The sequence below is a fragment of the Microlunatus capsulatus genome, from assembly GCF_017876495.1.
Taxonomy (GTDB): Bacteria; Actinomycetota; Actinomycetes; order Propionibacteriales; family Propionibacteriaceae; genus Microlunatus; species Microlunatus capsulatus.
This window is the reverse complement of the sequence record NZ_JAGIOB010000001.1, coordinates 968037-1025707: the sequence shown is the minus strand read 5'-3', so window position 1 is coordinate 1025707 and position 57671 is coordinate 968037. Positions and strand designations below refer to the sequence as shown.

The 57671-nt window shown below is 74.9% G+C and carries 53 protein-coding genes (2 of these 53 cut by a window edge); 33 read left to right on the top strand and 20 right to left on the bottom strand.

Features of this window, described 5'->3' with window-relative positions:
• Positions 1-803: the 3' portion of a carbohydrate kinase family protein gene (locus JOF54_RS04735; RefSeq protein WP_210053463.1), read on the top strand. 139 nt of this gene lie to the left of the window's left edge; only the last 803 of its 942 coding nucleotides appear in the window; the start codon falls outside the window, past its left edge; the stop codon is at positions 801-803.
• A gap of 75 nt (positions 804-878) precedes the next feature.
• On the opposite strand, the gene JOF54_RS04730 is transcribed toward JOF54_RS04735, so the two are convergent.
• Genes JOF54_RS04730 through JOF54_RS04720 form a run of 3 tightly spaced genes read right to left on the bottom strand, consistent with a single transcriptional unit; the run spans position 879 to position 4962 of the window.
• Positions 879-3212, bottom strand: a complete 2334-nt coding sequence (locus JOF54_RS04730; RefSeq protein WP_307804454.1) for a [protein-PII] uridylyltransferase — start codon at positions 3210-3212, stop codon at positions 879-881.
• A gap of 35 nt (positions 3213-3247) precedes the next feature.
• Complete coding sequence (locus JOF54_RS04725) at positions 3248-3586, bottom strand: P-II family nitrogen regulator (protein ID WP_091413825.1); 339 nt, start codon at positions 3584-3586, stop codon at positions 3248-3250.
• Positions 3583-4962: an ammonium transporter gene (locus JOF54_RS04720; RefSeq protein WP_210053461.1), complete on the bottom strand. Its 1380-nt coding sequence runs from the start codon at positions 4960-4962 to the stop codon at positions 3583-3585. Before JOF54_RS04720 ends, JOF54_RS04725 begins: the two co-directional genes overlap by 4 nt.
• A gap of 273 nt (positions 4963-5235) precedes the next feature.
• On the opposite strand from JOF54_RS04720, the gene galE reads away from it, so the two are divergent.
• Positions 5236-6204, top strand: coding sequence for a UDP-glucose 4-epimerase GalE (gene galE, locus JOF54_RS04715; protein WP_210053459.1), 969 nt, complete (start codon positions 5236-5238; stop codon positions 6202-6204).
• 9 nt (positions 6205-6213) lie between these two features.
• Here galE and JOF54_RS04710 read toward each other — a convergent pair whose 3' ends face one another.
• Positions 6214-7362 (bottom strand): DNA glycosylase AlkZ-like family protein, encoded by a 1149-nt coding sequence (locus JOF54_RS04710; RefSeq protein WP_210053457.1) that lies wholly within the window; start codon positions 7360-7362, stop codon positions 6214-6216.
• A gap of 281 nt (positions 7363-7643) precedes the next feature.
• Here JOF54_RS04710 and JOF54_RS04705 point away from each other — a divergent pair, with 281 nt between their 5' ends.
• From JOF54_RS04705 to leuS, 10 genes are all read left to right on the top strand, one after another.
• Entirely contained in the window at positions 7644-7841 is a 198-nt protein-coding gene (locus JOF54_RS04705; protein ID WP_210053455.1) for a Flp family type IVb pilin, read from the top strand.
• A 74-nt stretch (positions 7842-7915) separates the two neighbouring features.
• The gene (locus JOF54_RS21775; RefSeq protein ID WP_210053453.1) at positions 7916-8302 is read left to right on the top strand and encodes a TadE/TadG family type IV pilus assembly protein; all 387 of its coding nucleotides are present in this window, start codon (positions 7916-7918) and stop codon (positions 8300-8302) included.
• On the top strand, positions 8299-9219 hold the full coding sequence (locus JOF54_RS04695) for a pilus assembly protein TadG-related protein (protein WP_210053452.1): 921 nt from the start codon (positions 8299-8301) through the stop codon (positions 9217-9219). The genes JOF54_RS21775 and JOF54_RS04695 overlap by 4 nt, the downstream gene beginning before the upstream one ends.
• 196 nt (positions 9220-9415) lie before the next feature.
• The gene (locus tag JOF54_RS04690; protein ID WP_210053450.1) at positions 9416-9613 is read left to right on the top strand and encodes a Flp family type IVb pilin; all 198 of its coding nucleotides are present in this window, start codon (positions 9416-9418) and stop codon (positions 9611-9613) included.
• A 118-nt stretch (positions 9614-9731) separates the two neighbouring features.
• Entirely contained in the window at positions 9732-10463 is a 732-nt protein-coding gene (gene cpaB, locus JOF54_RS04685) for a Flp pilus assembly protein CpaB (protein WP_210053448.1), read from the top strand.
• Positions 10460-11740, top strand: coding sequence for a CpaE/TadZ family protein (locus tag JOF54_RS04680; protein ID WP_210053446.1), 1281 nt, complete (start codon positions 10460-10462; stop codon positions 11738-11740). The genes cpaB and JOF54_RS04680 overlap by 4 nt, the downstream gene beginning before the upstream one ends.
• Positions 11741-11904: 164 nt before the next feature.
• The gene (locus JOF54_RS04675; RefSeq protein ID WP_307803834.1) at positions 11905-13200 is read left to right on the top strand and encodes a TadA family conjugal transfer-associated ATPase; all 1296 of its coding nucleotides are present in this window, start codon (positions 11905-11907) and stop codon (positions 13198-13200) included.
• Positions 13197-14147: a type II secretion system F family protein gene (locus JOF54_RS21770; RefSeq protein WP_210053444.1), complete on the top strand. Its 951-nt coding sequence runs from the start codon at positions 13197-13199 to the stop codon at positions 14145-14147. The genes JOF54_RS04675 and JOF54_RS21770 overlap by 4 nt, the downstream gene beginning before the upstream one ends.
• A gap of 11 nt (positions 14148-14158) precedes the next feature.
• Positions 14159-15055 (top strand): type II secretion system F family protein, encoded by an 897-nt coding sequence (locus JOF54_RS21765; RefSeq protein WP_210053443.1) that lies wholly within the window; start codon positions 14159-14161, stop codon positions 15053-15055.
• A 353-nt stretch (positions 15056-15408) separates the two neighbouring features.
• Positions 15409-17922, top strand: a complete 2514-nt coding sequence (leuS, locus tag JOF54_RS04660; protein WP_210059351.1) for a leucine--tRNA ligase — start codon at positions 15409-15411, stop codon at positions 17920-17922.
• A 73-nt stretch (positions 17923-17995) separates the two neighbouring features.
• Here the strand turns inward: leuS and JOF54_RS21760 are convergent, their stop codons facing one another.
• From JOF54_RS21760 to JOF54_RS04645, 3 genes are read right to left on the bottom strand one after another with little or no spacing between them, the layout of a single operon-like run.
• Complete coding sequence (locus JOF54_RS21760) at positions 17996-18985, bottom strand: endonuclease/exonuclease/phosphatase family protein (RefSeq protein WP_210053441.1); 990 nt, start codon at positions 18983-18985, stop codon at positions 17996-17998.
• Positions 18982-20007, bottom strand: coding sequence for an endonuclease/exonuclease/phosphatase family protein (locus JOF54_RS04650; RefSeq protein WP_210053440.1), 1026 nt, complete (start codon positions 20005-20007; stop codon positions 18982-18984). Before JOF54_RS04650 ends, JOF54_RS21760 begins: the two co-directional genes overlap by 4 nt.
• Positions 20008-20009: 2 nt before the next feature.
• A complete protein-coding gene (locus JOF54_RS04645; RefSeq protein WP_210053438.1) occupies positions 20010-20969 on the bottom strand; it encodes a GNAT family N-acetyltransferase in 960 nt (319 codons plus the stop codon).
• A 93-nt stretch (positions 20970-21062) separates the two neighbouring features.
• Between JOF54_RS04645 and JOF54_RS04640 the strand changes: the two genes are divergently transcribed.
• The 3 genes from JOF54_RS04640 (at position 21063) to JOF54_RS04630 (ending at position 25304) form a co-directional block, all read left to right on the top strand.
• Entirely contained in the window at positions 21063-21917 is an 855-nt protein-coding gene (locus JOF54_RS04640; protein ID WP_210053436.1) for a DegV family protein, read from the top strand.
• A gap of 86 nt (positions 21918-22003) precedes the next feature.
• The gene (locus tag JOF54_RS21755; RefSeq protein ID WP_210053434.1) at positions 22004-22885 is read left to right on the top strand and encodes a ComEA family DNA-binding protein; all 882 of its coding nucleotides are present in this window, start codon (positions 22004-22006) and stop codon (positions 22883-22885) included.
• On the top strand, positions 22878-25304 hold the full coding sequence (locus JOF54_RS04630) for a ComEC/Rec2 family competence protein (RefSeq protein ID WP_210053431.1): 2427 nt from the start codon (positions 22878-22880) through the stop codon (positions 25302-25304). The genes JOF54_RS21755 and JOF54_RS04630 overlap by 8 nt, the downstream gene beginning before the upstream one ends.
• 5 nt (positions 25305-25309) lie before the next feature.
• Here JOF54_RS04630 and JOF54_RS04625 read toward each other — a convergent pair whose 3' ends face one another.
• Both JOF54_RS04625 and JOF54_RS04620 read right to left on the bottom strand, forming a co-directional pair.
• Positions 25310-26722, bottom strand: a complete 1413-nt coding sequence (locus JOF54_RS04625; protein ID WP_210053429.1) for a hypothetical protein — start codon at positions 26720-26722, stop codon at positions 25310-25312.
• Positions 26719-27450 (bottom strand): hypothetical protein, encoded by a 732-nt coding sequence (locus JOF54_RS04620; RefSeq protein WP_210053426.1) that lies wholly within the window; start codon positions 27448-27450, stop codon positions 26719-26721. The genes JOF54_RS04625 and JOF54_RS04620 overlap by 4 nt, the downstream gene beginning before the upstream one ends.
• 141 nt (positions 27451-27591) lie before the next feature.
• On the opposite strand from JOF54_RS04620, the gene holA reads away from it, so the two are divergent.
• Positions 27592-28563 carry a DNA polymerase III subunit delta gene (holA, locus tag JOF54_RS04615; RefSeq protein WP_210053424.1) on the top strand — a complete coding sequence of 324 codons (972 nt, stop codon included), beginning with the start codon at positions 27592-27594 and terminating at the stop codon, positions 28561-28563.
• 201 nt (positions 28564-28764) lie between these two features.
• Here holA and rpsT read toward each other — a convergent pair whose 3' ends face one another.
• Both rpsT and JOF54_RS04605 read right to left on the bottom strand, forming a co-directional pair.
• Positions 28765-29025 (bottom strand): 30S ribosomal protein S20, encoded by a 261-nt coding sequence (gene rpsT, locus JOF54_RS04610; RefSeq protein ID WP_210053422.1) that lies wholly within the window; start codon positions 29023-29025, stop codon positions 28765-28767.
• Between the two features lie 91 nt (positions 29026-29116).
• Entirely contained in the window at positions 29117-30154 is a 1038-nt protein-coding gene (locus tag JOF54_RS04605; RefSeq protein WP_210053420.1) for a phosphotransferase, read from the bottom strand.
• Between the two features lie 221 nt (positions 30155-30375).
• Here JOF54_RS04605 and lepA point away from each other — a divergent pair, with 221 nt between their 5' ends.
• Entirely contained in the window at positions 30376-32187 is a 1812-nt protein-coding gene (gene lepA / locus JOF54_RS04600) for a translation elongation factor 4 (RefSeq protein WP_210053418.1), read from the top strand.
• 164 nt (positions 32188-32351) lie between these two features.
• On the opposite strand, the gene JOF54_RS04595 is transcribed toward lepA, so the two are convergent.
• From JOF54_RS04595 to JOF54_RS04585, 3 genes are read right to left on the bottom strand one after another with little or no spacing between them, the layout of a single operon-like run.
• Positions 32352-33179 (bottom strand): carbohydrate ABC transporter permease, encoded by an 828-nt coding sequence (locus tag JOF54_RS04595; RefSeq protein WP_210053416.1) that lies wholly within the window; start codon positions 33177-33179, stop codon positions 32352-32354.
• On the bottom strand, positions 33176-34111 hold the full coding sequence (locus tag JOF54_RS04590) for a carbohydrate ABC transporter permease (RefSeq protein WP_245358968.1): 936 nt from the start codon (positions 34109-34111) through the stop codon (positions 33176-33178). Before JOF54_RS04590 ends, JOF54_RS04595 begins: the two co-directional genes overlap by 4 nt.
• A gap of 34 nt (positions 34112-34145) precedes the next feature.
• A complete protein-coding gene (locus tag JOF54_RS04585; protein WP_210053414.1) occupies positions 34146-35444 on the bottom strand; it encodes an ABC transporter substrate-binding protein in 1299 nt (432 codons plus the stop codon).
• 98 nt (positions 35445-35542) lie between these two features.
• Here JOF54_RS04585 and JOF54_RS04580 point away from each other — a divergent pair, with 98 nt between their 5' ends.
• Positions 35543-36439 (top strand): NADP-dependent oxidoreductase, encoded by an 897-nt coding sequence (locus tag JOF54_RS04580; RefSeq protein ID WP_210053412.1) that lies wholly within the window; start codon positions 35543-35545, stop codon positions 36437-36439.
• Positions 36440-36472: 33 nt separating this feature from the next.
• On the opposite strand, the gene JOF54_RS21380 is transcribed toward JOF54_RS04580, so the two are convergent.
• Entirely contained in the window at positions 36473-37909 is a 1437-nt protein-coding gene (locus JOF54_RS21380; protein WP_210053410.1) for a HAMP domain-containing sensor histidine kinase, read from the bottom strand.
• Positions 37906-38592 carry a response regulator transcription factor gene (locus JOF54_RS04570; protein WP_245357964.1) on the bottom strand — a complete coding sequence of 229 codons (687 nt, stop codon included), beginning with the start codon at positions 38590-38592 and terminating at the stop codon, positions 37906-37908. The genes JOF54_RS21380 and JOF54_RS04570 overlap by 4 nt, the downstream gene beginning before the upstream one ends.
• 159 nt (positions 38593-38751) lie before the next feature.
• Here JOF54_RS04570 and JOF54_RS04565 point away from each other — a divergent pair, with 159 nt between their 5' ends.
• The 3 genes from JOF54_RS04565 (at position 38752) to JOF54_RS04555 (ending at position 42609) form a co-directional block, all read left to right on the top strand.
• Positions 38752-39798, top strand: coding sequence for a hypothetical protein (locus JOF54_RS04565; protein WP_210053408.1), 1047 nt, complete (start codon positions 38752-38754; stop codon positions 39796-39798).
• Positions 39799-39891: 93 nt separating this feature from the next.
• On the top strand, positions 39892-41112 hold the full coding sequence (gene hemW / locus JOF54_RS04560; RefSeq protein WP_210053406.1) for a radical SAM family heme chaperone HemW: 1221 nt from the start codon (positions 39892-39894) through the stop codon (positions 41110-41112).
• A gap of 126 nt (positions 41113-41238) precedes the next feature.
• On the top strand, positions 41239-42609 hold the full coding sequence (locus JOF54_RS04555) for an acetamidase/formamidase family protein (RefSeq protein ID WP_307803832.1): 1371 nt from the start codon (positions 41239-41241) through the stop codon (positions 42607-42609).
• 46 nt (positions 42610-42655) lie between these two features.
• Here the strand turns inward: JOF54_RS04555 and JOF54_RS04550 are convergent, their stop codons facing one another.
• Positions 42656-43519, bottom strand: coding sequence for a DUF3097 domain-containing protein (locus tag JOF54_RS04550; protein ID WP_210053404.1), 864 nt, complete (start codon positions 43517-43519; stop codon positions 42656-42658).
• 95 nt (positions 43520-43614) lie between these two features.
• Here JOF54_RS04550 and JOF54_RS04545 point away from each other — a divergent pair, with 95 nt between their 5' ends.
• Positions 43615-44223, top strand: coding sequence for an LON peptidase substrate-binding domain-containing protein (locus JOF54_RS04545; RefSeq protein WP_245358957.1), 609 nt, complete (start codon positions 43615-43617; stop codon positions 44221-44223).
• Between the two features lie 196 nt (positions 44224-44419).
• On the opposite strand, the gene JOF54_RS04540 is transcribed toward JOF54_RS04545, so the two are convergent.
• Positions 44420-45451, bottom strand: a complete 1032-nt coding sequence (locus JOF54_RS04540) for a substrate-binding domain-containing protein (RefSeq protein ID WP_210053400.1) — start codon at positions 45449-45451, stop codon at positions 44420-44422.
• A 91-nt stretch (positions 45452-45542) separates the two neighbouring features.
• A complete protein-coding gene (locus JOF54_RS04535) occupies positions 45543-46445 on the bottom strand; it encodes an MBL fold metallo-hydrolase (RefSeq protein WP_210053398.1) in 903 nt (300 codons plus the stop codon).
• Between the two features lie 122 nt (positions 46446-46567).
• On the opposite strand from JOF54_RS04535, the gene hrcA reads away from it, so the two are divergent.
• The 11 genes from hrcA (at position 46568) to era (ending at position 57225) form a co-directional block, all read left to right on the top strand.
• On the top strand, positions 46568-47581 hold the full coding sequence (gene hrcA, locus JOF54_RS04530) for a heat-inducible transcriptional repressor HrcA (RefSeq protein ID WP_210053396.1): 1014 nt from the start codon (positions 46568-46570) through the stop codon (positions 47579-47581).
• A 12-nt stretch (positions 47582-47593) separates the two neighbouring features.
• Entirely contained in the window at positions 47594-48769 is a 1176-nt protein-coding gene (dnaJ, locus tag JOF54_RS04525) for a molecular chaperone DnaJ (RefSeq protein ID WP_210053394.1), read from the top strand.
• Positions 48770-48800: 31 nt separating this feature from the next.
• Positions 48801-49532, top strand: a complete 732-nt coding sequence (locus JOF54_RS04520) for a 16S rRNA (uracil(1498)-N(3))-methyltransferase (protein WP_210053392.1) — start codon at positions 48801-48803, stop codon at positions 49530-49532.
• An 88-nt stretch (positions 49533-49620) separates the two neighbouring features.
• Positions 49621-50454: an MBL fold metallo-hydrolase gene (locus tag JOF54_RS04515; RefSeq protein ID WP_210053390.1), complete on the top strand. Its 834-nt coding sequence runs from the start codon at positions 49621-49623 to the stop codon at positions 50452-50454.
• Between the two features lie 108 nt (positions 50455-50562).
• Positions 50563-52188, top strand: coding sequence for a serine/threonine-protein kinase (locus JOF54_RS04510; protein ID WP_210053389.1), 1626 nt, complete (start codon positions 50563-50565; stop codon positions 52186-52188).
• Positions 52189-52249: 61 nt separating this feature from the next.
• Positions 52250-52699 carry a DUF5709 domain-containing protein gene (locus JOF54_RS04505; protein WP_245357962.1) on the top strand — a complete coding sequence of 150 codons (450 nt, stop codon included), beginning with the start codon at positions 52250-52252 and terminating at the stop codon, positions 52697-52699.
• A gap of 360 nt (positions 52700-53059) precedes the next feature.
• The gene (locus JOF54_RS04500) at positions 53060-54043 is read left to right on the top strand and encodes a PhoH family protein (protein WP_210053387.1); all 984 of its coding nucleotides are present in this window, start codon (positions 53060-53062) and stop codon (positions 54041-54043) included.
• A 12-nt stretch (positions 54044-54055) separates the two neighbouring features.
• Positions 54056-54529 carry an rRNA maturation RNase YbeY gene (gene ybeY / locus JOF54_RS04495; RefSeq protein ID WP_210053385.1) on the top strand — a complete coding sequence of 158 codons (474 nt, stop codon included), beginning with the start codon at positions 54056-54058 and terminating at the stop codon, positions 54527-54529.
• Positions 54526-55881 carry a hemolysin family protein gene (locus JOF54_RS04490; RefSeq protein WP_210053383.1) on the top strand — a complete coding sequence of 452 codons (1356 nt, stop codon included), beginning with the start codon at positions 54526-54528 and terminating at the stop codon, positions 55879-55881. Before ybeY ends, JOF54_RS04490 begins: the two co-directional genes overlap by 4 nt.
• Positions 55878-56258, top strand: a complete 381-nt coding sequence (locus JOF54_RS04485; protein WP_210053381.1) for a cytidine deaminase-like protein — start codon at positions 55878-55880, stop codon at positions 56256-56258. Before JOF54_RS04490 ends, JOF54_RS04485 begins: the two co-directional genes overlap by 4 nt.
• Before the next feature lie 31 nt (positions 56259-56289).
• A complete protein-coding gene (gene era / locus JOF54_RS04480) occupies positions 56290-57225 on the top strand; it encodes a GTPase Era (RefSeq protein WP_210059346.1) in 936 nt (311 codons plus the stop codon).
• A 75-nt stretch (positions 57226-57300) separates the two neighbouring features.
• On the opposite strand, the gene JOF54_RS04475 is transcribed toward era, so the two are convergent.
• A protein-coding gene (locus tag JOF54_RS04475; protein ID WP_210053380.1) for a GNAT family N-acetyltransferase crosses the window boundary here: on the bottom strand, positions 57301-57671 show its end. 670 nt of this gene lie beyond the right edge of the window; only the last 371 of its 1041 coding nucleotides appear in the window; the start codon falls outside the window, past its right edge; the stop codon is at positions 57301-57303.

Sequence of the window (57671 nt, the reverse complement as noted above, 5' to 3'; positions counted from 1 at the left end):
TGGGGGCCGACGCCCACTTCCTGGGCCGGATCTCCAACGACGCCTTCGGCGGCCAGCTCCGGGAGCACATCACCGGCGCGGGGGTGCACCTGGACCTGGCCACCGAGTCCTCCCAGGCGACCTCGATCGCGGTGGTCAGCCTGGACGAGGAGGGCGTGGCCAGCTACACCTTCCACTTCACGGGCACGGCCAACTTCGGCTGGCAGGCCGACGACCTGCCCGCGTTGCGCGCCGACGACTGGCTGCACATCGCGTCGCTGTCCTGCGTCGTCAGCCCCGGCGCGGAGGTGCTGCTCGACTGGATGCGGACGGTGCCCTCCGGGGTCTCCTACGACGTCAACGTGCGGCCGACGGTCATCACCGACCCGGAGGCCTACTGGGCGAAGGTGCAGCCGTGGCTGCGGGCCGTCGGCCGGCGGCGGGGGATCGTCAAGGCCAGCGACGCCGACATCGAGTTCCTCGCCCAGGCGGGCTTCGCCGGTGACCCGGTCGACATCGCGGCCTCGTGGGTGGAGCAGTACGACCTCGGGCTCGCCGTCGTCACCCTCGGGCCGGGCGGCGGGGTCGCCGTCGAGCCGGGCGGTGCCGTCACCCGCGTCCCGGGGTTCCCGACCGACGTCGTCGACACCGTCGGCGCCGGTGACACCTTCATGGCCGGCTTCCTCGACGGCCACGCCGCCCGCGGGCTGGGGCTGGAGGAGTCGCTGCGGCGCGGGGCCGCGGCGGCCTCGATCGTCTGCTCCCGCCAGGGGGCCCAGCCGCCCACGACGGCCGAGGTCGAGGAGCTGCTCGCCCGCGCCTGACGCGGACGTCCGCCCCCCCCGGGGGCGTGCCGTGCCGGGCCGTGTCGGACCGGTCTCGGGTCGTCCGGACCGGGCTCAGCCGGTCGCGCCGTCGGACCGGCCGGGACCGGCGGCGGTGACGAGGGCGTCGAGGGCCACCCGCGCGCGGTCGGCGGCGGGGCGGTCGCCGTCGGGCTCGGTGACGTAGAAGGTGTCGATGGCCAGCCCGGCCAGGGTGCTGGCGTGGGCGGAGCGGATCGAGAGGCGCTGAGCCGCGAGCGCGTGGCCGAGCGCGTAGAGCAGCCCCGGGCGGTCCTGGGTGCGCACCTCCACCACGACGGCGCTGGCGCTGGCGTCCTCCACCAGCTCGACCCACGGGTCCGACGCGGTGCCGGCGGCCAGCGACCGGGCCTCGCGGCGGCGGACCGGGGCCAGCACGGTGCTGTCGCCCTGCTCCAGCCGCTCCAGCTGCTGGACCAGGAAGGCCGGGTCGGGCACGTCAGCAGGGAGCTGCTTGTCGACCCGCCAGGTGTTCACGGCCACGCCGTCGACGGTGTGCAGCACCGCCGAGCGCACCTGCACGCCGTGGCTGGCCAGCAGGCCGGCGGTCTCGCTGAACAGCCCGAGCCGGTCGGTGGCCGCGACCAGCAGCTCCAGGCCTCCGGGCCGCACCTCCACCCGCACCCGGGGTCGGCCGTCCAGCGCCACCGAGCGGGCCAAGCCGACGTCGACCAGCCGGTCGATGTCGACGCGGCGCACCGCCTCGGCCGTGTCGTCCTCCACGAGCAGGCCCTCGACCTGCTCGGCCAGGCTGCCGATCAGCTGGGCGCGCCAGGGCGACCAGGCGGCGGGGCCGGCGGCCCGGGCGTCGGACTCGGTGAGGTAGCGCAGCAGGTCCAGCACGTCGGCGCGGCCGCGGACCGCCTCCACCAGCGCCTGCTGGGTGGCCGGGTCCGCGTGGTCGCGCTTGGTGGCCAGCGCGGCCAGCGTGAGGTGGTGCTCGACGAGCAGCTCGACCAGCTCGGCGTCGGCCGGCGGCAGCCCGATCGCCTCGACGGCCGCGCGGGCGAGCGGGGCGCCGACGGCCGCGTGGTCCACCCCGGCCCCGGGGATCTTGCCGATGTCGTGGAAGAGGCAGGCCAGCAGCAGCAGGTCGGGCCGCTCCACCTGGGTGAGGTGGCGCTGCGCCTCGGCCACGGTCTGCACCGAGTGCCGGTCGACGGTGTGGCGGTGCAGCGGGTTGTGCTGGGGCCGGGCCGAGATCGACGCCCAGGAGGGGATCCACCGGCTGATGCAGCCGGCCAGGTCCAGCGCCTCCCAGACCGCGATCAGCTGCGGCCCGCAGGACAGCAGCTGCAGGAGCGCGTCGCGCGCCTCGGCGGGCCAGGGCGTCGGCAGCGCGGGCGCGTGCTGGCCGAGGTTCTCCGCGGTGACGGGGGAGAGCACCAGGCCGCGCGACGCCGCGAGGGCACCGGCCTGCAGGCCGGTGGCGGGGGCGGACGGGGAGGCGCTGCGGCCCAGGGCCACCTCTCCGCCGGTGATGATCAGGCCGTGCTCGGCCTCGGTGTAGACGGGGCCGCGCTCGCGACGGGCGAAGCCCAGCACCCGGCGCTGGGGGACCACGGCCCGGGCGGCCCGGGCGGTGAGGTCGACGGCGTGGCCGATCCGGCGGGCCGCCAGGCTGACGGCGCGGTGCAGGTCGTCGCGCTCGGTGAACCCGAGCTGCTCGGCGACGGCGTCGACCTCCGCCGCCACCAGCCGGTCCAGGGCCCGGCCCGCCGTGACGTGCAGGGCGTCGCGCACGTCGAGCAGCTGGTCGTAGGGGTCGCGGACGCCGGAGTGCGGCCGGTCGGTCAGCCAGGTCGCGGCCAGCGCGCGCAGCATGGCCATGTCGCGGAAGCCCCCGCGGGCCTCCTTGAGGTCGGGCTCCAGCAGGTAGGCGGCGTCGCCGAAGCGGGCCAGCCGCTCGTCGAGGGAGCTGAGCAGCTCCGGCAGCCGCTTGCGCGCCCCGGTCCGCCAGGCCCCGAGCAGGGCGGTGCGGGCGCCGGCGACCAGGGCGGCGTCCCCGGCGACGACGCGCAGGTCCAGCAGGCCGACGCCGGCGCTCAGCTCGCGGCCCGCCACCTCGGCGCACTCGTCGGGGGTCCGCACGCTGTGGTCGAGCTTCACCCGGGCGTCCCACAGCGGGTACCAGAGGCTGTTGGCCAGCCGGTCGGTGGCCGCGAGGTCGCGGCCGTCGTGCAGCAGCACGAGGTCGACGTCGGAGCGGGGCCCGAGCTCGTGCCGGGCCAGGCTGCCCACGCAGGCGAGCGCCGTTCCGCTGCCCGGCCCGCCGACCTCGGTCCACAGGGCCACCAGCGCGTCCTCGACGCAGCGGGTGACCGAACGCCGACGATCCGGCCCGGAGGTGGTTGCCCACCCGGACCGGATCGCGACGTTGAGACGCTCGTCAGTCAGGTCACGCTTCAGAGCGCGTCCAGCCCGCGCTCTCCGGTGCGCACGCGGACGATGTCGTCCACCGGCACCGACCAGACCTTGCCGTCACCGATGCGGCCGGTCCGAGCGCTCTTGACCAGGACGTCGATGATGTCTTTGGCATCCTCGTCGTCCACGAGCACCTCAAGTCTCACCTTCGGGACCAGGTCCACGGTGTACTCCGCGCCGCGGTAGACCTCCGTGTGGCCCCGCTGCCGGCCGAACCCGCTGGCCTCGCTGACCGTCATCCCCTCGATCCCGAAGGACTCCAGGGCGGTCTTCACCTCGTCGAGCATGTGCGGCTTGATGATCGCGGTCACGAGCTTCATGCGGTGGCCTCCTCGTCGTGGTTGATGTCGCCGTCCGCACGGCGGGGGGCGGTGGAGCCGGACAGAGCACCCCGCAGGCTGGAGGTCAGGTTGCCCAGATCGTAGCCAGTCTCCGCGTGCTCGGCGTTGTCGATGCCAGCCATCTCGGACTCCTCGTCCAGCCGGAAGCCGATCGTCTTCTGGAGCACGAAGCCGATGAGCAGCGTGAGGACGAAGCTGTAGACCAGCACCGCGAGGGCGCCGACGGCCTGGCGCCACAGCTGGTCGGCACCGCCGCCGTAGAAGAGGCCGGACTTCTCGTAGGACAGGCCCGCCGGGGAGTCGGGGGAGAGCAGGAAGCCGATGGCGATCGTGCCCCACAGGCCGCCGACGAGGTGGACGCCGACGACGTCGAGCGAGTCGTCGTAGCCCAGCTTGTACTTCAGGCCGACGGCCAGGGCGCAGAGCACGCCGGCGACCAGGCCGATGACGATGGCGCCGATCGGCGAGACCGCCGAGCAGGCCGGGGTGATGGCGACGAGGCCGGCGACGACACCGGACGCGGCACCCAGCGAGGTCGGGTGGCCGTCGCGGAACTTCTCCGTCAGCAGCCAGCCGATGGCCGCGGCCGCGGTGGCCACCAGGGTGTTGACCCAGACGACGGCGGCGGTGTTGTTGGCGCCCAGCGCGGAGCCGGCGTTGAAGCCGAACCAGCCGAACCAGAGCAGACCGGCGCCGAGCATGACCAGGGTCAGGTTGTGCGGGCGCATCGGGTCGCGGCGCCAGCCGACGCGCTTGCCCAGGACGATGGCCAGGGCCAGGCCGGCCACACCGGCGTTGATGTGCACCGCGGTGCCACCGGCGAAGTCGATGGCCGAGAGCTGGTTGGCGATCCAGCCGCCGGTGTGGGTGACCACGTCGGCGTCGTCGGTGAGGGTGAAGTCGAAGACCCAGTGGGCGACCGGGAAGTAGACGATGGAGGCCCAGATGCCGGAGAAGATCATCCAGGTGGAGAACTTGGCGCGGTCGGCGATGGCGCCGGAGATCAGGGCGACGGTGATGATCGCGAAGACGGCCTGGAAGCCGACGAAGGCCATCGTCGGGTAGGCGGCCTCCGGGTCCTCGGTCATCAGCCCGCGGAGGCCGAAGAACTCGGTCGGGTCGCCGAGCAGGCCGCCGCCGATGTCGTTGCCGAAGGCGAAGGAGTAGCCGTAGAGCACCCAGAGCACCGAGATGAGAGCCAGCGCCCCGAAGCTCATCATCATCATGTTGAGGACGCTCTTGGCCCGGACCATGCCGCCGTAGAACAGCGCGAGACCCGGGGTCATCAGCAGCACCAGGGAGGCTGAGGTCAGGATCCACGCGGTGGACCCGGAGTCGAGTTCGAGTGGTGTCATGTTGCTTCTTTCGGTGAAGTAACGGGTGGAAGGGGACGTCCGCCGGGCTGGATCGCCGGACGCCGTGGGGGACAGGAGCACTCTCTCCACCTCGTGTTGCGGCCGCGGCGCTCGCGGTTACACCCGTGTGACAGTTGCCGGGCCCGCGTGACGAGCGTGTTTCGTGACGTGACGGGCGCGGGTCGGCCACCTCACATCGCCGGTCCCGGGAACCCCACCCCTAGGATCGGGAGCCGACGCCGGGGCCGCCCCGCGCCTGCAGGAGGAGGACCGATGACCTGGTTGGTGACCGGAGGGGCGGGCTACATCGGCTCCCACGTCGTGCGCGCGTTCGTGCAGGCCGGCACGCCCGTGGTGGTGCTGGACTCCCTGACCAGCGGGCACCCGCAGTTCGTGCCCGCGGAGGTGCCCTTCGTCCGCGGCAGCGTCCTCGACGGCGACCTGGTGCGGCACACCCTGGTCGAGCACGCGGTGACCGGCGTGGTCCACCTCGCCGGGTTCAAGTACGCCGGCGTCTCGGTGACCAGGCCGCTGCTGACCTACCAGCAGAACGTGACCGGCACGGCGACCCTGCTGGAGCAGATGCAGTCCGCGGGCGTCGACCGGATCGTCTTCTCCTCCTCCGCCGCCACCTACGGCACGCCCGACGTCGACCTGGTCACCGAGGCCACCCCGACCGGGCCCGAGTCGCCCTACGGGGAGTCGAAGCTGATCGGGGAGTGGCTGCTGGCCGACCAGGAGCGCGCGGCCGGCCTCCGGCACACCTCGCTGCGCTACTTCAACGTCGTCGGCTCGGCGACGCCGGAGCTCTACGACACCAGCCCGCACAACCTGTTCCCGGTGGTGCTCTCGATGCTCGCCGAGGGCCGGACCCCGCGGATCAACGGCGACGACTACCCGACGCCCGACGGCACCTGCGTGCGCGACTACCTGCACGTGGAGGACCTCGCGGCCACCCACCTCGCCGCCGCGCACGCGCTGGCCGAGGGCCGCCCGCTGGAGCGGGTCTACAACCTCGGCAGCGGTGAGGGCGTCTCGGTGCGCCAGATCATGACCGCCATCGCCGAGGTGACCGGCGTCGACTTCGAGCCCGAGGTCGCCCCGCGGCGCAGCGGCGACCCGGCGCGGATCGTCGCCTCCGGCGAGCTGGCCGCCCGCGACCTCGGCTGGCGGATGACGCACGACCTCCGCTCGATGGTGGCCAGCGCCTGGGCGGCCCAGCAGCACGCCGCCGGCCGCTGAGCCGGGACCTCAGAGCAGGCGGACCTCCCGCAGGTCCAGCCCCAGGGCCGTGGCCGCGGCCGTCGCCGGGGCGGCCAGCGCCGCCTCGTCGGGGAGCCGGGCGCCGGGCAGCGCCCGCACCTCGACCCGGGCCGTCGTCCCGCTGACGACGGTGCGCCAGGTCCCCACGACGCGCCCGTCGTGCAGCACCGTCGGCGCGCAGACGCCGTTGACCTTGCTCCAGACCGCGGCCAGCTGCTCGGCGCCCAGGAACCGGGTGCGGTGCGCGGGGTGCAGCCCGACCAGCAGGGCGTCGAACTCGGGCAGCAGCACCACCGGGTCCGGTCCCGGGCCGTCCGCTCCGGGCTCGGCCAGCTCGACGAGCACCTCGTCGTCGGGCCCGTCGAGCCGGACCAGCGTGTCACCCGCGGCGGCCACCGCGCGGTCGACGGCGCCGAGGGTCGCGCCCAGGACGTGGGCCAGCTCCGCGCGGGTCGCGGGCCCGAGGGCCCCGAGGTGCAGCGGGACGAGGGCGGCCAGGGCCTCGTCCGCCGAGGGCGCGGCGTCGGCCGAGGATGCGGCCGGCCCAGGCAGCACCGCCCGCGCGGTCCGGTGCAGGACGTCGGTGCGCGTCTCCCACCGCTGGTCGGGCGGTCGGCGGAGCAGCCCGCTGTGGCTCCCGACCAGGGCCGCCGTCGAGGTGTCGTCCAGGGCCGCGGCGGCCGCTGCGGACTCGTGCACCGCGAGCCACTGCCGCGCGTGCTCCACGAGCGCGGGGCGGGCCTGCCAGGCGTCCGCGGCGAAGGCCTCGAGCTCGGCCCACAGCTGGTCCACGCTGACCCGGCCCAGTCGCAGCCGGGCGGTGAGGGCCTGACGGCGGGCGGGCCGGGAGGCCGCGTCGAGCAGGGGGTGGTGGGCGGCCACGCCGGTGTGCACGGTGCCGCGGAGGCTGCTGGTCTTCACCAGCCGGTGCTCCTCGAACAGCCGGCGCACGGTCGCGCGATCGACGCCGGGCAGCCGGGACGACGCGGTGAGGAAGGGGGAGCGCGGCACCTGCGACTGGACCGGCCCGAGGTGGGTGAGCAGGGCGGTCACCGCGTCGCCGTCCGTCCCGCGGACGGCGGGGAACTGCCGCACCAGCGTGCGCCGGGCCAGCTCGTCGGTGCTCAGCCGCGTCATGGGCCGACGCTAGCGCGCGCCCGGCCTGCCGGCCGGTCTGCCGGCGGCGGACGGCCCGGGTCAGCCGTGCACCCGTGGTCGCGCTCGGTCGCGCGTCGGCGCTCGGGTACAAGGGCCCGCGGCTTCCCGGGACCAATGGCTCGACAATGTCCCGAGAACGTCCCGCGGCCCTTCTGCGCATTGCGCCGGAAGATCACGCTTGCTCTAATTCGGGTGCGGCCACAAAGGCTGTCGAAAAAGGACCTGCTCTGCTGGGTCCCGTCCCCCCAAGGAGCTTTCCCATGACCGGTGCCTACGCACACCTGATCGCCCTCCTCACCGTCGTCTCGAACCGTTTCGAGGGTCGCAAGGAGCGCGGCGCGACCGCCGTGGAGTACGGCCTCCTCGTCGGTCTGATCGCCATCGTCATGATCACCGGCGTGGCGCTCGTCGGGCCCAAGCTGTCCACCATGTTCACCACGGTCGCCGGCAAGCTCTGACCCCCGTCCAGCCAGCTCGTCCAGCGTGGTCCGTTCCCCCGGCGGACCACGCTGGCCCCTTTCCCGGAGGCGCCGTGACCAGAAGTGAGCGTGGGGCGGCGGCCGTCGAGTTCGCGCTCGTCCTGCCGCTGCTGGTCCTGCTGTTCGCCGGCGTCGCCGAGATGGGCCGGATCTACTACCTCCAGGCCACGCTCTCCGGCGCCGCCCGCGAGGGCGCACGGGTGATGGCCCTGCGCAACGACGCCGGAGCCAGCCGGGCGGCGGTGCGGTCGGCCGCCGGATCGGTCGCGGTCGGCGACGCCCAGATCGCGGTGTCGCCGGGCACCGGCGGCTGCCGGTCCACCGCGGCCGCGCCCGTCCAGGCCACGGTCACGATCACCTTCCCGACCCCGCTGGTCAGCAGCTTGTTCGGCGCCTCGGTCACGGTGCGCGGCGTCGGAGCCATGCAGTGCGGAGGGTGAAGGACGAGCGGGGAGCGGTGGCGGTCGTCGTCGCGCTCGTCCTCGTCCCGCTGATGGGCCTGGCCGCCTTCGGTGTCGACGTCGCCGGCATGTGGTCCGAGCACCAGCAGCTGCAGAACGGCGCCGACGCCGCAGCGCTGGCCATCGCCCAGAACTGCGGTGCGGGCGCCTGCGGCACCCCCGGCAGCACGGCCCAGCGGCTGGTGACGGCGAACCACGTCGGACCGGGCGCCACGGCGTCCGCGGCGACGTCCGCGGGCCAGGTCACGGTCCAGGCCGCAGCCACGCGTCGCCACCTCTTCGCCCCGGTGATCGGCGTGGACTCCTCCGAGCTGAGCGCCCGGGCGACGGCGAGCTGGGGTTCCCCCGACGGCGGCACGGCCGTCCTCCCCCTCACCTTCTCCTGGTGCGAGTGGCTGCAGCAGACCGGCGGCGGCCAGCCGAGCAGCACCGTCGAGCGCACCATCTACTTCACGAAGTCCTCGGGCACCACGTGCACCGGTCCCTCCAACAACGTGGTCCCCGGCGGCTTCGGCTGGCTGACCACCGACGGCGGGACCTGCCAGAGCTCCAGCTCGCGCGTCGGCCTGCTCTACAGCGACCCCGGGAACGCGGTCCCGAGCGGCTGCTCGCCGAGCAGCTTCAGCTCGCTCCAGGGCAAGACCGTCCTGCTGCCCGTCTTCGACCAGGCGGGCGACACGGGCTCCAACGCCTTCTACCACGTGTACGGCTACGCCGCCTTCACCATCACCGGCTACGACTTCGTCGGCAGGTACTCCTACAACGCCAAGTCCTGCAAGGGCAACGACCACTGCGTCCGGGGCTACTTCACCAGGTTCGTGGACCTCACCGAGGCGTTCACCTACTCCTCGGGCGCGCCGGCCCTGGGGGCCGTCGTCGTCGAGCTCACGGCCTGATCCACGGGCCCCGCCCGACCCGGGCGGCCGTGCCCGGCCAGGCCGGGACTTTCGACCCCGAATAGTCCCGAATACCGCTTTTCGGCCTTCCCGCGATTGCGCCCCGCCGCGTCGGACCTGTTCACTTCTCCTGCGGGAGGAAATCCCGCACCCTCCCACTGCCGACCAGCGGTGGCCATCCCCCGAGGAGCTCTCCATGACCGGTGCCTACGCACACCTGATCGCCTTTCTGACCGTCATCTCGAACCGTTTCGAGGACCGGGAGGAGCGCGGGGCGACCGCCGTCGAGTACGGCCTCCTCGTGGGTCTCATCGCCATCGTGATGATCACCGGCGTCGCGCTCGTCGGGCCGAAGCTCGAGACGCTGTTCACCACCGTCTCGGGCAAGCTCTGAGCCTCTGCCGCTGAGGCGGCCCCGCCGGCCGTCGCACCCCGGCCGTCCCCGGCTCCACCGCCCGAGCACCCCTGCGCTCCCGCCCGGGAGCGTGCCCGCCCCTCCCGAGGAGAACCGGATGAAGCGTCGCCTCCTGGCCGCGGCCGCTGCTCTGCTGCTCGCCGTCGTCGGCGGCGTGGTCCTGCTGGCCTACGTCGGGGCGGCGGACCAGCGCGCCGTAGCCGCTCTCGCCCCCGCTCGCGTGCTGGTCGTCACCGAGGCGGTGCCCGAGGGAGCCACGGCCGCGGAGCTCCAGAAGGCGGTGGAGGTGCGCGAGCTGCCCGGGGTCGCGGTGGCTCCCGGGGTGGTCAGCAGCGTCGCAGAGCTGTCCGGGCTGGTCACGACCACGGCGCTGCAGCCCGGCGAGCAGCTGCTCCGCAGCCGTCTGGCCGACCCGGCCGTGCTCGAGGCGGCGCGGGGTGTGGAGGTGCCGGAGGGCTACCACCAGGTGGCGGTCCAGCTCGAGCCGCAGCGGGTGGTGGCGGGCACGCTGGTTCCCGGCGCGACCGTCGGGGTCTTCCTCTCGGTGCAGGACGAGAAGGTGTCGAAGACCGCGCTCGGGCTCCACAAGGTGCTCGTGACGGCGGTGCAGGGCGGGGCGGGCACCGCAGCCGCCGACGACGACGGGTCAGCGGCCCGACCGGCGGCGGCGGGCGCCGAGACCCTGACCGTGACCCTCGCCCTCCCGCCTGCCGGTGCCCAGAAGCTCGTCTTCGCCGCCGAGCACGGCTCCATCTGGCTCTCGGCCGAGCCCGACGACGCCTCCGACGCCCCGCTGCCCGTCCTCACCAAGGGAAACCTCTACCGATGAGCCGCATCCTCGTCCGCTCGGGCTCCGACGACCTCGCGGGGTGGCTCACCGCCGCCCTCCTGGCCACGCCGATCTCCTACCAGGTCGAGACGGTGGCGCTCCCGCCCCACCCGGGCGACCCGGCCCTGCTCTGGCGGGGAGACCCCGACGGACCTCCGCGGGTGCTGGTGCTCGACTGCGCCCTGGGGGTGCCGGAGGCGCTCGACCTGACGGCTCGCCTCGACGCCGAGTGCCCCGCGATCAGCGTCGTCCTCGTCACCGACGGGGGACCCGACCTGGCCCTCCCCGCGATGCGCGCGGGTGCCACGGACATCCTGGCCCCCGGCGCTACCGCGGAGGAGGTCCTGCGCACGGTCCAGCGGGCCGTGGAGCTCGCCGAGGTGCGCTCGGCCCAGCAGGCCGGGCCGCCCGTCGTCGTCGAGGACCGCTCGGCGGCCGGGCAGGTGATCTCCGTCGTTTCGCCGAAGGGCGGGGTGGGCAAGACGACCGTGGCGACGAACCTCGCTGTCGGCCTGGCGCGCTCGGCCCCGCAGGCCACCGTGCTGGTCGACCTCGACATCCAGTTCGGCGACGTGGCCAGCGGTCTCAACCTCGACCCCGAGCACGACCTCACGGCCGCGGTGACCGGCCAGGCCAGCCGGGACACGATGGTGCTGAAGACCTTCCTCACCCTGCACGAGACCGGTCTCTACGTGATCTGCGCACCGGACTCCCCGGTGGAGGCCGAGAACGTCTCGGCGGACGCCGTCCGGCAGCTGCTGCGGACCCTGGCGAGCGAGTTCCGCTACGTCGTCGTCGACACCGCGCCGGGCCTCTCCGAGCACACGCTCGCGGCCATGGACGAGACCACCGACCTCGTCCTGCTGAGCAGCATGGACGTCCCCGGTCTGCGCGGCCTCCGCAAGGAGATCGACACGCTGCGGGAGCTGACGCTGCTGCAGCGCCGGCACCAGGTCGTCATCAACTTCGCCGATCCCTCGACGGGACTCACCGTGGCCGACGTCGAGGCCACGATCGGCGCGCCCGTGGACCTGGTGCTGCCCCGCTCCAAGGCCGCTCCCGCGTCGGTCAACCTGGGCGTCCCGCTGCTGCAGAGCGGGGTGCGCGACCCGATGACCCGGCAGCTCCTCGCCCTGGTGCAGGGCTTCGCCCCCGGACCGGGTCAGAAGAAGGTGACGGCCGCGCCGCAGCTCGGCCGCCGCGCCGGCAAGGGCGCCCCCGTGCCCCGGCGAGCGGCCTCCGGCTGGTTCCGTCGCCCGCGCGCGGTGGCGTCGTGAGCCTCGCCGACCGCCTCCAGATGGTCCGGCAGGGCGGGGCGCCCGCTGCTGCCGGTGCCGTGGCCACCCGTCCGACCACCGACTCCCGCCCGGCTGCAGCTGCGGCGACCACCGCTCCCGCGCCCGCCGCCCCGGCCGCACCCCCGGTCCGGCCCGCTCCGCCGGTGGGACCCTCGGACGCGCTCGTCAAGCTCAAGGACCGGGCGGCGGCGGCCCTGTTCGAGCGCATGGGGGCCCGGCTCAACGACCCGACGATGAGCGAGGACCAGCTGCACGCGCTGGTCCGGAGCGAGCTGAACCACGTGGTCGAGGAGGAGAAGGTCCCCCTCACCGGAGAGCAGCGCCAGCGCCTGATCAGCGACGTGCAGGACGACGTCCTCGGCCACGGCCCCCTCCAGCGGCTCCTCGACGACCCCACGATCACCGAGATCATGGTCAACGGCCCCGAATGGGTCTTCATCGAGCAGCGGGGCAAGCTCACGCGCAGCGACGTCCGCTTCACCTCCGAGGAGCAGCTGCGGCGGGTGATCGAGCGGATCGTCTCCCGGGTCGGCCGCCGCATCGACGAGTCGTCACCCCTGGTGGACGCCCGGCTGCTGGACGGCAGCCGCGTGAACGCCGTGATCGCGCCGATCGCCTTCAACGGCTCGTCGCTGACGATCAGGAAGTTCGCCAAGGACCCGTTCAAGGTCGGCGACCTCATCGGCTTCGGCACGCTCACCCCGGAGATGGCCGAGCTGCTGCAGGCGTGCGTCGAGGCCCGCCTCAACATCATCGTCTCGGGCGGGACCGGCACCGGGAAGACGACCCTGCTGAACGTCCTCTCCTCCTTCATCCCCGAGGGCGAGCGCATCGTCACCATCGAGGACGCCGCCGAGCTCCAGCTCCAGCAGGAACACATCGTCCGGCTCGAGAGCCGCCCGGCGAACGTCGAGGGGCGCGGGGAGATCGGCATCCGGGAGCTGGTGAAGAACTCGCTGCGCATGCGGCCGGACCGGATCGTCGTGGGGGAGGTCCGCGGGGGCGAGTGCCTCGACATGCTGCAGGCGATGAACACCGGGCACGACGGCTCCCTGTCCACCGTGCACGCCAACACCCCCCGTGACGCCGTCGCCCGGCTCGAGACCTTGGTGCTGATGGCCGGCATGGACCTGCCGCTGCGAGCCATCCGGGAGCAGATCGCGTCGGCGGTGGACGTCGTGATCCAGCTCAGCCGGCTGCGGGACGGCAGCCGACGGGTCACCGCGGTCACCGAGCTGCAGGGCATGGAGGGCCAGACGGTGACCATGCAGGACGCCTTTCTCTTCGACTACTCCGCCGGTGTGGACGCGAACGGCCGGTTCCTCGGGAAGCCGCAGCCCACCGGCATCCGCCCGAAGTTCACCGACAAGTTCGCCGACCACGGGATCACGCTCTCGCCGCGGGTCTTCGCCCTGCCCCCGGCCAGGGCAGGACGGTGATCCCCGCCCTGCCCTGGCCGGCCTGGTTCGGGCTTGCCACCTGTGCGGCCGCGGTCTTCCTCGCCGTGGTCACCCTGGTGGCCCCGCGCCCGGTCCGGCTGCCGCTGGGCCGGCGCCGGCCGGACCTCGCCGCGCCGGGTGGCGCCCTGACCGGGGCCACGGCTGCGGCCACCACGCTCATCGACGGCGTCCTGCACCGGGGCGGGTGGCGCCAGCGCCTGGTCGTCGCCCTGGAGCGGGCCGGCGTCCGGATGCGGCTCGCCGACCTGGTGCTGCTGGTCCTCGTCGGCATGGCGGTCGCCGCTGTCCTCGGGGAGGTGCTCGCCGGGCCGCTCATGGGGCTCCTCCTGGCCGCGGTCGTGCCCGTGGTGGCGAGGGTCGTGCTGGCCAACCTCACGACGAAGCGGGAACGGGCGTTCGCGGACCAGCTGGACGACTGCCTCCAGCTGATGTCCAGCAGCCTGCGGGCCGGCCACAGCCTCCTGCAGGCGCTGGCCGCCGTCGCGTCCGAGGCCGAGGAGCCGTCCTCGGAGGAGTTCGCCCGGATCATCAACGAGACCCGGGTGGGCCGCCCGCTCGGCGCCGCGCTCGCCGACGCGGCGGAGAGGATGAGCTGCGAGGACTTCTCGTGGGTCACCCAGGCCGTCGCCATCAACCGGGAGGTGGGGGGCAACCTCGCCGAGGTGCTCGACGGGGTGAGCCACACGATCCGCGAGCGCAACGCCATCCGTCGCCAGGTCAAGGCGCTGGCCGCCGAGGGCAAGCTGTCGGCCCTCGTGCTGATGGCGCTGCCCTTCGGCGTCGCCGGCTTCCTGGCCTTCAGCAACCCCGCCTACCTGGCCCGGTTCACGTCGAACCTGATCGGCTACGCGCTGCTGGTGGTCGCCGCGGTGCTGCTCGTCGTCGGCGGTCTCTGGCTCCGCAAGACCGTCCAGGTCAAGTTCTGAGCAGGAGCACCGTGCCCTCCTCCCTCCCGCCCGCCGCCCTCGTCGCGGTCGTCCTGGTCGCGCTCGGCGTCGCCGCCCTCACGTTCCTGCTCCTGACCCGACCTCGGGTGAACCGACCCCTCCTCGCCAACCTCCAGCGGGGACTGGGCCTCGACGACCCGGCCGCGGCTCCTGCCGACGGCAGGCCCGGTGCCCTGCTGGGGCTGGCGCGGAGGCTCACCCCGGCCGGCCGGGTGCGGACGCTGGAGCGGCTGGTCAGCCGCGCCGGGCGACCCGCCGGCTGGCCGCTGGAGCGCCTGCTGGTGGCCAAGCTCGTGGCCCCCGTGGTCCTCGGCGGCCTCGGCCTTCTCTACCTCAGCGCACGGCCGGGCGCGACGGCGGTGCTGATCGCGCTCGTGCTGACCGTCGTCGGCTACTTCCTCCCCGAGCTGCTGCTGCACAGCCGCGCCCAGGAGCGCAGCCAGCAGATCGCGCTCGAGCTGGCCGACACCCTGGACCAGATGACCATCGCGGTGGAGGCGGGCCTCGGGTTCGACGCCGCCATGGCCAAGGCTGGCCAGAACGGGAAGGGCCCCTTGGCCGAGGAGCTGGTGCGCACCCTCCAGGACATCCAGGTCGGCCAGTCGCGGCGGCAGGCCTACGAGGGCCTGGCCGGACGGACGGACGTGGTGGACCTCCGACGCTTCGTCCGGGCCGTGGTCCAGGCCGACCGCTACGGCGTCGCGGTGGGCGAGGTCCTGCGCACGCAGGCGGCCGAGATGCGGATGAAGCGCCGCCAGCGCGCGGAGGAGAAGGCGATGCAGATCCCCGTCAAGGTGATCTTCCCGCTGATGCTCTGCATCCTGCCGGTGCTGTTCATCGTGCTGCTGGGCCCGGCCGTGATGGACATCGTGGCCGCCTTCAGCTGAGGCGCCGGGCTCAGGCCCACGACCTCGCAGGGCCCCGGACGCAGGAGAAGTCGCGACCTGCCTGCTCGGGGGTTCAGGTAGGTCGCGACTTCCAACCCCCACATCGCCACGCGCCCGCGGTTCGTTACAGGCTCCGCCGAACTTTTTCCGGGGCCCCTCCCGGGGCGGCGTCCACGGGGTCGAGCGCTCGGGGCCGTTGGTCTAGCATGGGAGACATGAACCGCGCTCTCCTTGCCTAGCCGCGTAGGCGATCCCTACGCGGCCACCCCTCGCGCCGACCCGGCGGGGGGTTTTTTTCTGCCCGGGAACGGGCGCGGAGAGCGACCGAGGAGTGAGCAGCAGTGACCGACCAGCTGGAGCAGACCGGGACCCCCGGACGCGACGACGACGGGACGGGGGAGACCCGCACCGGCTACGACGCCGCGGCCGCGCAGACGCGCTGGCAGGCGTTCTGGGAGGCCGACGGCACCTTCGTGCCCAAGGACGACGGCTCGGCCGAGCGCCGCTACGTCCTCGACATGTTCCCCTACCCCTCGGGTGACCTGCACATGGGTCACGCCGAGGCCTTCGTCATGGGTGACGTCGTCTCCCGCTTCTGGCGGCTGCGCGGCTACGACGTCATGCACCCGATCGGCTGGGACTCCTTCGGCCTGCCCGCCGAGAACGCCGCCATCCAGCGCGACGCGCACCCGGCGGAGTGGACCTACGCCAACATCGAGACGCAGGCGAACTCGTTCAAGCGCTACGGCCTGAGCCTGGACTGGTCGCGCCGGCTGCACACGTCCGACCCGGAGTACTACCGCTGGACGCAGTGGCTGTTCCTGCGCTTCCGCGAACGGGGCCTGGCCTACCGCAAGGCCAGCTACGTCAACTGGTGCCCCAAGGACCAGACGGTGCTGGCCAACGAGCAGGTCGTGCAGGGTGCGTGCGAGCGGTGCGGCTCGGTCGTCGTCAAGCGCCAGCTGACGCAGTGGAACTTCAAGACCACCGACTACGCCCAGCGGCTGCTGGACGACATGGACCAGCTGCAGGGGAAGTGGCCCGACCGGGTGCTGACGATGCAGCGCAACTGGGTCGGCCGCTCCGAGGGCGCCCACGTCGACTTCACGATCGAGGGCGGACCCGACGACGGCCGCGTCGTGACGGTGTTCACGACCCGGCCCGACACGCTGTACGGCGCGACCTTCTTCGTCGTCGCGCCCGACGCCGCGCTGGCCGCCGAGGTCGTCACCGACGAGCACCGGCCGGCGTTCGAGGCCTACCTGGCCGCCACCCAGCAGGCCACCGAGATCGAGCGGCAGGCCACCGACCGGCCCAAGAGCGGCGTGCCTCTGGGCGTGCACGCGGTCAACCCGGCCAACGGGGAGCGGCTGCCGGTCTGGGCGGCCGACTACGTGCTGGCCGACTACGGCACCGGCGCGGTGATGGCCGTGCCCGCCCACGACGGCCGCGACCTGGAGTTCGCCCGGGCCCACGACCTGCCCGTCCGCCGCGTCATCGACACCGGCGAGCCCGACCCCGCCGAGACCGGCGTGGCCACCACCGGCGACGGCACCTACGTCAGCTCCGGCGAGCTGGACGGCCTGGTGGGCAAGGAGGCCGGCGTCCGGCGGATGGTCGAGCGGCTGGAGGCCGACGGCGTCGGCGCGGGCGCGATCACCTACCGGCTGCGCGACTGGCTGCTGAGCCGGCAGCGCTACTGGGGCTGCCCGATCCCGATCATCCACTGCCCCGACTGCGGCGAGGTCGCGGTGCCGGACGACCAGCTGCCCGTCGAGCTGCCGTACCTGACCGGCGCAGCGCTGGCGCCGAAGGGCACCTCCCCGCTGGCCGGGGCGACGGACTGGGTGGAGGTCGACTGCCCGCAGTGCGGCGGCCCCGCGAAGCGCGACACCGACACGATGGACACCTTCGTCGACTCGTCCTGGTACTTCTTCCGCTACTGCTCCCCGGGCTTCACCGACGGCCCGTTCGACCCCGACGACGTCCGCCGCTGGATGCCGGTCGCGCAGTACGTCGGCGGCGTCGAGCACGCGATCCTGCACCTGCTGTACATGCGCTTCTTCACCAAGGTGCTGTTCGACATGGGCCTGGTCGACTTCGTCGAGCCCATGGAGCGGCTGCTGAACCAGGGCCAGGTCATCAACGCCGGCAAGGCGATGAGCAAGTCGCTGGGCAACGGCGTCGACCTGGGCAAGCAGATCGACGAGTTCGGCGTCGACGCGATCCGGCTGACCGTGGTGTTCGCCGGGCCGCCCGAGGACGACATCGACTGGGCCGACGTCTCGCCCGGCGGCTCGCTGAAGTTCCTGCAGCGCGCCCACCGGCTGGCCGTCGACGTCACCAGCGCGCCGGGCGCCGACCCGACGACGGGGGACCGGGCGTTGCGCCGGGAGACCCACCGGCTGCTGGCCGAGATCGAGCAGCTGGTCGAGAGCCAGCGCTTCAACGTGGCCGTCGCCCGGGTGATGGAGCTGGTGAACGCGACGCGCAAGGCCGTGGACTCCGGCCCCGGCGCTGCCGACCCGGCCGTCCGGGAGGCCGTCGAGGCCGTCACCGTGGTGCTGAGCCTGGTCGCCCCCTACGTCGCCGAGGAGATGTGGGAGCGGCTGGGGCACCAGCCCTCGGTCGCGAACGCGTCCTGGCCGGTCGTCGACCGCTCGCTGCTGGTCACCGAGTCGGTGACCTGCGTCGTGCAGGTGCAGGGCAAGGTCCGCGCCCGGCTGGAGGTGGCGCCCGACGTCAGCGAGGACGAGCTGCGGGAGCGGGCTCTGGCCGAGGAGGGCGTCGTCCGGGCGCTGGCCGGCCGCGCGGTGGCCAAGGTCATCGTGCGGGCGCCGAAGCTGGTCAGCATCGTCCCCGCCTGATCGCGGCAGGACCGTGTGACCTCGTGAGGTGACATCACCTCGTGAGGTCACACGCTCTTCGCCGCGGGGCGGCTCAGCCGCGCAGGGCGACGGTCGCGAGCACGCCGCGGTGGTCGGTGCCCGGCAGGTCGACGGTGCCGAAGTCGGTCGCCGTCAGGTCGTCGGTGACCAGCACGTGGTCGATGGCGATCAGCGGCGGCACCAGGCCCTGCGCCGGGTAGGTGGGGTTCCAGCCGGCGCCGACCAGGTCGTCGCTGTCGCGGAAGCCGTCCGCCCGCAGGCGGCGCATCGTCGGGTGGGCGTCGACGGCGTTGAAGTCGCCGGCGATGACGGCCCGGGTGCGCGGCAGCGCCCGCCGCACCTGCTCCTGCTCACCGGCCCAGTCGTCGCCCCCGCGCACGGGGCGCTGGGGGTGGACGGCCACGACCGTGACCGCGCCCAGCCCGGGCACGGCGACGTCGGCCCGCCAGTGGTGGTCGCCGATCCGCGCGTCCAGCGGTCCCTCGGCGCTCAGCGGGAACCGGCTGTAGACGTGGGTGCCCGAGGGTCCGGACCGCGGCAGCGAGCCGTCGCCGGCCTCGTGGGGGAACCGCTCGCCGATGCCGGCCGCCTCCAGGGCCAGCCGGGCCGGCTCGGTGACCTCGGTCAGCACCAGCACGTCGGCGTCGGCGGCGGCCGCAACCAGGGCGCCGGGGTCGGCGCCGCCGAAGAGCATGTTCTGCGCCAGCACCGTCAGCCGGCCCGTCCCGGCCGCCGGGCGGTCGTCGGCGACCCAGCCGGGCACCAGCCAGGTCAGGTGGACGGTGGCAAGGACCAGCGCGAGCACCCCGGCCGCCAGCCGGGCGCGGTGGTGCCGCAGCAGCACGGCGCCGCCCAGCCCCAGCAGCGCGACCAGGTAGGCCAGCGCGCCGGCGTCGGTGAACGAGGTGACCATCGCCCAGGTGTCGGGCGCGACGCCGGGCACGCCGGGCAGCAGCCGGGCCAGCGTGGTGCCGGCCCCGACGGCGAGGGCGAGCCCCCCGACGGCGGTGCTCAGGCTGGCGGCCACGCCCCGGGCGCTCACGAGGACCGCCCGACGTGGGCGAGCAGGCCCAGGTGGTCGGTGCCGTCGACGGGGACGCGCTCGAGGTCGGCGACGGCCAGCGCGGGGTCGACGAGGACGTGGTCGATGGCCAGCAGCGGCGGCAGCGCCCGGCCGGCCGGGTAGGTGGGCGCCCATCCGGTGCCCAGCAGGTCGGCCGCGCTGCGCAGGCCCAGCCGGTGCAGCTGCTGCATCGGGCCGTGGTCGACGACGGCGTTGAAGTCCCCGGCGACGACCAGCGGGCGGTCCAGCTCGGCGGCCACCACGCGCCGGAGGTCCTCGTGCTCGCGGGCCCAGCGGCCCTCGCCGCAGTAGGGGTTGCAGGGGTGCACGGCGACGAGGGCGACGGGACCGGTGCCGGGGACGTCGACGGTGGTGGCCCACTGGTCGAAGGAGCCGGACCCGAACTGGCGGCTGCCGCTCAGCGGGTAGCGGGAGAAGACGACCGTGTTGGCGACCGCGCCGCCCGAGGCGCCGGCGTCGAAGGGGAAGCGGTCGCGCCAGCCCCGGGCGTCGAGCGCGCTGACCAGGGCCGGGGTCACCTCGACCAGGACGACGACATCGGCCCGCGAGGTGGCGGCCAGCACCTGGTCGGGGTCGGCCTCGCCCTTGTAGGTGTTGAGGCTCAGCAGGCCGAAGGCCGGCCCCACCACCGGGCGGTCGTCGGGCACGAGGTAGGGGAGCTGCCAGCTCAGCTGCGCCGCCAGCAGCACGGCGACGACGGCGAGCGGGACGGCCATCCGCGCCCGGCGGCGGGCACGCACCAGGGCGACCAGCAGGCAGCCGAGCGCGAGGCCCAGCAGCGGGATGGCGTAGGGGACGAAGGAGGCGACCAGGGCCGCGGCGTCGTCGGCCGGCGGCAGCACCCGCATCCCGGTGAGGACCAGGCCGGGCACGCCGAGCAGCACGGCGGCGGTCACCAGCGCCGACTGGCCGCGCCGGCCGGGCTCGACGGTGTCCCAGGCGGGACCGGCGGCGGGGCGGGTCGCCGTGCGACCGGGCACGCTCAGCGGCCCCGGCGGGGGGCGGCAGGGTTGCGCCGCTCCATCCGCAGCTCGACGGGAGCGGGCGGGAACTCGCACGGGCGGCGGTCGCTGGTCTCGGTCCAGCCCTCCGCCCGGTAGAAGGCCCGGGCTGCCTCGTTGCCCTCGAGCACCCAGAGCCCGGCGCGGACGGCGCCGCCGTCGAAGACCTCGGTGGTGGCGAACTCCAGCAGCGCCGTTCCGTAGCCGCGCCGGGTGTGGTCGGGCACGACGCCCAGGTGGCGCACCGTCGTCTCGTCGAAGGCGACGAAGCCGACGGGCTCGCCCTCCTTCTCCAGCAGGACGACGCGGAGCTGCGGGTCGCGCAGCAGCCGGCGCCAGCGCCGGGTCACCTCGGCGACGGGGTAGGGGTAGCGGTCGGGCGGGAAGACGTGGCGGAGCGCCTCCTCGCTCGCGGCCCGCTCCAGCCGGGTCAGCACCCGGCTCTCGTCGGGACGGGCGCGCCGGATCCGCAGCCCGGTCTCCTCGTCCTCCAGCGGCGGGTCGTGCTCCTCCAGCAGCGTGAACAGCTCGGCGGTGACCCGGTCGGCGCGGGTGAGGCGCCCCTTCCGCGCGGAGCGGTTGGACTTCTGCACGCACCACGCCTCCGCGCGGTGCTCGACGGTGGCTAGCACCAGCCCGTTCTCGCCGGGGGCGATCACCCGGAGGTCGTCCCAGGCGAACCGGTGCACCGAGAACGGGTTGACCACGGTGACGCCGTCGGGCTCGGCCCGCAGCCGGGGGTGCAGCCCGAAGCGCCAGGCGTAGGCCAGGGCGACGACGCTGAGGGCCGCGAGCAGCGCCGGGGTCACCCAGCCGCGGTCGTCGGCCCAGATCAGGTAGGCCAGCAGGGGCACGGGCACGGCCGCGACGACCATGAAGACGACGACCACCGCGAGCGTCCCGGGCGCCGCCCGCCACACCCGCCGGTCCCGTCCGTCCACGTACCTGCTTCCCTCGCCGACCGGCCCCGCGGTCACCCTGCCGCCGCGCCCCGCCGCGCGGCCTGCCTCCGACCGCGGCCCTAGGCTGTGCAGATGCCTGGCGTCGCGGTGGTGACCGACTCTACGTCGTCGTTCGCCCCGCGGCAGGCCGAGCGCGCCGACGTCCGCGTGATCCCGCTGCAGGTCGTCATCGACGGCCGCAGCCGCCCCGAGGGGGAGGTCGACGCCGCCGAGGTGGCCGCCGCCCTGCGGGCCGGGCGCCGCGTCAGCACCTCCCGCCCGACGCCCGAGGTGGTGGCCGCCGCCTACGCCGAGCTGGCGGCGGGCGGCTGCACCGGCGTCGTCTCCGTGCACCTCAGCGGCGGGATCTCCGGGACGGCCCAGGCCGCCGAGGTGGCCGCGCGCGGGGCCTCGGTGCCGGTCCGCGTCGTCGACAGCCGGGGCGCGGCGATGGCGACCGGGTTCGCGGCGCTCGCGGCGGCCGGGTCCGCCCGCGACGGCGGTGACCTCGACGCCGTGGCCGCGGCGGCGAGCCGGCGGGCGGCCGCCACCAGCACGTGGTTCTGCGTCGACGACCTCGTCCACCTGCGGCGCGGCGGCCGGGTCAGCGCGGCGACCGCGGTGCTCGGCACCGCCCTGGCGGTCAAGCCGCTGCTGACGGTCGCCGACGGCGCCATCCGGCCCTTCGAGCGGGTGCGGACCAGCGCCCGCGCGCTCAGCCGGCTCGAGCAGCTGGCCGCCGGCGCGGTGCGGGCCGGCGTCGACGCCGGGCACGTCGTCGACGTCGCCGTCCACCACCTCGACAACGCCGCCGCCGCCGAGCGGCTGGCCGACGCCCTCCGGGAGCAGCGCCCGGGCGGTTCGGTGCTGGTCAGCGAGCTGAGCGCCGTGCTGGCCGTGCACGTCGGGCCGGGCACCGTCGGCGTCGTGGTCTCCCCGGCCGTCTGAGCGCTGTCCCCAGGGCGGCCGGCGGCCCCGTCCACAGCCGCCCGGCCCGGTGAGCCGTCCGCCGCGCCCGTGCCGAGGATCACGGCGTGGCCAGACGAGGAGACCCCGACCCGCTCCTGCTGCAGGCCGTCAGCGAACGGCTGGCGCGGCTGCTGGCCGAGGACGCCCCGCGGCGGGCGGCGGAGGATCCAGAAGCCGGGACGGCGGGTGCGGAGAGCCCGGCGGTGCCGCCGGACCCCCGGCCGGAGCCGGTGCCCGACGAGCTGCCCGAGCCGCGGCGCTTCGGCCGCGCGCACCTCGGGGTGGTGGTCGTCGTCCTCCTGCTCGGGGTGCTGGTCGCGGGCTGGACGCTCGTCCGGGCCCGGCCGGTCGCGCTGGCGGCGCCCGGGACCCCGCCGGTGGTCGTCACCGAGGGTCCGGCCCCCTCCGGGACAGGACCGTCCACCCCCGTGCCGACCGCCGCGCCGACGTCGGGAGGCGCGAGCGGCGCGGTCACCCCAGCCGCGGAGCTCGTGGTGCACGTGCTGGGGGCGGTCCGCCGTCCCGGGCTGGTGCGGCTGCTGGCGCCGGCCCGGGTGCAGGACGCCGTCGACGCGGCGGGCGGCTTCACCCGCACGGCCGACCCGGGCGACCTCAACCTCGCCCAGCTGCTCACCGACGGCCAGCAGGTGGTGATCGGCACCCGCGACGACCCGGACGGGGAGGTGCGGGGCAGCACCGGCGGGACCTCCGGGACGGGCGGTGCCGGCGGGCCGAGCGGCAGCGACGACGGGGGTGCGGTCCTCGACCTCAACCGCGCCGACGCCACCCAGCTCGAGGAGCTGCCCGGGGTCGGCCCGGTCACCGCCACGAAGATCGTGGCCTGGCGCGACGAGCACGGCCGGTTCAGCCGGGTCGAGGAGCTGCAGGAGGTGGACGGGATCGGGCCGAAGATCTACGCCGAGATCGCCCCGCACGTCCGTGTCTGAGCCGCTGGTCCGCCGCGCCGGGGCGGCGCTCGCCGCCCGGCTCCGGCCCCGCCGTTCCCAGCGTGAGCCGGAGACCGACGTCGTCCGGGACCTGCGGGTGGTCCCCCTGGCCCTGGCCGCGTGGGCGGCGGCGTGGGCCGGCACCGGGGGCTCGCCGCGGCTGGCGCTGCTGGGACTGGCCGGCGTCGGCCTCGCGGCCGCCGCCGCGGTCCTGCGGCGTCGTCGGGTCCGTCCCCGTCCCGGTCGTCCCCGCGGCGGCGCCTGGCTGGTGGCGACGGTGCTGGTCGCGCTCGTCGTCGGCGGGCTGGGCGCGGTGCAGGCCCACCGCCTGCGGTCCGGGCCGCCGGCCCGGCTGGCCGCCGCCGGGGCCGTCGTGGACGCCCGCCTGGAGCTGGTCGGCGACGCCCGGCGGGTCGACGGCGCACCCGGTCGGCCACCCGTCCTGGTGGCTGACGGCCGGCTGCTGGAGCTGACCGGCCGCGGCGGTCGCTGGCGGGTCCGGGTGCCGGTCACCGTGCTGGTCAGCGGGGAGGAGGTCGGGTGGTGGGCCGCGCAGCCGGTGGGTACCAGCGTGGTCGTCCCGGGGCGGCTGCAGAGCCCGGATCCCGGGGACGACGTCGCCGCCGTGCTGCGGGTGCGCGCGCCGCCGACGGCGGTGTTCCCGCCGGGAGCCGGCGGCCGGCTGGTCGAACGGGTCCGGGCGGGCCTGCGGGCGGCGGTGGCCGACCGGCCCGCCGAACCGCGCGCCCTGGTGCCGGCCCTGGTCCTCGGCGACACGTCCGGGATCACCGCCGAGCTCCGGGGCGTGTTCCAGACGACGGGGCTCACGCACCTGACGGCCGTCTCCGGCGCGAACCTCACGCTGCTGCTGGCCTTCCTGCTGCTGGGCGCCCGCTGGTCCGGGGTGCGCGGCTGGTGGCTGCGCGGGGTCGGGCTGCTCGGCGTCGCCGTCTTCGTCGCGCTGTGCCGGACCGAGCCCAGCGTGCTCCGGGCGGCCGCCATGGGCCTGGTCGCGCTCGCCGCGCTCGGCGCCGGCGGGCGACGGGCGGGGCTGCGCAACCTCGGCGTCGCCATGCTCGGGCTGCTGCTCGTCGAGCCCTTCCTCGCCCGGTCGTGGGGCTTCGCGCTGTCGGTGCTGGCCAGCGGCGGCATCATCTGGTGGGCGCGCCCCTGGGCCGACGTGCTCGCCCGTTGGCTGCCCCGGCTGCTGGCGGAGTCGGTGACCCTGCCCCTGGCGGCCCACCTGACGACGCTGCCCGTCGTCGTCCTGCTGTCGGGTCGGGTGAGCGTCGTCGGCCTGCTGGCCAACGCCCTCGCCGGGCCGTTCGTCGGGCCGGCCACCGTGCTCGGCTTCGCCGCGGCGGGGGCCTCGCTGGTCAGCGCACCGGCGGCCGCCCTGCTCGGCCGGGGCGCCGCCTGGTCGGCGCAGGCCATCGTGACGGTGGCCCGCGTGGGCGCCCGGCTGCCCGGGGCCGACGTCGGCTGGCCGGCCGGACCCGCCGCGGTGCTGGTCCTCGCCGCCGGCTGCCTGCTCGCGGCGCTGCTCGTGCCCTGGGTGCTGGCCCGGCGGCTGCCGACGGTGCTGCTCGCCCTGGCCCTCGTCGTCGCGCTGGTCCGGGTCCCGTCGGTGCCCGGGTGGCCGCCGCCCGGCTGGCGGCTGGTGGTGTGCGACGTCGGGCAGGGGGACGGGCTGGTGCTGCGGGCGGGTCCGGGAAGCGCCGTCGTCGTCGACGCCGGTCCCGAGCCGGACCGGATGCGGCGTTGCCTCGACGCGCTCGGGGTCCGGGAGGTCCCGCTGCTGGTCCTCACCCACTTCCACGCCGACCACGCCGACGGGCTGCCCGGGGTGCTGGCGGGCCGCGCCGTGCGCCAGGTCTGGGTCAGCCCGCTGGCCGAGCCGGCGGCGGAGGTGGCGTCGGTGCGGGCGGCCGCGGCGGCGGAGGGGGCCGCGGTGGTGGTGCCCGTGCCCGGCGCCCGGGTGCGGGTGGGGGAGGTCGCCCTCCGGGTGGTCGGGCCGCTGCCGCCCCGGGGCGGGGACGGCGACCCCTCCGGCGTGCAGAACGACGCCAGCGTCGTGCTCGTCGCCGACGTCGGCGGGCTGGGCGTCCTGCTGCCCGGGGACGTCGAGCCGCCGGGTCAGCGGGCTCTGCTGACCGCGGGCGTCGACCTCCGGGCGACCGTGCTCAAGGTCCCGCACCACGGCTCGTCGCGGCAGGAGCCCGCCTTCTTCGCCGCCACCGGGGCCCGGCTGGCGGTGGCCAGCGCCGGGCAGGACAACGACTACGGGCACCCGGCGGCGCGCACCGTCGAGCTCGCGCGCTCGCTGGGGATGACGGTGCTGTCCACCGACCGGGTCGGCTCCGTGGCGGTCACCGGGACCGACGCCGACCCGCGGGTGGTCACCCAGCGGCCGCCGTGACCGGCTCAGCGCCGCGGCGCACCGGTGTCCGGGTCCAGCCGTGTGGTGCGGCCCGCGCAGGTCACGACGACGGCCGCGGGACCGGCGGCGAGCCGGCCGTGCTGCGGGTCGTCGCCGCCCGGGACCCCGGTGAACCGGAGCCGCAGCGGACGGCGGTCGGGGCAGCTGGAGCGCCACAGCTCGCGGCCGTCGTCGACGGCGACGGCCAGCAGCTCGTCGGCGCCGGTGTCGACGCGGCTGGAGCCGACGAGCACCAGGGTCGGGCCGTACTGCGCGCTCACCACCCGCCCGGGCAGCCGACGGCCGTCGGGGTCGCGGACGGTGACGGGGGCGAGGGAGAACGGCAGCTCGCGGGTGACCTGCTGCCGGTAGCCCTCGTAGGTCGTCAGCGTGGTGCAGGTGAAGCCGGTGATGACCAGTGTCCGCGCCGGTGCACCCGGCCCGCTCCCGTCCAGCGAGGCGGCGCCGCAGCTGAAGCGGATCGCGTCGGCCGGGCTGTCCTGGCGCAGCTGCTCCGCGCGCCGCTCGGCCGGGCCGGCGGCCGCGCTGCCGACCAGGGCGGTCAGCACCAGCGCGCCGACGAGGACCAGCACCCGCAGGCCGGTCCGCAGGTCGCGGCGGGGCGGCCAGCACTGGTAGGCGCCCCACACCGCGACGCCGACCAGCAGACCGCTGAGGTAGAGCAGCAGCGTCGTGCCGTTGGTCAGCGCCGCCAGCCGGAGGGCGACGGTGTTGCCCTGCAGGGCGGCCGCGGCGTCGCGCAGCTGCGGCCCGAACAGCGCCCGGCCGACGGCGGTGGGCACCGGCCCGACGACGGCGTAGGCGGCCAGCAGGACGACGCCGTGCCGCCACCGGCGCTCGCGGTAGGCCTCGGTGTCCACCAGCAGCCCGGCCAGCGCGGCGTAGCCGGCCGTACCCACCCAGAGCGCGAGCAGCACGAGGGTGAGCCCGGACGCCGACGGCCGGCCGCCGAGGACCAGGGCGACCGCGGTGACCAGGGCGACCAGCGTCCCGACGGCGGCGGGCAGCACCGCCGCGCCGGGCCCGAGCAACCGCGGCCGACGGTCGAGGACGAAGAGGGCGACGGCGGCGAGCAGCAGGAGCAGGCCGCCCAGGCCCGGCTGGCGCCACTGCGCCTCGACCTGCGCCTCGCCGTCGCTGGTCAGGGCTTCCGAGACCAGGGGCGACAGCTGGCCGAGCCACCAGTCGTGCGCGGGGAAGGCGCTGGTCTCGGGGATCCAGTAGGCGACCAGGAACAGCACGTGCGTGCCGAGGCCGATGACCAGCGGCACCGTCGCGGCGACCCGCACCCGGGTGACGAACCGGGCCCGGTCGTCCGGCCGCTCCGGCACCCCGACCGGGGACAGCGTCGGCGCCGGGGCGTGCGGGTCGGCGTAGAGGGCGGTGGCGGTGGTCACGACCCACCGGCCGGGGTGACGACGGGGTGCCGACCCAGCACGGGGACGGTCGGCTCGTCCTCCTCGGTGCGGTCGGCCTCCAGCACGTCGAACCCGCGGCGCAGCAGCAGGCCCCCGCCGAAGGTCGCCGGCAGCCAGCGGTCGGCCAGCACCTGGCGCAGCCCCAACCGCTGGAGCGGCGCGATCCGGTTCATCGCCACCGCGCCCTGGGCGGCGGTCGCGCAGGCCCGGGGGACCGGGTCGAGGAGCACCTGCTCGACGGCGGCGCCGTGCTCGGCGACCAGCGCGGCCAGCGCGGCGAAGTCGTCGGCCGGGTCCAGCTGCAGCTCCAACCGCAGGGTCGTGGTGTCCACCGGGTAGCCGTCGAAGCTCACCAGCCCGGTCAGGGGCACGTCGAGGTGGATCGGGGCGGTGCTCACGGGCAGCGCGCGGACCAGCGGGGCGCCCGGTAGGGCCAGCAGCCGGGGGACCAGCAGCTCACCGGGCCGCCGGACCGTCACCGTGCCGTCGGGCTGGAGCAGGACGGCGACCGTGCCCGGCGCCACGGTCGCCAGCCGGGTCAGCGGGACCAGGGCCCCGACCAGGCGCTGGCCCAGCGCGTGGGCCGGCGCGGGCGAGGCCCCGGTCGACGACGGCGTCCCGGCCGGGCGGGCCGGCTCGCGAGCGGCGCGCTCCTGGGCGCGGCGGGCCCACCACCGGAGCAGGGCGGTGCCGCGGTCGTCGTCCACGCGTCCCCCTCCGTCTCGGCCCGCCCCGGGGCGGTGCGCCCATTCTGGCCCGCGGGCGCAGCGCGGCCGTGAGCAACGCCGGTCGTCCCGCCCGGCGCTGGTCCGGACGGGGGTGTCGGTGGCGGCTGGCATGCTGTCGCCGTGCCCTCGCGTCCCTCTCCCTTCGGCCGGGTGACCCTGGTCAGCGGACCGGAGAGCCTGCTGGCCGACCGGGCCGTCGCCGCGCTGCTCGCCGACATCCGCGCCGAGTCCCCGGAGGCCGAGGTCGAGCGGACCTCGGCCGAGCGGCTCGAGCCGTCCCGCTTCGCGGAGATGACGAGCGCCTCGCTGTTCGCCACCCGTCGGGCGGCCGTCCTGGAGGACCTGGCGAACCTGCCGGCCGAGCTCGCCGACGCTGTGCTCGAGCTGGCCCGGCACCCGCTGGACGACCTGGCCCTGGTGCTGGTGCACGGCGGCGGGCAGAAGGGCAAGGGCCTGCTCGACAAGCTCAAGGCGGCCAAGGTGCAGGTGGTGGACGCGCCCGCGGTCAAGGCGTGGGAGCTGCCCCAGTTCGTCGCCGCCGAGGCCCGCCGCGTGGGGGCCGGGATCGACCCGGGCGCCGCCCAGACGCTCGTCGACGCCGTCGGCCACGACCTGCGGTCGCTGGCCGCGGCCGTCAGCCAGCTGGTGGCCGACGGCGAGGGCGGGCCGATCGAGGAGGTGCAGGTCCGCCGCTACTTCGGCGGCCGCTCGGAGGTCACGAGCTTCGCCGTGGCCGACGCCGCGCTGGCCGGTCGCACCGGGGTCGCCATGGAGCAGCTGCGCTGGGCGCTGGCCACCGGGGTGGCGCCGGTGCTGGTGACCAGCGCGCTGGCGTCAGGGCTGCGCGGGCTCGGCAAGCTGGTGACGGCGGGGCCGGGGCTCCGGGAGCCCGACCTGGCCCGCGAGGTCGGCGTCCCGCCGTGGAAGCTCAAGACGATGCGCAGCCAGGCGCGGGGCTGGGACCAGGGCGGTCTGGCGACGGCGCTGCAGGCGGTGGCGGTGGCCGACGCCGAGGTGAAGGGGGCCGCGGACGACGCGGCCTTCGCCCTCGAGCGGGCGGTGCTCACGGTCGCCCGCGCCCGTCGCGGCTGAGCCGGTCGGGGGCGCACCGAGCGCGGATGGACGCGCGCCGGGACCCCGGCACGACGTCAGCGGAACGCACGACGTCCCGACCACACGAGGTGATCGGGACGTCGAGCTGACCTGGGGGACAGGGTGGTGGCCCCCGGTGGTCACGGCCGCGGGTGCCGGACCGGAGGCTCGGGGGTGGTCACCCCGGGCGCGGCGCTGGGCTCAGCTCAGCTTCGCGGCCTGGGCGGCGATGGCCGACTTGCGGTTCGCCGCCTGGTTCTTGTGGATGACGCCGGAGGAGGCGGCCTTGTCGAGCTGCCGCGTGGCCACGCGGGCCAGCTCGGCGGTCTTGGTGTCGCCGGCGGCCGCGGCCTCGCGGAAGCGGCGGATCGACGTCTTGAGGGCGGACTTGGTCGCCTTGTTGCGCTGGCGCGCCTTCTCGTTCGTCTTGATCCGCTTGATCTGGGACTTGATGTTCGCCACGGGGCAAGCCTCTGTTAACTGTCGGTGTTCGGTCTCGGGGTCACGCCGCGGTCCTGACGAGCAGGAACTGCCTCGGGCGCGACCAGTCACGCTACCAAACGTGGTGACCCGAGCCCAAATCCGTGGCGCGGACGAAGCCCAGCAGGTCCTCGGCGCACCGGCGCTGCCAGGCCCGGATCGTCGGGAGCCCCGGCGGGTCGGGTGAACGCCCGAGGAGGTGGAGCGTGACGGCGAGCCCCGACATCATCGCCCAGCGCAGCGGCGCCGGCACCGCTGCCGTCACCGGGTGGGACGCCAGGAAGCCGGCCACGTCCATCGTCCCGCCTTGGCGGTGGTCGGCCCGGGACACCACGAGGTCGCAGGCGAGGACCACCGGGTCGATCCAGGCCGCGGCCCGCAGAGCGGCCGCCCAGTCGACGAACCAGACCGACGGCTCACCGCCCGCCACGCGTGGCGGGCCGACGAGCACGTTGTCGGCCCGGAGGTCGGCGTGCACGGGCACCTCGCCGACCAGCGCCCCCGCCAGTTGCGCCCCCGCCTCTTCCAGCGCGGAGGCCCGGGAGCGGACCCACGGGTCGTCGTGCCAGGCGTCGGAGGGGTCGTCCAGCACCTCCGACCAGGGGCGGAAGAAGCGGACCAGCTCGTCGCTGCCGGGCAGGGCCGCCAAGGCCGGGCTGCCGGCGGCCGCGACGAGCGTCTCCTGCAGCGCGCCCAGCCGGTCGAGGACGAGCCGGGCCACCGGCTCGGTCCACGGGTGCGCCGGCGGCTCGCCGGGCAGCGCCGGCAGCAGCAGGACGGCCCACGCCTGGTCGGGCAGCTCGAGGTCGGTCCCGGCGAGCGCCCGGGGCAGGGCCGGGTGGAGGGGCAGGGCGGCGAGCCGGGACCGCTCCTGCCGGTAGAGCGCGAGCGAGGTGGGGTTGGGGACCGAGCCGACGGCCTTGACGAAGACGGACCGCTCGGCCGTGCCCACGACGGCGGCGCAGCCGGGGGAGAAGCCGCCGACGCGGTCCTCGACCCGGACGACCGGACCCCCGAGCTGCTCCTCGACCCACGCCTGCACCGCGCCCGGCAGGCTCCGGTAGGGCAGCCGGACGCCGCGGGCGCTGGTCACGGGGACGTCGGCGGGCACCGGGCCATCGTCGCGGCGCCGGGTCCTGGTCGCCACCGGGTTGACGACGTCGGGGCGCCCGCGCGCGATTGGGTGCGGCGGTCCGGCGTGGGATGATGGCCGCCGGGCGCACCGCCCGCCGTGCAGGCCCGACCGCCGCACGGGAGCACGACCGCCGCGCCGCCGACCGGGAAGACGACTTGACTCCGCCAGCACCCAAGCCCGGGCGTACCGAGCCCGCGATGATCCGCAACTTCTGCATCATCGCCCACATCGACCACGGCAAGTCGACCCTGGCCGACCGGATGCTGCAGCTGACCGGCGTCGTGGACGCCCGCGCGATGCGGGCCCAGTACCTCGACCGGATGGACATCGAGCGCGAGCGCGGCATCACCATCAAGTCCCAGGCCGTCCGGATGCCCTGGACGGTCTCGACCGCCGGCGCCGAAGCCGGCATCCACGTCCTCAACATGATCGACACCCCGGGCCACGTCGACTTCACCTACGAGGTGTCCCGCTCGCTGGCCGCCTGCGAGGGTGCCGTGCTGCTGGTCGACGCCGCGCAGGGCATCGAGGCCCAGACGCTGGCCAACCTGTACCTGGCCCTGGACGCCGACCTGACGATCATCCCGGTGCTCAACAAGATCGACCTGCCGAGCGCCCAGCCCGAGAAGTACGCCGCCGAGCTGGCCGGCATCATCGGCTGCGACCCGGCCGACGTGCTCAAGGTGTCGGCGAAGACCGGCGAGGGCGTGCAGGCGCTGCTGGACGAGATCGTCCGCCAGATCCCCGCCCCGGTCGGCGACCCGGACGCCCCCGCCCGGGCGCTGATCTTCGACTCGGTCTACGACACCTACCGCGGCGTCGTCACCTACGTCCGGGTGGTCGACGGCGAGCTCAGCCACCGCGAGCGGGTGCTGATGATGTCCACGAAGTCCGCCCACGAGGCGATCGAGGTGGGCGTCATCTCCCCGGAGCCGGAGAAGTCGCCCTCCCTGGGCGTCGGCGAGGTGGGCTACCTGATCACCGGGGTCAAGGACGTGCGGCAGTCCCGCGTCGGCGACACCGTCACCTCGGTCGCCCGCCCGGCCACCCAGGACCTCGGCGGCTACCGGCACCCGAACCCCATGGTCTTCGCCGGTCTCTACCCGATCGACGGCGCCGACTACCCCGAGCTCCGCGAGGCCCTGGACAAGCTGCAGCTCAACGACGCCGCCCTGGCCTACGAGCCCGAGACCTCGGGCGCGCTGGGCTTCGGCTTCCGGATCGGCTTCCTCGGCCTGCTGCACATGGAGATCGTCCGGGAGCGGCTGGAGCGCGAGTTCGACCTCGACCTCATCTCCACCGCCCCCAGCGTGGTCTACCGGGTGGTGATGGAGAACGGCACCGAGGTGCAGGTCACCAACCCCTCGGAGTACCCGACCGACGGCCGGATCGCCGAGGTCTACGAGCCCGTCGTCCGGGCGACGATCCTCACCCCGACCGACTACATCGGCACGATCCTCGAGCTGTGCCAGGCCCGTCGTGGCGTGCAGCACGGCATGGAGTACCTGTCCGCCGACCGGGTCGAGATCCGCTACACCCTGCCGCTGGCCGAGATCGTCTTCGACTTCTTCGACGCCCTCAAGTCCCGCACCAAGGGCTACGCGAGCCTGGACTACGAGCCGTCGGGGGAGGAGCGCAGCGACCTCGTCAAGGTCGACATCCTCCTGCAGGGCGAGCCCGTCGACGCGTTCTCCGCCGTCGTGCACAAGGACAAGGCCTACGCCTACGGGGTGATGATGGCCGGCAAGCTGCGCGAGCTCATCCCGCGCCAGCAGTTCGAGGTGCCCATCCAGGCCGCCATCGGCGCCCGGGTGATCGCCCGCGAGACCATCCGCGCCATCCGCAAGGACGTCCTCGCGAAGTGCTACGGCGGTGACATCACCCGCAAGCGCAAGCTGCTGGAGAAGCAGAAGGAGGGCAAGAAGCGGATGAAGATGGTCGGACGCGTCGAGGTCCCCCAGGAGGCCTTCGTCGCCGCGCTCTCCACCACCGAGCCCGCCAAGTCCTGAGCCCCACCGCTGCCTGAGCCCCACCGCTGCCTGAGCTTGTCGAAGGCCCTTCGACGGGCTCAGGGCGCGGCGGTCCAGCGGGAGCGCGCCGCGGCCTTCGAAAGGCTCGGGGAGCCGAGTACAGGCTCAGGGCGCGGGGTGCCGGCTCAACGCTGCGGGGACCCTCAGTCGATGCCCGAGCGCTCGACGCCCTGCACCAGGTAGCGCTGCAGGAAGAGGAAGACGAGCAGCACCGGCAGGATCGCCACGGCGGCGCCGACGAAGAGCTGCGGGACGTCGACCCGCTGGCTGGACATGAACTGGCTGAGGGCCACCTGGACGGTGCGGAAGTCGCGGTCCTGGCCGATCAGCAGCGGCCAGAGGAACGCGTTCCACGAGCCGATGAACGTGATCGTCCCGACGGCGGCGCAGATGCCGTAGGTGTTCGGCATCACCACCCGCCAGAAGGTCCGCCAGTAGCCGGCGCCGTCGATGTAGGCCGCCTCCTCCAGCTCGTGGGGGAAGCCGAGGAAGAACTGCCGGAACAGGAACGTCGCGAACGCCGAGAACAGCACGGGGATGATCAGCCCGCGCAGCGTGGAGATCCAGCCCAGCGAGGACACCAGCACGAAGCTGGGGATGAAGGTGACGGCGGCCGGCACCATGAGCGTGAGCACGGTGAGCCCCAGCACCAGCCGGCTGAGCCGGTGGTCGATCCGGGCCAGCCCGTAGCCGGCCAGCGCCGAGATGACCACGGTGGCGAGCGTCTGCACCACGGCCACGACGGCGGAGTTCGCCATGCTGCGGGCCATCCGGATGCTGTCGTTGCCGAACAGCTCCCGCAGGTTGTCGGCGTTCACCTGGTCGGGCAGCCAGCGCCACTGCGCCGAGGCCAGCAGCCGCTCGCTGGAGAACCCGTTGCGCAGCAGCACGTAGAAGGGCAGCAGGAACAGCAGCGCCAGCACGCTCAGCACGACGTAGCGCAGTGCGGACACCCGGCGCGACGACCTCATGCCCGGTCCTCCTTGCCGCCGACGGAGAAGATCTTGAGCTGCACCACGCCGATGATGACGACCACGGCGGTGAGGATGATCGTGCCCGCGCTGCCCAGGCCCAGGTCCTGGCTGCCCCCGCCGAGGGAGATCAGGTAGAGGTAGACCAGCGGCGGCCGCGCGAACGGCGGGTAGCCGCCGACGGAGATCAGCGTGTTGTAGAACTCGTCGAAGGCCTGGAACGCGGCGATGAGCAGCAGCAGGACGACGGCCACGGAGGTCGCGCGCAGCTGCGGCAGGGTGATCCAGCGGAAGACCTTCCAGCCCACGGCGCCGTCGATGGCGGCCGCCTCGTAGGTGTCGGTCGGGATCCGCTGCAGGCCGGCGAGGAACAAGATCATGTAGAAGCCGACCTGCAGCCACAGCCGCAGGCTGACCAGCACCACCCAGTAGCCGTAGTTGCCGCCGCTCAGCCAGTTGACGTTCTCGAAGCCCAGCGAGCGGAGCAGCGAGTTGGCCAGCCCGAACCGTGCGCCGTTGAAGAACGACAGCCGCCAGATCATCGCCGCGATGACGTAGGAGCAGGCGGTGGGCAGGAAGAACGCCGAGCGGAAGAACGCCTGCGCCACCCGGGCCTTGTTGACCAGCAGGGCCAGCCCCAGCGAGCACGCGAAGGTCACCGGGACGATGAAGGCCGCGAAGACCAGGAACGTCCCCATGCTGGAGACGAAAGCCGGGTCCCGGAGCAGGTAGACGTAGTTGCCCAGCCCCACGAACCGCGTCGGCGTGACGGTGTTGCGGGCGTCGAAGAACGAGAGGTAGACGCTCCACAGGATCGGCACGTAGACGAAGACGAGCAGGCCCAGCAGGAACGGCCCGACGAAGACCCAGAACCAGCGGTTGCGGTTCTGCTGCAGGGTGCGGGCCTTCCGGACCCGAGGGCCCTCGCGCAGGGCGCGGACGGGTGCGGGGGCGGCGGTCACCGGGTCAGCCGTTGACGCGCTTCAGCTCCGCGGTGGCCCGGGCGGCCACCGCGGCGACCTCCTTCTGGGGGTCCGCCCCCTTGGTGACCACGTTCGTCAGCGCCCCCGTGTAGGCCTGCGCCGTCGCCGGGGTCCACAGCAGGCTGGGGGCGTGGCCGAAGTCGGTGACGAAGCGCGCGGCGTCGGCGCCCGCCCCTTCGGCGAGCTTGGTGGCCTGCGGGGCCAGCGCCGGCTTGGCCGGGATGTGGGTGCCGTAGCTGTTGGAGAAGTCGACCTGGTCGGCCTCCTGGTCCACCCAGAGCCACTTGACGAAGGCCTTCGCCGCGTCGGGGTTCGCGCCCTTGGCCGACACGCACGCGCTGAAGGCGCCGAAGGGCACGACCTGCCGCCCGCCGGATCCGATGGCGGGGAAGGGGACGACGCCGAAGTCGTCGCCGAAGGTGTCCTGGATCTCCGGCAGCACCCAGAGCCCGGTCCACTGCATGGCCGTCTCCTCGTTGACGAAGGGGGCCGCGTCGAACCAGTCCGCGGAGGCACTGGCCAGCAGGCCGTCCTCGTAGAGCTCGCGGAACTGGGCCAGGCCGTCGTACATGGCCTGGGTGTCGAAGCCGACGCCGGTGCCCTCCTCGTTCACCTGCTCCAGGCCGGCGGCCCAGATCAGCTGGTTCCCGAGCACCCCGACGCCGCCGTCGTTGCCGGCGAAGAAGCCGCCGATGTCCTTGGTCTGCAGGGCGCGGGCCGCGGTGATGAGCTCGGCCATCGTCTGCGGCGGCTGCAGCCCGGCCTTCTCCAGCAGCGAGCGGCGGTAGTACAGCATCTGCATGTCGACGGTCTGCGGGATCGCCCAGATCTTGTCGTCCCAGGTCATCGCGGCCAGCACGGTCGGCGCGAACTGGCTCTTCGCGTCGCCGAGGGTGTCGGTGAGGTCGAGCACCTGGCCGGCCTTGATCATGTCCAGGGTCGGGCCGTTGCCGTACTCGAAGACGTCGGGCACGTCGTCGGTGAGCAGGGCGGCCGAGACCAGCTTCTCGTACTCGCCCGGGTTCCACTTGACCGTGACCTTCGCCTGGTCGTAGGAGGCGGCGTAGCGCTTGACGGCGTCCTCGACGCCCTCCTCGCCGTACTCGTGGTACCACTGGCTCAGCGCCACGTCACCACCGGCGGAGGCGCTGGCACCGGCGCTGGCCGAGGCGCCCGGCTCTGGGCGGCCGGTGTTGCTGCCGCAGCCGGCCAGACCGGCGGTGGCAGCGGCGGCGGCGAGGCCGCCGGAGAGGGACAGGAACCGTCGACGCGGGAAAGCCATAGCCGGACTCTAGTTGCTGCCGGCGGGCCGTCCCGCGCAGGCTCAGCCCGTCCACCCGTCGAGCGCCGCCGGCGCTCCCGAGCAGGAGGTCGTCACCCGTGAGAGCTCTGCAGTACACCGCCTTCGGCGGTCCCGAGGTGCTGGCCGTCGTCGACGCCCCCGAGCCCCACGCCGGGCCCGGCCAGGTCCGCGTCCGGGTGCGGGCCGCGGGCCTCAACCCGCTGGACTGGAAGATCCGCCGGGGCCTGATGAGCCAGGGGCGGCCGCTGGAGGGACCGGGCCGCTCCGGGTTCGAGGCGGCGGGTGTCGTCGACGAGGTGGGGGAGGGCGTCACCGGCACCGCCGTCGGCGACGACGTCTTCGGGCTGGGGGAGGCGACGCACGCCGAGCTGGCCCTGCTGGACGCCTGGGCGGCCAAGCCGGCCGCCGTCGACTGGGCCGTCGCGGCCGGCTCCGCGGTGGCCGCGGAGGTGTCGGTCCGGGTGCTGGACCTGCTGGGCGTCGGTGCCGGCAGCACGCTGCTGGTCGACGGCGGCGCGGGCGGCGTCGGGGCCGTGGGCGTGCAGCTCGCCGTCAGCCGGGGCGCCACCGTCATCGCCAGCGCCGGCGAGGCCAACCAGGGCTACCTCACCGAGATCGGCGCGCTGCCGGTCCGCTACGGCGACGGCCTGGCCGAGCGGGTCCGCGCGGTCGCGCCGGAGGGTCTCGACGCCGTCTTCGACGTGGCCGGCAAGACCCCGCCGCCGACGCTGGCCTCGATGGTCTCCGACCCGGCGCAGGTCGTCACCATCAGCCAGTTCGAGCTGGGCGACTCGGGCATCCGGGTGACGACGGAGCCGGGCGACCGGGCCGCCGCCCTGGCCGAGGCGGCCCGGCTGCTGGAGAGCAACGGGCTCGTGGTGGAGGTGCAGACGTTCCCGCTGGAGCGCGCGCGGGAGGCCGTCGAGATCTCCGAGTCCGGGCACGTGCGCGGCAAGCTGGTCCTGCTGCCCTGACGGCCCGGGCCGACGTCCGGTGGTCCGGGCGGTTCAGGCCACGGGCAGCGTCAGCCGCAGGCGGGCGCCGGGGCCGGGTCCGTCGACGACGTCCAGCCGGCCGCCGTGCGCCTCGGCGATGCCCCGGGCGATCGGCAGGCCCAGCCCGGAGCCGCTGGGCCGGCTGCGCGCCGCGTCCAGCCGGACGAGCCGCTCGAACACCCGCTCCCGGTCGGCGGGGGCGATGCCGGGCCCGTCGTCGGCGACCTCCACCGCGACGACGTCCCGGTCCGGCGTGCTGACCTCCACCCGGACCGCGGTCGCGGGCCCGCCGGCCTGCACGGCGTTGTCGACGAGGTTGGCCAGCACCTGGGCGACGCGGTCGCCGTCCACCCGGGCGCGGGCGCTCGGGCCCACGACCTCCACCCGGGCGCCGGGGTGCCGCAGCTCCGCCGTCCGGGCGACCCGCTCGGCCAGCTCGGTGACGTCCTGGGGCCGGCGGTCCAGCTCCAGGCCCGCGTCGATCCGGGCCATCGTCAGCATGTCGTCGACCAGCCGGCCGGCCCGGCGGGCCTCGCGGATGACGGTGACGCTGAGCTCCTCCGTCCGGGCCCGGTCGGGCTCGCCGCGCAGCAGCCGCTCGGCCGCGGCCTGCACGCCGGTGAGGGGGGTCCGCAGCTCGTGCGCGGCGTCGGAGAGGAAGCCGCGGAGCCGGTGCTCGGCGGCCAGCGCCTGGCTCTCGGCGCCCTCCACCTCGTCGAGCATCGCGTCGAAGGCGGTCGCGGTGCGGCCCAGCTCGGTGTCGGGCCGGTCGGGCCGCAGGCGCCGTCCCCGGTCCCCGGCGGTGATGGAGCGCGCCGTCGCCGTCATCTCGTCCAGCGGTCGCAGCGCCCGTCCGACGACCGGGCCCAGGGTGAGGGCCGCGAGGACCAGCAGGGCCACGCCGGCCACGAGCAGGGTGGTGCGGACCTGGACCAGCGTGCGGTGGACGTCACCGGCGTCGGCGACCAGGGTGATGGTGCTGCCGTCGGCCAGCGGCTCGGTGACCTGCAGCAGGTCGCCGCTCCGGGTGACGGGTGCCGCCGGGCCGGCGGGACCGGGACCGCCGGCCGGTCCGGGGCCGGGAGCGGGCGCGGGAGCGGCTGTGCTGCCGGCACCCGGCTGCAGCGGCCCGCGCCTCAGCACCTGCCCGTCGGCGGTGGTGAGGGAGACCGAGATGCCGTCGCTGGCCAGCTGCTCGACCAGCTCGTCGTCGTCGACCGAGCCCACGAGGTAGGCGGCGAAGGACGCCCGGTCGGCGAGCCGGGAGCGCAGCTCGCCCTCGAGCCGGGCGCCGAGGGCCACGTCGGTGGCCACCCCGAGGACCAGCAGCATCCCGGCGACGAAGACCAGCACCACGACGGTCACCCGGACCCGCAGCGACCGGGCCCGCAGCGGGGCCGGCGCGTCGGGTCGGGCCGGGGGAGCGGGCGCGGCCGGAGCGGCGCTCACCGGGCCTGCTCCGCGGACCGCGCCGAGCGCAGCACGTAGCCCATCCCGCGGACGGTGTGCAGCAGCCGCGGGCCGTGCGCCTCCAGCTTGCGACGGAGCGCGCTGACGTGGACCTGGACGAGGTTGTCGGCGTAGTCCTCGTACCCCCAGACCTGGGTGAGGATCTGCACCGTCGACATCACCCGGTCACGGTTCTCGGCCAGGAAGAACAGCAGCCGCATCTCGGTGGCGGTGAGCTCCAGCGGCACGCCGCCGCGGGTGACGGAGGCGCCGCTCGGGTCGACGACGAGGTCGTCGACCTGCACGGTGTCCAGGGCGCCGCTGCGACGCAGCACGGCCCGCATCCGGGCCAGCACCTCGGCGACGACGAAGGGCTTGACCACGTAGTCGTCCACGCCGGCGTCGAACCCGGCCAGCCGGTCGGCCATCTCGTCGCGGGCCGTCAGCAGGATGATCCCGGCGCCGCTGCGCGCCCGCACCACCCGGGCGAGGGCGGGGCCGTCGCGTCCCGGCAGCATCCAGTCGAGGACGACGAGGTCCGGCCGGAACGACTCCAGCTCGCCCTCGAGGTCGCGGCCGTCGGGCAGTCCGCGGGCGCGGTAGCCGGCGTCGGTGAGCGAGCCCACGAGCGAGGAGCTGATCGCCGGGTCGTCCTCGACCACCAGCACGCGCGCCGTCACCATGGCCGTCAGTCTGGCCCAGGCCACCTGAAGAACCCCTCAAGAAGGAGCGCCGGACCCCCGTTCTTGAGGTGGTCTTCAGGCTCGCTCCGCACTGTCGTCCTCAGCACCACGACGCAGGCCGCCCCACCGGGCGGCCCGTCCCGACGAGAGGACCTCCCCGTGAGCAGCCCCGAGAACCCGTTCGACCCGTCCGACCAGCTGCGGTCGGCCGCCGAGCGCCGCCAGGCCGAGCAGCGCGACCAGCAGCGCTACGGCGCGCCCAGCCAGGAGGACACCCAGGTGATCGGCGCCGTCCGGACGCCGCGCCGCCGTCGCCGCCTCGGCCTCGCCCTCGCCGCCGCGGCCGTGCTGGCCACCGGCATCGCCGTGCCCGCCATCGCGGCCGGGGGCGGTGGCACGGCGGCCTCGGTCGTCCTGCCGGCGGACGCCGGCGGTGGCGAGACCGCCGCTCCGGCCGACGCGAGCCCCTCGGCCAGCCCCTCGGGCTCGCCGTCGGCCGAGCCGAGCACCGGGACGGGCGATCCCGCCACGGCACCCGCCGCCTGCGCCCCGCCGGCCGGTCCGGTCGGCCCCGCCGGCCCCCGTCCGGCCCCGCCGCAGGGCGCTGACGCCCCGAAGCCCCCGGCTCCGCCCGCACCGGCCGACGCCCCGACGCCGCCGGCCGACGCTCCCACCCCGCCGGCCGACGCCCCGACCCCGGGCGCCGAGGCGCCGACCCCGCCGGCCGACGCGCCCACCCCGCCGGCCGACGCCCCCAACCCGGGCGCTGAGGCGCCGACCCCTCGGCCCGACGCCCCCACCCCGCCGGCCGACGCACCGACGCCGGGCGCTGACGCCCCGACCCCGGGCACCGCGGCTCCGACCCCGCCGGCCGACGCACCCAGCCCGGCAGCCGACGCCCCCGTCCCGCCCGCCAGCGCCGACGGGACGGACTGCCCGGCCCCGCCCGCCCCGCCGGCACCGCCGGTCGGTGGTCCCGCGGCCGGACCGGGAGCCGCGGCTCCCGCCCCGGGTGCGGACGCCCCGACCCCGCCCGCCGACGCGCCGACCCCCGGGGCTGACGCCCCCACCCCGCCCGCCGACGCGCCGACCCCCGGCGCTGACGCCCCGACCCCGCCCGCCGGCGCCCCGACCCCGGGTGCGGACGCCCCGACCCCGCCGGCCGGCCCGAGCGCGTCCCCGTCCACCGAGGTCGGCGGCAGCTGAGCGAGCGCCCAGCGCCCGACCCGTCCCGCTCCGGGGCGGGTCGGGCGCCCGGCTCCGGCCGACGAGGGGCCGCGGGGCGACTAGGCTCGTCCGATGCCCTCCGCCCTGCCCGACGGCGTCGCGGCCCCGGCCGACGGCGCGCTGCCCGACGCCGCGCGCGCCGAGGTGCCGGGGGGCCCGCTGAGCGTCTACCTGCACGTGCCGTTCTGCACCACCCGGTGCGGCTACTGCGACTTCAACACCTACACCGCCAGCGAGCTCGGGACCGAGCCCGGCGCCTCCCGGGCCGGCTACGCCGAGACCGCTGCCCAGGAGGTCGCGCTGGCCGCCCGGGTGCTGGGCCCGGACGCCCCGCCGGTCAGCACCGTCTTCGTCGGCGGCGGCACCCCGACCCTGCTGCCGCCGGCCGACCTCGCGCTGCTGCTCGACGCCGTCCGCGAGCACCTCGGCCTGACGCCGGACGCCGAGGTGACGACGGAGTCCAACCCCGAGTCGGTCGACGCGGCCGATCTCGTCGCCCTGCGGGAGGCCGGGTTCACCCGGATCTCGTTCGGCATGCAGTCGGCCGTGCCGCACGTGCTGGCCACCTTGGACCGCGTGCACTCCCCGGGCCGCCCCCAGCAGGCCGTCGCCGAGGCGCGCGCGGCCGGCTTCGACAGCGTCAGCCTCGACCTCATCTACGGCACGCCGGGGGAGTCCCTCGACGACTGGGCGACCAGCCTCGACGCCGCGCTGGCCGCCGAGCCGGACCACGTCAGCGCCTACGCCCTCATCGTCGAAGAAGGCACCCGGCTCGCCAGCCAGGTCCGCCGCGGTCGTCTGCCGATGACCGACGACGACGACCTGGCCGACAAGTACCTGCTGGCCGAGGAGCGGCTGACCGCGGCCGGCTACACCGCCTACGAGGTGAGCAACTGGGCGCGCGGCGACGACCACCGCTGCCGGCACAACCTGGCCTACTGGCGCGGCCACGCCTGGTGGGGCGTCGGCCCGGGGGCGCACAGCCACGTCGGCGGCGTCCGCTGGTGGAACGTCAAGCACCCGGCCGCCTACGCCGGGCGGATGGCGGCGGGCGTCTCGCCGGCGCACGCCCGCGAGCTGCTGGAGCCCGACGACCGCCGCGTCGAGCGCGTGCTGCTGGAGCTCCGGCTGGCCGACGGCCTGGACCTCGCCGTCCTCACCGCCACCGAGCGCCGCCGGGTCCCCGACCTGGAGGCCCGCGGCCTCGCCGTCCTCACCCCGGCCGGCACCCTGGCGCTCACCCTGCGCGGGCGGCTGCTGGCCGACGGCGTCGTCCGCGACCTGCTGGACTGAGCGGGCCGGACCCGCAGCCTCCCGGCCGGTCTGCCACCGGACCGCAACGAGCGCGACCCCGCACCGCAACATCGTCTCCCTACCGTCGCCGTGGGCCGTCCGGCCCACGAGACGAGGGAGTTCACCGTGAGCGCAGCCGAGGGCCGCGAGGCAGCCGAGACCATCGAGAAGGGGATCGGCCGGCGCGCCCTGCTCCGGACGGCCGCCTCCCTGGGTGCTGCGGCGACGGTCACCGCGGGCGCACCGGTGGCCGCGACGGCCGCCCCGCGCACCGGCGGCCGTGGCGGGCGGGGCCGGCTCGAGGTGCTGCAGCCCGGCACCGGCCGGATCACCGGCGACCACTACCTCAGCGCGCAGGCCGACGAGGTGCTCTGGGGCTACGTGCCCTCGGTCGGCGCCGAGCCGGTGCTGGAGATGGGCTCCGGCCAGACCGTCACCATCGACGCGCTCTCCCACGAGGGGATCCTCGAGGACCAGGGCCGGGACCCGCGGGCCTACTTCGCGCGGCAGGGCGTCGGACGGGGCGAGGTCCTCGACGACGCGGTGGCGGTCGCCCGCGACTACGACCGCACCCCCCGGAACTTCGACGTCGACGGCCCGCACGTCGTCCTCGGCCCCATCTACGTCCGCGGCGCCCGCCCCGGGGATGTGCTGAAGGTCGAGACCCTCTCGGCCGTCCCGCGGGTGCCCTACGGCGTCGTCTCCAGCCGGCACGGCAAGGGCGCGCTGCCGCAGGGCCCCGGCCGCACCGCCCCCGCCGGCCTGACGCTGGACGAGGTGATGCCGCCGGTCGCCACCGACGGCCGCGCCAGCGGCGACCCGACCCGCTACGGCAACGTCTCGGTGTTCACGCCCGTGGAGAGCCGGCGGGGCCGCCTGCACGGCCGGATGGAGAGCGCCGCGGGGGCGGTCCGGTTCCCGCTCAACCCCTTCATGGGCATGATGGGCGTCGCCTCCGCGCCCGCGCCCGCCCTCAACGCGCCCCAGGTCAACTCGATCCCGCCGACCCTCGGCGGCGGCAACATCGACATCAGCCTCCTCGGGCCGGGCTCGACCTTCTACCTCCCCGTGTTCGACGAGGGCGCCCTCTTCTACGTCGGCGACCCGCACCTGGCCATGGGCGACGGGGAGGTGGCCCTCACGGCGCTGGAGGGATCGCTGCGCGCCACCTTCCGGCTGACGGTGTGCCGCCCCGGGCGCAGCGGGGTGCCCTCGGTCGCCTACCGCTACCCCTTCGCCGAGAACCGGTCGTCCTGGATCCCCATCGGGCTGTCCGACCCCGACGGGGTGCTGGGCGGCCAGGTCAGCGACCTCGACGTGGCGATGCGGCGGGCGGTGGTCAACGCCCTGGACTTCCTGCAGGACGACCTGGGCATGGAGCGCGCGGTCGCCTACGCCTACCTCTCGGCGGCGGCGGACTTCGTCGTCTCCCAGGTCGTCGACCGGACGATGGGCGTGCACGCCGTCATCCCGAAGTCGCACTTCCCGCGCTCCTGAGACCACCGGGGGGCCGGCGGGGCGCCAGGAGCCCCGCCGGTCGTCCTCAGTCCTCGGGGACCGGGTGGTCCTGGGTGACGAAGTCGATGAGCTGCTCCACGGTCGTCAGCAGCGGCCGCTCCAGGTCGTTCCAGGAGCGGACCCGGCCGAGGATCATCTTCCAGGCGGCCGCGATGTCGGCCTGGTCGGCGTGCGGCAGCCGCAGCACCTCGCAGATGCCGTGCTTCCACTCGACGTCGCGCGGGATCTGCGGCCAGACCTTCAGGCCCACCCGCTCCGGCTTCACCGCCTGCCAGATGTCGACGTAGGGGTGGCCGAGCACCGAGACGTACCCGCCGCCGCGGCCGCGCTCGACCTGGGCGGCGATCCGGCTCTCCTTGCTCCCGGGGACCAGGTGGTCGACCAGCACGCCCAGCCGGCGGCCGCGCTCGGGCGCGAACTCCTCGACGATGGACGGCAGGTCGTCGATGCCGCCCAGGTACTCCACGACCACGCCGACGTGGCGCAGGTCCTCGCCCCAGATCCGCTCGACCAGCTCGGCGTCGTGCCGGCCCTCGACGTAGATCCGGCTGGGCAGCGCCACCTTCGCCCGCTCGGCCGGCCCGGCCACCGAGCCCGACGCCGTCCGCCGCGGGGCGCTCGTGCCCGCCCGGGCCGTCACGACGAGGGTCACCGGCCGGCCCTCGTCGAGGAAGCCCGGCCCCAGCGGGAAGCTGCGCAGCTTGCCGCGCCGGTCCTCCAGCACGACGATGCCGCGCTCCACCCGGACGACGGCGCCGACGAAGCCCGTCGTCGCGTCCTCCAGCACCTGGCCGGGCTTGACGGCCAGCTCGGTGCTCACCGGCTTGCCGGCCTTCTGCCAGCCGGTGGCCAGGACGTCGGTGCGGTAGCGGTCGGTCGGGGAGCTCACCGGCCGAGCGTAGGCGAGCCCCCGGCCCGGGCCCGGGAGCGAACCGCGGCGGTGCGCGGCTTGCCCTGCGGTGGTTGTCTGGCCTGGTGCCGGCGATGTCGATGTTCCCCCTCGGGTCCGTGCTCTTCCCCCACATGCCGCTCCGGCTGCGGGTGTTCGAGGAGCGCTACCTCGTCATGCTGTCCGAGCTGGTGGAGGCCGAGGACACCCGTTTCGGCGTCGTGCTCATCGAGCGCGGCTTCGAGGTCGGCGGCGGCGAGCACCGCTTCGGCGTGGGCACGACGGCCGACGTCGCCCAGATCGGCGCCGAGGACGGGGTCGTCGGCCTGGTGGCCCAGGGCACCGAGCGCTTCGAGGTCGAGACCTGGCTGGACGACGACCCCTACCCTCGCGCCGAGGTCCGCGTGCTGCCCGAGCTCGTCTGGGACGAGCGGCTGGAGCCCCTGCGCGCCGAGACCGAGCAGCTGGTGCGCCGCACGCTCGCCCAGGCCAGCGAGTTCTCCGAGAACGTCTGGCCGGCCGACGTCGAGCTGGCAGATGAGCCGGTGCCGGCGCTCTGGCAGCTGGCGGCCATCGCCCCGGTGACGGCGCTGGACCAGGTGAAGCTGCTGCGGTCGGAGTCGGCCGAGGCCCTGCTGCTCAGCCTCGTCGAGCTCACCCGCGACGCCGCCCTCGCATGGGAGACGCCCTGGCCGCTTGAATGACCTCGCTCCGCTCGGTCGCGGATCTCGCTCTGGCCCGGTGACTTGTCCGTCCCCCGGGCAGGACGAAGAGCGTGTCCTCCCCCGGGGACGGACAAGTCATCGGCGCGAGATCCGGGTGCCTGGCCGCCCCGGGTGCCGAGGTGACTCCCGCTCCCTGAGCCTGTCGAAGGGCCCGAGCGGAGCGAGGTCAGACAGCTCAGCGCGGAGCAGGCCCGGTCGAACCCCGCGGGACCAGGGAGATCGGCAGCACGACCTGCCGCGGCCCGGCCTCGGCGTCGACGAGCAGGCGGCCGACCAGGCGGCCGCGCTCGCGGATCGGCTGCTGCACCGTCGTCAGGTCGCGGGCGGCGGCGTCGGCGATGTCGTCGAAGCCGCAGACGGAGACCTGGCCGGGGACGTCGACGCCCAGCTCGGCGAGGGCGGTGAGCGCCCCCAGGGCCAGCACGTCGCTCAGGCCCACGACGGCCGTCGGGGGGTCGGGACGGGCCATCAGGGCCCGGGCGGCGGCCGCGCCGGACGCCAGCGCGTTGTGCCCGCCCGAGACCAGGGTGAGCCGGCCCGGCAGGCTCTGCTGCAGGCCGCGCAGCCGGGAGGCGTAGTCGAGGAAGGTGACCTCGGCCGGGTCGAGCTCGACGACCTCGCGGCCGGCGGGTGCGTTCCGCTCCACCAGCACGGCCACGTCGCGGTGGCCCAGCGCGGCCAGGTGCTCCCCGACCAGCACGCCGCCGCGCAGGTCGTCGATGGCGACCCAGGACGAGTCGGGGTCGTCGCGGATGTCGGTGCCGACGAAGCGGATGCCGCGGGCGCGGGCCAGCGCGGCCGCCGGGTGCTGCTCGGGCAGGCACATGATCGTCAGGGCGTCGATGCTGGCCCGCTGGATGGCCGTCACGTCCGGCTCGTTGTCGGAGAAGGACAGCGGCATCAGCAGCACGCTCGTCTGGTGCTGCTCCACCACCTCGCTGAGCCCGGTGAGGAACTCGACGGCGAAGGGGTCGGAGAAGGCGTAGGACAGCTGCTCGGTCAGCAGCACCCCGACCGCCCCCGACCGGCCCGACCGCAGGGTGCGGGCCGCGGCGTCGGGACCGGCGTAGCCGAGCTCGGCCGCTGTCGCGAGGATGCGCGCGCGCAGCTCCCCGGACAGCTGGTCGGGGCGGTTGTAGGCGTTCGAGACGGTCGCGGGGGAGACGCCCAGCGTCGCCGCCAGCGTCTTGACCGTCACCCGACCCATCGTCCGCCCCTCCCGTTCGCCGACCTGTCAGAACCGGTACCGGCTCTGACCGGCACCCAGTCTGACAACCCGGTGGGAGCCGCCGTGGTCCTCACGCGAGCGGCAACGTCGGGCGGGTGCCCTTGACGCCCCGGCCGGCCAGCGCGGCGTAGCCCGGCGCGACCGCGCCCGCCACGTGCTCGGCGGGGTAGGGCCAGCTGCCGCGGGCCAGCGCGTCGGCCTCGCCGACCCCGGACTCGACGAGGTGGGTGAGCTCCCCGGACACCGCGGCGACCCGGCCGCGGGTGCCGAAGACGAACTCGCGGTCGACGAGGTCGCCGTGCCCGGGGACGGCCCGGGTGCCGGCGGTCATCAGCCCGATGACGCCGTCGAGGGTGGCCCCCCAGGCGTGCGGCACGCTGTCCGGCCCCCACCAGGGGGCGGCCGTCTCCGGCGTCGGCGCGGACTCGACGAGGTCTCCGACGAACAGCAGGTCGGCGTCGGGGACCACGACGACGAGGTCGCCGTCGGTGTGCCCCGGACCCAGGTGCGCCACCTCGACCCGCCGGTCGCCGAGGTCGACCGCGACGGCGACGGCGATCTCGCGGGACGGCGGCACCAGCGCGGCCGGGTCCAGCCCGAGGGCCTGGGCGGCCTCGGCGGACGCGCGCGAGGCCAGGGCCGCGGGCAGGGTCTCGTGGCCGAGGGTCGCGACGTCGGCGAAGGCGGCCAGCCCGAAGGCGTGGTCGGAGTGCGCGTGGGTGACGACGACGCCCACCAGCGGCAGCGCGGTGACGTCCGCGACCGAGGCCCGCAGCGCGGCGCCCTGCTCCGGGCTCGACCCGGTGTCGACGAGCAGCGCGCCGGTCCGGCCCAGCACGAGCCCCAGGTTGACGCCCTCGGGCTCGGCGACGGCGACGAGCACCCCGTCCGCGACCTCGCGCCAGGGGCCGAGCGAGAACTGCGGACCGGGGGCGCCGTCGCGGGCCCGTCCTGCCGGGGGCTGCTGGTCCATCCCGCTAGACTGGCACTCTGGCCTTCCGAGTGCCAACCCGGCCCGACCGGGTGCGCCCGGGGCCACCACCACGACGAGGCACGGGCCGCGCCCGGGGCCGCCGACACGACAGAGGAGGGGACGTGGACGAACGCAAGCTCGAGGTGCTGCGCGCGATCGTGACCGACTACGTGTCCAGCCAGGAGCCGGTGGGCTCCAAGGCGCTCGTCGAGCGGCACGACCTCGGCGTCTCGCCCGCGACGGTCCGCAACGACATGGCCGCGCTGGAGGAGGAGGGCTACATCACCCAGCCCCACACCAGCGCCGGCCGGATCCCCACCGACAAGGGCTACCGGCTGTTCGTCGACCGGCTGGGCACCGTGAAGCCGCTGTCCCCGGCCGAGCAGAAGGCGATCCACACCTTCCTCTCCGGCGCCGCCGACCTCGACGACGTGCTGCTGCGCACCGTCCGGCTGCTCGCCCAGGTCACCCAGCAGGTGGCGATCGTCCAGTACCCGACGCTGAGCCACTCCACGGTGCGGCACGTCGAGGTGGTCTCCCTCTCCACCTCCCGGATGCTGCTCATCCTCATCACCTCCACCGGCCGCATCGAGCAGCGCGCCCTCGAGCTGCCCGACCACGACGCCGAGACCCTGGCCCAGCTGCGCGCCCAGCTCAACGCGGCGACCGTCGGCCACTCGTCCTCGGCCGCCGCGGCCCGGCTCAGCACGCTGACCGGGGAGCTGCCGCCCGAGCTCGGCGCGATCGGCCAGGCGGCCGTGGCCACCCTGCTGGAGATGCTGAGCAGCGAGGCGTCCAGCCGGATGGTCGTCGGCGGGATGCCGAACCTCACCCGCTACGGCGCCGAGTTCGAGACGACCGTCAAGCCGGTCCTCGAGGCGCTGGAGGAGCAGGTCGTGCTGCTCAAGCTGATGGGGGAGGCCACCACGGCCGACGCCGTCACCGTGCGCATCGGCCAGGAGAACCCGTACAAGGAACTACAGTCGACGTCGGTCGTCGCGAGCGGCTACGGCAGCCAGCTCGACATGTTCGCCACGCTGGGCGTCGTCGGACCCACCCGGATGGACTACCCCTCCACCATGGCCTCGGTGCGTGCCGTCGCCCGCTACGTAGGCCGTTTCCTCTCCGAAGGATGATCACCCCACACCATGAGCTCTGACTACTACGAGATCCTCGGCGTCGCGCGCGACGCGACGCCGGAGCAGATCAAGAAGGCCTACCGCCAGCTGGCGATGAAGCTGCACCCCGACGTGGCCACCGAGGCCGACGCCGGCGACAAGTTCAAGAAGGTCGCCGAGGCCTACGAGGTGCTCCAGGACCCCAAGAAGCGCGACCTCTACGACCGCGGCGGCGACCCGCTCGGCGGCGGGATGGGCGGCTTCGGCGGGGGCGGCGGCTTCGGCGGCCAGGCCGGTGGGTTCGACTTCACCAACCTCGTCGACGCCATGTTCGGCCAGCAGTCCAGCCGGGGCCCGCGCTCGCGCGTCCGCCGCGGCCAGGACGCGCTGGTCCGGCTCTCGCTGGAGCTGGCCGAGGCCGCCTTCGGCACCACCAAGCCCCTGCAGGTCGACACCGCCGTGCTCTGCCCCCGCTGCAGCGGCTCGGGCGCCATGGAGGGCTCCGAGCCCGAGACCTGCCGCACCTGCCACGGCCAGGGCGATGTCACCCACGTGCAGCGCTCGTTCATCGGCGACATCCGCACCACCCAGCCGTGCCCGACCTGCCGCGGCTACGGGACGGTCATCCCCGACCCGTGCGTCGAGTGCGCGGGCGACGGCCGGATCCGGTCCTCGCGGACCATCAACGTCAAGATCCCGGCCGGCGTCAGCACCGGCAACCGGATCCACCTGGCCTCCCACGGCGAGGTCGGCCCGGGCGGTGGCCCCGCCGGCGACCTCTACGTCGAGCTCTCGGTGGCCCAGCACGAGATCTTCCGGCGCGACGGCGACGACCTCGAGGTCGTCGTCAAGATCCCGATGACGGCGGCCGCCCTGGGCACCGAGGTGTCGGTGGCCACCTTGGAGGCCGACCTCGAGGACTCCGACGCCGACGACCGCAGCGTCCAGGTCGCGGTGCCGGCCGGCACCCAGTCCGGCACCCGGGTGGCGCTGGAGGGCAAGGGCGTGCCGCGCCTGCGCTCGAACGGCCGCGGCCAGATGGGCGTCACCCTCCTGGTCCAGACCCCGACCCGGCTCGACGAGGAGCAGCGCGAGCTGGTGCGCCAGCTCGCCGAGCTCCGCGGCGAGGACGGGCCCGAGGGCACCGTCCAGAAGCACGGCCGGGGTGTCTTCGGGCGCCTGCGGGACGCCTTCGCCGGGCAGTGACCGGGATGACGGGCCGGCCCGGGGGGACGCGGTGACCGCGCCCCTCTTCCTGCTGGAGAGCCTCGCCGACCCGCTGCCCGCGGTGGGCGCGACGCTCGAGCTCGGCGGGGACGAGGGCCGGCACGCCGCCGTCGTGCGCCGGATCGCGGCCGGCGAGCAGGTGCTGGTGGCCGACGGCCGCGGGCGCGGCGTCCGGGCCGAGGTCACCGCGGCGGCGAAGACCGGCCTGACGCTGCGGGTGCTGGAGCACCTCGCGGGCACCGGACGTCCGCTGCGCGTGGTCGTGGTCCAGGCCCTGGCCAAGGGCGACCGCTCCGAGCTCGCCGTGGAGATGCTCACCGAGGTGGGCGTCGACGAGATCTGGCCCTGGCAGGCCTCGCGCTCCATCGTCCGCTGGTCGGCCGAGCGCGGGGAGAAGTCGCTGGCGCGGTGGCGTTCCACCGCCCGCGAGGCCACCAAGCAGTCCCGACGGCTGGCGCAGCCGGACGTGCGGCCCGTGCTCAGCACGGCGCGGCTCGCCGCCGCGCTGGCCGGCGTCGACGTGGCGCTGGTGCTGCACGAGGACGCCACGACGGCGCTGCGCGAGGTCGCGCTGCCCGCGGAGGGGACCGTCGCCCTCGTCGTCGGGCCCGAGGGCGGCATCGCCCCCGAGGAGCTGGAGCGCTTCGCCGCGGCCGGCGCCCGCGCCGTCTCGGTCAGCGACGCCGTGCTGCGCACCTCCACCGCCGGCGTCGTCGCCGTCGCGGGCCTGCTGCTGCGCTGAGGCCTGGCGGGTGCCGCCGACCGGTGCCAGGCTGGCTCCCGGACGCGGGGCGCACCGGGCCCGGCGCCGACGCCCGAGGAGGAGCCCCGTGACCGTCTGGATCTGCCGCACCTGTGCCGTCGAGCACGCCGACACCGAGGTGCCGCCGACGGCCACCTGCGCGATCTGCAGCGACGAGCGGCAGTACGTCCGGCCCGAGGGCCAGCGCTGGACGACGCTGGAGGAGCTGCGGGCCGAGGGGCACCGCGGCCGCGTCGAGGAGGTCGAGCCCGGGCTGCACGGCATCACCGTCGAGCCGTCGGTGGGCATCGGCCAGCGGGCGCTGCTGGTCGCCACCCCGGGCGGCAACGTCCTCTGGGACCCCGTCGGCTACCTCGACGACGAGCTCGTCGCCGAGGTCCGCGCGCTGGGCGGCGTCGCGGCGGTCGCCTCCAGCCACCCCCACATGTTCGGCGCGCAGGTGGCGTGGTCGCGCCGCTTCGACGACGCCCCGGTCCTCGTGGTCGCCGCCGACGCCTCCTGGGTGCAGCGGCCCGACCCCGTCATCGAGCTGGTGCAGGAGACCGCCGAGCCCGTCCCCGGGGTGCGGCTCGTGCGCATCGGCGGGCACTTCCCGGGCAGCGCCGTCCTGCACCTGACCGGCCGCGACGGGCGCGGCGTGCTGCTGAGCGGCGACACCGTCGTCGGCACCCCGGACGAGCACTGGGTGGCCTTCCTGCGCAGCTACCCCAACAAGATCCCGCTCTCGGCCGCCGTCGTGGCCCGGGTGGCCGACCGCGTGCTGGCGCTGGACTTCGACCGGCTCTACGACAACGTCGGGGGCCGGGTGCGGCAGGACGCCGCAGCCCGGGTCCGCCGCTCGGCGGATCGCGTGGTCGCCTGGACGCGGGGCGACTTCGACCACCTCACGGGCACCGGCTGAGCCGGGTCCGGGAGGGCGGAGGGGCCGCGGGACCGCCGTCGCGTGCCGTAGTGTCGGGCCCTGCCGACGAGCGCCCGGACCGCAGGGCCGTCCGGGAGGGGGAGTCGCGTGAGCGTGCCGCAGGCCCTCGTCGCCGACCGCTACCGCCTGGTGGAGCGGGTCGGCTCGGGCGGCATGGGCGTGGTCTGGGAGGCCTGGGACGAGCGCCTCGAGCGCCGGGTGGCGCTCAAGCAGCTCCGCACCCACCCGGGCGTCAGCGAGGAGGAGGCCGAGCTCGCGAAGAACCGGGCGATGCGCGAGGCCCGGATCACCGCACGGCTGCACCACCGGCACGCCGTCCCCGTCTTCGACGTCGTCGAGCACGAGGGCCAGCCCTGCCTGATCATGCAGTTCGTCCCCTCGGTGCCGCTGTCCGGCGTGCTCAAGGAGGGCGGACCCCTGTCGCCGGCGGAGGCGGCGCGGCTCGGCGCCGAGGTCGCCTCGGCGCTCGCCGCCGCGCACCAGCTCGGGATCGTGCACCGCGACGTCAAGCCGGGCAACATCCTCGTCGCCGACGACGGCCACGCCCTGATCAGCGACTTCGGCATCTCCCACGCCCTGGGCGACGCCACCCTCACCTCGACCGGCCTGCTGCACGGCACGCCGGCCTACCTCGCCCCCGAGGTCGCCCGCGGCGCCAGCGCCAGCGAGGCCTCCGACGTGCACTCCCTCGGCGCCACGCTCTACGCCGCCCTGGAGGGCGAGCCGCCCTTCGGCACCGACCCCAACACCATCGCCCTGCTGCACCGGGTCGCGTCGGGGGAGCACCCGCCGCCCCGGCGCAGCGGTGCCCTCGCCCCGCTCGTCGAGCGGATGCTGGCCCGCGAGCCCGGCGACCGGCCCACCATGCGCGCGGTCGCCGACGAGCTCGCCGCCCTCGCGGCCGGCCCGTCGGCCGTCGCTGACGCGGACCCGGTGCCGCCGACGCTGCCGCTCGCGGCCGTGCCCGCCGTCGCCGCGGCCGACCCGACGCCGACCCGGGTGAGCGCGCCGGTGCCACCCGCGGACGTCGCCGCCCTCCCGCCCGCCGGACCGCCCGCCGGACCGGGGACCGGCCCCGACCGCCCCGGCCGTCGTCGCCCGCTGCTGCCGGTCCTGCTGGGCCTGGTCGCGGTGCTGGCCGTCGCGGCCCTGGCGTACACCCTGCTGCGCCCCGACGGCGGCGGCGTCGCCACCCCGCAGACCTCGACCTCCGGGACCGCCGCTCCCGCGCCGTCCGACGACGCGACGGCCAGTGCCGACCCGACACCCGGTCCCGAGCCGTCCAGCCCCGAGCCGTCGAGCCCGGAGCCGTCCAGCCCGGAGCCCTCGAGCCCCGCCCCCTCGCCCTCGCCCAGCTCCTCGACCTCGGCGAGCCCGGACGACGACCAGCCCAGCGCCGCCGAGCTGGCCGCCGCCGTCACGACCTACTACGGGCTGGTCCCCGACGACACCGACGAGGCCTGGGGGCTGCTCACGCGGCGCTACCAGACCGGCACCACGGGCGGTCGCGACGCCTACGAGGACTTCTGGGACGGGATCGAGGAGGTCAGGGTCAGCCAGGCCCGCGGGACCGCCCCCGACGGCGCCGAGGCCACGGTCACCTACACCTACGACGACGACCGGGTCGTCCGCGAGCGCACGTCCTTCCGGTTGGTGGAGCAGGGCGGCGTGCTCAAGATCGACGACTCGACGGTCATCAGCTCGACCGGCTGAGCCCGGTGGGCTGCGGGCGGGCTGCGCCGTCGGCCCCGCGGCGGCGTGGCAGGGTAGAGCCATGAGCGACATGACCCAGTCCTACGAGCAGACCCCGGACCGGGAGGAGCAGCTCGACCAGGACCAGCTGCAGTCCCAGACGAACCTCGAGGAGCGCGGCGTCGACGACGCCCTCGACGAGGGCTACTCCCCGCCGGAGAAGCCGTCGGTGCTGATGCGGGAGGGCGAGCACGACAGCCTGGACGCGCGGCTGTCGGAGGAGGTCCCCGAGCCCGACCCCTACGCCGAGACCGACCAGGAGAAGGGTCTCGACGACGGCGTCTCCGACGAGTCCGACTTCCTCGACACCGAGACCGGTGACGAGCGCGCCGGCCGCCTGATGGACACCAACGAGGGCATCGGCCCCGACGACGAGGGCGACCTGCTCGCCGTCGACGCCGGCATCGACGCGGGCGCCGCCAGCGCCGAGGAGGCGGCCATGCACATCGTCCCCGAGGACGACGAGCGCTGACCCACCACGCCGGCCCGGATCCCGCGGCCTGAGCCCCACCCGCGGCCTGAGCCCCACCTCGCGCTCTGAGCCCATCCCGCGGCCTGAGCACACCCCCGCGGCCTGAGCCCGTCGAAGGCCCTTCGACAGGCTCAGGGCGCGGTCCGCGTGGGCGCGTCGGGAACCGGGACCGACGAGATCTCCGGGAATCTTGGGGCCCGCACAGGGGTTCACTAGGATGGTCACGACCACCCACGTGGGCTGCGACGTCAGCCCGCCCACCACCGAGGACACCCCCTGAGCAGAACAGACAGCCCGGCCCGGAACGACGACCCGTCCCAGCCCCGCCCCCTCGGCGCCGCACGGCCCGAGGAGCCCGCGATGGACGAGATCCGCCGGGTGACCGTGCCGGTCTCGGTGGACATGGTCAACATCCTGGGTCCCGGCGACGAGTTCCTGAGGATTCTGGAGCGCGAGCTCACGGCCGGCATCCACGTCCGCGGCAACGAGATCACCCTGACCGGCTCGGCCGCCGAGGTCGACGCCGCCGCCGAGGTGCTGACCGAGCTCGTCACGGTGCTGCGCACCGGGCAGGGCCTCACCGCGGACGCGGTCGAGCGCACCTGCTCGATGGTCGTGGGCCGCGAGGAGGCGCACCCCTCCGACGTGCTGACGCAGAACATCCTGTCCTCGCGCGGCAAGACGATCCGGCCCAAGACGCTGAACCAGAAGCGCTACGTCGACGCGATCGACAAGCACACGGTCGTCTTCGGCATCGGCCCCGCCGGCACGGGCAAGACCTACCTGGCCGTGGCCAAGGCGGTCCAGGCGCTGCAGAACAAGCAGGTCAACCGGATCATCCTGACCCGGCCGGCCGTCGAGGCCGGTGAGCACCTGGGCTTCCTGCCCGGCACGCTCAACGACAAGATCGACCCGTACCTGCGCCCGCTCTACGACGCGCTGCACGACATGCTCGACCCCGACACGATCCCTCGCCTGCTGACGGCCGGGACGATCGAGGTCGCGCCGCTGGCCTACATGCGCGGCCGCACGCTGAACGACGCGTTCATCATCCTCGACGAGGCGCAGAACACCTCGATGGAGCAGATGAAGATGTTCCTGACCCGGCTGGGCTTCGGCTCCAAGATCGTCGTCACCGGCGACGTCACCCAGGTCGACCTGCCGGGCGGCACCCGCAGCGGGCTCCGCGAGGTCCAGGCGATCCTCGACGACGTCGCGGACATCTCGTTCAACCACCTGACCAACCACGACGTGGTCCGGCACCGGCTGGTCGGCAAGATCGTGGCGGCCTACGACGTGTTCGAGGCCGCGCAGCCGCCGCCGCAGCACCGCGGCCACCGATGAGGACCTGACCCCATGAGCGTCGACATCAACAACGAGTCCGGTCTGGAGGCCGACAGTCCGGGCCTCGTCCGGCTCGCCACCTTCACCCTCGACCAGCTGCGGATCCACCCCCAGGCCGAGCTCTCCATCCTGCTGGTGGACGAGGACACCATGTCCGCGTACCACGAGAAGTACATGGGCGAGCCCGGCCCGACGGACGTCCTGAGCTTCCCGATGGACGAGCTGCAGCCCCCCGACGACGACGAGGAGCCCCCGCTGGGCATGCTCGGCGACATCGTCCTCTGCCCGTCGGTCACCAGCCGGCAGGCGGCCGAGCACGGCCGCTCCGCCGACGAGGAGGCCGAGTACCTGCTCGTGCACGGCATGCTGCACCTGCTCGGCTACGACCACGCCGACGACGAGGAGAAGGCCGAGATGTTCGGCCTCAAGGACCGGGTCCTGGCCGCGTGGGCCGAGCAGCGCCCGGACCGGGCGGGCCGGTCGTGAACCAGCAAGACTGGGTCCAGCTGGTCGTCGCGCTGGTCCTCGTGGTGCTCGCCGGCCTGACGGCCGCGGCCGAGGCCGCGCTCTACTCGTTCTCCAAGGCGCGCGCCGACCGGCTCGTCGCCGACGGCGTGTCCGGGGCCGCCCGGGTGCGCAAGATCGCCGACGACCCGCCGCGCTTCCTCAACACCGCGCTGCTGCTGCGGACGATCTTCGAGATCTCGGCGATCGTGCTCGTGGCGCTGGTCGTCTTCGGGATCTTCCCGACGACGAGCGAGCGGGTGCTGATCACCGCCGGTTCCATGATCGTCGTCTCCTACATCTTCTGGGGCGTGGCCCCGCGCACCCTGGGCCGCCAGCACGCGAACAGGATCGCCTGCGCGGCGGCCGGTCCGCTGGTCGCGTTCACGCGCGTCCTCGGCCCCATCCCGCGGCTGCTGATCATGGTCGGCAACGCCCTGACCCCGGGCCGCGGCTTCGTCGACGGCCCGTTCGCCACCGAGGCCGAGCTGCGCGAGATGGTCGACTTCGCCGAGGCGAGCGCGGTGATCGAGTCGGGGGAGCGGAAGATGATCCACTCCGTCTTCGACCTCGGCAACACGATCGTCCGCGAGGTCATGGTGCCCCGCACCGACATGGTCTTCATCGAGGAGCACAAGACGCTGCGGCAGGCGGTCTCGCTGTCGCTGCGCTCGGGGTTCAGCCGGATCCCGGTGATCCGCGACGGGCTCGACGACGTCGTCGGCGTGCTCTACCTCAAGGACGTCATCAAGCGGGTCTACGACTCCCCGGGCACCCAGTCCACCGAGCGCGTCGGCCCGATGATGCGCCAGCCGGTCTGGTGCCCCGACTCCAAGCCCGTCGACGAGCTGCTGCAGGAGATGCAGGCCAAGCGCGTGCACCTGGTGATCGTCGTCGACGAGTTCGGCGGGACCGCCGGGATGGCGACGATCGAGGACATCCTCGAGGAGATCGTCGGCGAGATCACCGACGAGTACGACGAGGAGAACACCGACATCACCGAGCTGGGCGAGGGCCGCTACCGCGTCTCGTCGCGGCTCCCGCTGGACGAGCTCGGCGACCTCTTCGGCCTCGAGCTGGACGACGAGGACGTGGAGACCGTCGGCGGCCTGATGGCCAAGCAGCTCAACAAGGTCCCGATCGCCGGCTCGGTCGTCACGTTCGAGGGGCTCGAGCTGCTGGCCGAGCGGTCCACCGGCCGCCGGAACCGGATCGGCACCGTCGTGGCCAGCCGCGTCGAGACCCCCGAGGCCGACGCCGACGACGGCCGCGACGACCCCCGCACCGAGGCCGCCACCCGCCTCGTCGTCGACGAGACGGCGTCGGTCTCGTGACCGCCGCCGAGCCCGCGGACGTCGTCGAGGCGCCGACCGACCCCGAGGACGTCAAGATCCTCACCCTGGCCCGGGCCGCGCTGGCCCGGACCGGCGCCCGGCAGGGGGCCTGCGTCCGCGACACCGACGGCCGCACCTACGCCGGCACCAGCGTCGACCTGCCTCACCTGCGGCTCTCCGCCGTCGCCGTCGTGGTCGCCATGGCGGCCTCCTCCGGCGCGCAGGGCCTGGAGGCCGTAGCGCTGTCCAGCGCCGACGACCTCGACGACGACGACCTCCTGGTCGCCGCCGACCTCCCCGGCCAGGGCGTGGTGCTCTGGCACGCCGACCCCCGGGGCCAGCTCCGACGGAAGGTCGACGTCCGTGCCCGCACCTGAGAACACCGTGCCCGATCAGCTCCCGGGGCAGATGGCCTCGACGGCGCCGGAGGGGTTCCGCTCGGGCTTCGCCTGCTTCGTCGGCCGCCCCAACGCCGGCAAGTCGACGCTGACGAACGCCCTGGTGGGCAGCAAGATCGCCATCGCGTCGTCGAAGCCGCAGACCACCCGGCACGCCATCCGCGGCATCGTCCACCGGCCGGACGCCCAGCTGGTGCTGATCGACACCCCCGGCCTGCACAAGCCGCGCACCCTGCTGGGGGAGCGGCTCAACGACCTCGTCCGGGGCACCTGGACCGAGGTCGACGTCATCGGCGTGTGCCTGCCGGCCAACCAGAAGATCGGGCCGGGCGACACCTACCTGGTCGGTGAGATCGCGAAGCTCCCGCGCAAGCCGCTGCTGGTGGCCGTGGCCACGAAGTCCGACCTCGTCAGCGGGCAGCGGATGGCCGAGCACCTGATGGCCATCTCGGCGCTGGAGGAGAAGCTCGGCATCCGCTGGGAGCACATCGTCCCGGTCTCGGCGGTCGGCGACGACCAGCTCGACGTGCTCGCCGACACCCTCGTCTCGCTGCTGCCGGAGGGGCCGCCGCTCTACCCGGACGGCGACATCACCGACGAGCCGGAGGAGACCCTGGTCGCCGAGCTCATCCGCGAGGTCGCCCTGGAGGGCGTCCGCGACGAGCTGCCGCACTCGATCACCGTCGTGGTCGAGGAGATGAACCTCCGCGAGGGCCGGCCCGCCGAGAAGCCGCTGCTGGACGTGTTCGCCTCGATGGTCGTCGAGCGCGACTCCCAGAAGGGCATCATCATCGGCCACAAGGGGGAGCGGCTGCGCGACATCGGCGCCGCCGCCCGCCACCAGATCGAGGCCCTGCTGGGCACCCCGGTGTACCTGGACCTGCGGGTCAAGGTGCTCAAGGAGTGGCAGCGCGACGCCAAGCACCTCAACCGGCTGGGCTTCTAGCCCTCCGGGGTCGTCCCCGCCGGGACGTCCGGCCCCGCCCCGTGGACGGGGACCGGACGTCGGGCGGGGAGGAGCTCACACGGCGGCGAGCTCCTCGGCTCCGGCCGGCTCGGCCGCGGCCTCCACCTGCAGCTCGTGCATGTGGAACACCCGGTCCAGCCGGTAGCCGAGCGCCTCGTTGACGGCGATCATGTGGGTGTTGTCGGCCTGGTTCCAGGTCTCGACGACCTCCAGCTGCGGCTCGACCTCCGCCAGCCACGTCATCATCTCGGCCTTCAGCAGCAGCCCCAGCCGGTGCCCGCGGTGGTCGCGGGCGACGGCGGTGTCGCCCTGGAACGCCCAGGCCGGGCGCAGCGGGTCGGTCACCACCATGGTGTGGCCGCCCAGCTCGCCGGTGCCCCGGTGCCGGGCGACGACGCGGTAGAGCCGGTCGCCGCGGCCCTCGC

Bases quoted from the DNA above. Each gene is read 5' to 3' on its own strand.
- JOF54_RS04545 (WP_245358957.1), top strand. From the start codon at position 43,615: ATGTCGATGTTCCCCCTCGGGTCCGTGCTCTTCCCCCACATGCCGCTC.
- lepA (WP_210053418.1), top strand. From the start codon at position 30,376: ATGATCCGCAACTTCTGCATCATCGCCCACATCGACCACGGCAAGTCG.
- JOF54_RS04505 (WP_245357962.1), top strand. From the start codon at position 52,250: ATGAGCGACATGACCCAGTCCTACGAGCAGACCCCGGACCGGGAGGAG.
- JOF54_RS04535 (WP_210053398.1), bottom strand. From the start codon at position 46,445: ATGGACCAGCAGCCCCCGGCAGGACGGGCCCGCGACGGCGCCCCCGGT.
- JOF54_RS04595 (WP_210053416.1), bottom strand. From the start codon at position 33,179: ATGAGGTCGTCGCGCCGGGTGTCCGCACTGCGCTACGTCGTGCTGAGC.
- JOF54_RS04690 (WP_210053450.1), top strand. From the start codon at position 9,416: ATGACCGGTGCCTACGCACACCTGATCGCCTTTCTGACCGTCATCTCG.
- cpaB (WP_210053448.1), top strand. From the start codon at position 9,732: ATGAAGCGTCGCCTCCTGGCCGCGGCCGCTGCTCTGCTGCTCGCCGTC.
- galE (WP_210053459.1), top strand. From the start codon at position 5,236: ATGACCTGGTTGGTGACCGGAGGGGCGGGCTACATCGGCTCCCACGTC.
- JOF54_RS04570 (WP_245357964.1), bottom strand. From the start codon at position 38,592: ATGGTGACGGCGCGCGTGCTGGTGGTCGAGGACGACCCGGCGATCAGC.
- JOF54_RS04720 (WP_210053461.1), bottom strand. From the start codon at position 4,962: ATGACACCACTCGAACTCGACTCCGGGTCCACCGCGTGGATCCTGACC.
- era (WP_210059346.1), top strand. From the start codon at position 56,290: ATGGCCTCGACGGCGCCGGAGGGGTTCCGCTCGGGCTTCGCCTGCTTC.
- JOF54_RS04680 (WP_210053446.1), top strand. From the start codon at position 10,460: ATGAGCCGCATCCTCGTCCGCTCGGGCTCCGACGACCTCGCGGGGTGG.
- JOF54_RS04705 (WP_210053455.1), top strand. From the start codon at position 7,644: ATGACCGGTGCCTACGCACACCTGATCGCCCTCCTCACCGTCGTCTCG.
- dnaJ (WP_210053394.1), top strand. From the start codon at position 47,594: ATGAGCTCTGACTACTACGAGATCCTCGGCGTCGCGCGCGACGCGACG.
- JOF54_RS04640 (WP_210053436.1), top strand. From the start codon at position 21,063: ATGCCTGGCGTCGCGGTGGTGACCGACTCTACGTCGTCGTTCGCCCCG.
- JOF54_RS04540 (WP_210053400.1), bottom strand. From the start codon at position 45,451: ATGGGTCGGGTGACGGTCAAGACGCTGGCGGCGACGCTGGGCGTCTCC.
- JOF54_RS04725 (WP_091413825.1), bottom strand. From the start codon at position 3,586: ATGAAGCTCGTGACCGCGATCATCAAGCCGCACATGCTCGACGAGGTG.
- hemW (WP_210053406.1), top strand. From the start codon at position 39,892: ATGCCCTCCGCCCTGCCCGACGGCGTCGCGGCCCCGGCCGACGGCGCG.
- JOF54_RS04585 (WP_210053414.1), bottom strand. From the start codon at position 35,444: ATGGCTTTCCCGCGTCGACGGTTCCTGTCCCTCTCCGGCGGCCTCGCC.
- JOF54_RS04500 (WP_210053387.1), top strand. From the start codon at position 53,060: ATGGACGAGATCCGCCGGGTGACCGTGCCGGTCTCGGTGGACATGGTC.
- ybeY (WP_210053385.1), top strand. From the start codon at position 54,056: ATGAGCGTCGACATCAACAACGAGTCCGGTCTGGAGGCCGACAGTCCG.
- JOF54_RS04710 (WP_210053457.1), bottom strand. From the start codon at position 7,362: ATGACGCGGCTGAGCACCGACGAGCTGGCCCGGCGCACGCTGGTGCGG.